This window comes from Pilimelia columellifera subsp. columellifera (genome assembly GCF_039532605.1).
Lineage (GTDB): Bacteria > Actinomycetota > Actinomycetes > Mycobacteriales > Micromonosporaceae > Pilimelia > Pilimelia columellifera.
This window is the reverse complement of record NZ_BAAARY010000011.1, coordinates 55327-112625: the sequence shown is the minus strand read 5'-3', so window position 1 is coordinate 112625 and position 57299 is coordinate 55327. Positions and strand designations below refer to the sequence as shown.

Here is a 57299-nt window from a genome sequence, read left to right as displayed (position 1 = left end):
GGTTCCGGCGCCGGGCTCGTGGGCGTCCTCATCCCGGAGGCGAACCGCCTGGCTCTGACCCAGGCGTTGGCGGGGCTCGACGCCGAACGGGTCAGCGTGCTCGCCGTCGCCGAGGCCAAGGGTCTGGAGTTCGACGCTGTCCTGCTGGTCGAGCCGGCGGCGATGGTCGCCGAGTCGCCGCGTGGCGGCAGCGACCTGTACGTGGCGCTCACCCGGTCGACCAGCCGGCTCGGCGTCCTGCACAGCGTGCCCGTGCCGCCGGCGCTGGACGGGTTGGCGGCGGTCACATCGTGATGACGAGCTTTCCGCTGACGTGGCCGTCGGCCCACTGGTCGACGGCCTGCGGGACTTCGTGCAGCGGCTAGGTCCGGTCGATCACCGGGACCAGCGTGAGCAGGTCAGCGCGGCGGGTAATCGCCACCAGCCCGCGTAGCCGTTGGCTGGTGAACGGCGACAACACGGTGGCCCCGAGCGAGCGGACCAGCTCGGCCTTGGCCGGTCCACAGACGCCGGTGACCTCGGCCCCGAACGTGCGGGCCAGCTGGGTCGCGAACGCCCCGACCCCGCCGCCGGCGCCGATGATGAGGGCCCGTTGCCCCGGCGACACCCGGCCGACGTCGCGCACCGTCTGCAGCGCGGTCGCCCCGGAGGTGGGGACGGCGGCCGCCTGCTTGGCGCTGATCGTGGTCGGCATGGTGACGACGGTGTCGGCGGCGGCGCGGGCGTACTCGGCGAAGCCGCCGTCGCAGATCCCGAAGACCGCTTCGCCGATCCGGACGCCGGTCACGTCCCGGCCGATGGCCTCGACGATCCCGGCGGCGTCAGAAGGACGTCCCTGGGACCGATGGTCGGTGTCGCGATGTCGCGCTGGCTCAGCACGCTGGTGGGGCCGTAACGGTCCTGGACGATCGCCTTCATGATTCTCCCCCGGGGTACTGGAACACGTCGTCGAGCGGCACGCTGAACACGCGGGCGATTTGGAACGCCATCTCCAACGACGGGGAGTAACGCCCCTGCTCGATGGCGATGACCGTCTGACGGGTGACGCCGATCCGGTCGGCCAGCTCCGCCTGGGTCATCTCGCCGTTGGCGAACCGCAGCGCCCGGATCACGTTGGTGACCCTGATCTTCGCGACCGAGCCGAGGACGGCCGACAGGACGACTGGCCGATGTGCTCGCTGACCCGGTGGATCTCGGCGTCCCGTTGGTCCTCGCGGTTGTCGCCGGCGGGGGAGACGATGCTGACGACGAGCATCACCCAGGCGCGCTTCACAACCCGTCCGAGACTTCCGTCCGGACGCGACGGTGCGTACCGTCAGGATCACTGTCCGGTGAGGAGGCCGTCATGTCGACTCCACCTGTCCCCACTCCCACAACAACCACGATCCTGGCCGCGGCGCCCACGTCCCGATCCGGCGAGGTTGAACCGCCCGCCCCAGGCGGACAGCGCCCGGGGCGGCTGCAGATCACCGTCGCCCTCGTCCTGCTGGTGATGTTCGTCGCCTGCCTGGTGGTGCTCGCCACCATGCGCGACGACCCGCACTGGGACCGGCTGGTCTACCTGCTCTCCGGCTTCGAAGCCGTGGTGTTCGCGGCGGTCGGCGCCTTCTTCGGCGTCTCGATCCAGCGCGGAGTGGTGGCCGCGGCACGACGGGAGGCCGACCAGGCCAGTCGGTGGGCCGCCGAGGCCCAGTCGGCCGCCGTCCAGGAGCGGGCCGCGGCCGATCTCGCCCGACACGACGCGGCCGCCGGCCGGGTCCTCGCCGCCGCGGTGGCGGCCGCCGACCACCCGAGCAACAGCCGTGCCGTCGGCGACGGCGCTCGCCTGGCGGAGCTGGCCCGACTCGCCGACGCTCTCTTCCCCGCCGCGCCCGGAGCCAGATCGGCGGAACGCGACCGCTGACGTCCGCCGCCGGTCGACGCGTGGCCATACCGGGTCGGCCGCCGGCCGCTGCCCAGCGTGACTAGGGTGGCTGGGTGGTCAACGATGACGTGGTCGAACACGGCCCCGCGGCGGTGCACCTGCCGCCGCGGCGCACCCGCCCCCTACATGCGCTCGGGCTGCGGCTGGGGCTCGCGCTCACGCTGGTGCTCGTCGTCGTGACCGTCGTCTACGTCGATCGGGACGGCTACCGCGACGTCAACGAGGACGGGCTGACCCTGCTCGACGCCTTCTACTACGCCGTGGTGTCGCTGTCGACCACCGGTTACGGCGACATCACCCCGATGACGCCCACCGCCCGCCTGGTCAACGTGCTGATCGTCACGCCCGCCCGGGTCATCTTCCTCATCATCCTGGTTGGCACCACCCTGGAGATCCTGACCGAGCAGTACCGCAGCAACCTGCGCATCAACCGGTGGAGGAAGATCGTGAAGGACCACGTCATCATCTGCGGGTTCGGCACCAAAGGCCGCAGCGCGGTGAACGCCCTGCGCGAGACCGGCGTCTCACAGGACCGGATCGTGATCGTGGAGCGCGACCCGGCCCGGGTCCGGGAGGCCGCCGCGATGGGGCTGGTCGCCATTGAAGGCTCGGGAACCCGCTCGGCGATTCTCGCTGAGGCCAACATCACCCAGGCGAAGACCCTGATGATCGCCACCGACAAGGACGACGCCGCGGTCCTGGTGGCATTGACCGCCCGCCAGCTCACTGCCGGCAAGGTCCGGATCGTGGCCGCCGTGCGGGAGGCCGAGAACGCGCCGCTGCTGCGCCAGAGCGGCGCGCACCATGTCATCGTCTCGTCGGCGACCGCCGGCCGCCTGCTTGGGCTCTCCAGCTCCGCGCCGCCGCTGCTGGACGTGGTCGAGGACCTGCTCGCCCCGGGCCAGGGCATCAGCCTGGCGATGCGGTCGGCCGCCCGCGACGAAGTCGGCCGCCCGCCCCGGGAGCTGGCCGACGTGGTCATCGCGGTGATCCGTCGGGGCCAGGTCATCGGCCTGGACGACCCGCGCGCCGGCAGGATCGAGTCCGGGGACCAACTCGCCTATGTCCGACACTCGGGGCCGGCCAGGGAGACCGCGACCCGCTAGTTCGCGTCGCCAATGTCGGTGGCTGCGGCTAACGTCGGCGTCGAGCGGACCGACCCCCGGCCGGCTGGCATGCGGCTGCGGCGCAGTTGTTCGGGTTGGCTGTCCGCGCCGGATCGACCGCGCGGTCGGGGCCGAACGGAGGCGTTAATGCTGCACGAGCGGACGGTCGACCGGTGTTCCTCCCGAACTACGGCCCCACCGCCCCCGGACGCTCCGCTGACCTCGCGGGACCAGGCCCGGCGGCACACCGTCGCCGTTGGCTTTCGCACCGGCCCGGCGCGCCAGCTCGGAGTGGAGCTCGAGTACACCGTCCACCACGTGGGCGCCCCGGCCCGACCGGTCCGAGCCGAGGAGCTGCGCGAGGCGTTGGGCCCGCACGCTCCAATCGTCCTCGACCCGGATCAGCCACCCCGTCCGCTTCCCGGCGGCAGCTGGGTGACGATCGAGCCAGGTGGCCAGGTGGAGCTGTCGACGGCGCCGCAACCGGGGCTGTCGGCGCTGGCCGTGGCGGCCGAGGCTGACCGCCGCCGGCTGGCCGGCCTGCTGGGCGACCACGGCCTGGTCTGCGGCCGGGCCGGGCTGGACCCGGCCCGGCCGCCGCGCCCGGTGCTGCGGACTCCCCGCTACGAGGCGATGGCCCGCGCCTACGACCGTGACGGCGCCGCCGGCCACATCATGATGCGCTGCTCCGCGGGTCTACAGGTGTGCCTGGACGCCGGCGAGCCCGGGGAGCTGACCGCCCGCTGGACCGCGCTGCACCTGTTCGGGCCGCCGCTGCTGGCGGCCTTCGCCACGTCCTCGCGGCTGGCCGGTCGGGACACCGGTCAGGCCAGCGCCCGGATGGTCGCCTGGCTCGACATCACCGCCGGGCGCACCGATCCGGTGTGGTCGCCCGGCGTCGTCCAGTCGCCGGGCGACGCCTGGGCCGCCTACGCCCTGGACGCGCCGCTGCTGTGCGTGCGCCGGGACGGCCCGGACTGGTCCGCCCCACCGGGGATCACCTTCGGCGACTGGCTCGACGGCGCCCTTCCCGAACCGCCGACCACCCGCGATCTGGACCACCACCTGAGCACCCTGTTTCCGCCGGTGCGCCCCAGGGGATACCTGGAGGTGCGCTATCTGGACGCTCAGCCGGGTCCGGACTGGATCGCTCCGACAGCGGCGCTGGCAGCCCTGCTGGCCGACCCGACCACGACCGAGCGGGCCGCTGACCTGTGCGCCCCGGCGGCCGACCGCTGGCGCGCCGCCGCGACGGCTGGGATGGCTGATCCCGTGGTCGGGCCGGTCGCCCGGGAGCTGTTGGTCCTGGCCGGTCGGGAGCTGGCCGGCGTCGGCCTGCCCGATGCCGAGGCTGCGCGGGTCCGCGCCATCTTCGAGCGCCGGACGACGGGAGAGGGACGACCATGACCGTGACGACCGACCAGCTGCGCGAGGACGTGGCCCGGGAGCTGGACCGCGCCCGGCGTCGCACCCGCGCGCTCACCGACGCCGTGGACGACAGCGAGCTCGTCCGGCAGCACTCGCCGTTGATGTCGCCGCTGGTCTGGGATCTGGCGCACGTCGGCAATCAGGAAGAGCTGTGGCTGGTGCGCGAGGTCGGCGGGCGCGAGGCGGTGCGCCGTGACCTCGACGAGTTGTATGACGCGTTCAGGCATGCCCGGCGGGAGCGGCCCGGCCTGCCGTTGCTGTCGCCGGACGAGGCGCGCCGGTACTCGACCGGCGTCCGGGACCAGGCTCTGGACGTGCTCTCCCGCGCCCGCTTCGAGGGCGATCCGTTGCTGGCCGACGGCTTCGCCTTCGGCATGGTCATCCAACACGAGCAGCAGCATGCCGAGACCATGCTGGCCACCCACCAGCTGCGCTCGGGCGTCCCGGCCCTGGCGGCCGGGCCGCCACCGGCCGCGCTCGTGCCGGTCGCCGGCGAGGTGCTGGTTCCCGGCGGTCCGTTCAGCATGGGCGCGGAGGTCGAGCCGTGGGCGCTCGACAACGAACGGCCGTCGCGCGTTGTCGATGTGCCGGGGTTCTTCATCGACGCCGCCCCGGTGACCAACGCCCAGTACGCCGCCTTCATCGCCGACGGCGGATACGGCGACGAACGGTGGTGGAGCCCCGAGGGCTGGGCGCACCGGCAGGCCGCCGACCTGTCCGCGCCGATGCACTGGCGCGGCGCGGAGGGTGGGTGGTCCTGCGTCCAGTTCGGGCGTGAGGCGCCGTTGGCGGGGGACCAGCCGGTCGTCCACGTCTGCTTCTACGAGGCGGAGGCGTACGCGACGTGGGCCGGGCGGCGGCTGCCCACCGAGGCGGAGTGGGAGAAGGCGGCCCGGTGGGATCCGCTCACCGGCCGCTCCCGCCGCTACCCGTGGGGCGATGAGGCCCCGACCGCCCGGCATGCCAACCTCGGCCAACGACACCTGTCGCCGGCGCCGGTGGGCGCCTATCCGGCGGGGGCCTCCCCGCTGGGGGCGCACCAGCTCATCGGCGACGTGTGGGAGTGGACGTCGTCGCCGTTCGTCGCCTATCCCGGTTTTGCCCCGTTCCCGTACCGGGAGTATTCGGAGGTCTTCTTCGGCAGTCGTCAGAAGGTGCTGCGGGGCGGCTCCTTCGGGACTGACGCCGTCGCCTGCCGGGCCTCCTTCCGGAACTGGGACCATCCGATCCGTCGCCAGATCTTCAGCGGTTTCCGGTGCGCCCGCGACGCGCGCCCCGACGAAGTCCGCTGACGTGTGCCGACATCTGGTCTATCTGGGTCCGCCGCGCCCGCTGGCGACGACGCTGTTCGACGCCCCGCACAGCCTGAGCCGGCAGTCGTGGGCGCCACGGGACATGCGCGGCGGCGGCACGATCAACGCGGACGGATTCGGGCTGGCCTGGTACCCGGCGCCCGGGGCTGACCCGGTCCGGTACCGGCGGGATGTTCCCTTGTGGTCGGACGCCGACCTGCCGTCCCTGGCTGGCGCGACGGCCACCGGCGCGTTCCTGGCGGCGGTGCGGTCGGCGACCGAGGGCATGCCGGTGGTGGCCACGGCGGCGGCGCCGTTCGTGACCGGCCGGTGGTCGTTCAGCCACAACGGCGTCGTGGCCGGCTGGCCGGACTCGATGGTCGCATCGGCGGCCGGGTTGCCGGTCCGCGATCTGTTGACGCTGGAGGCGCCGTCCGACGCCGCCCTGCTCTGGGCGTTGGTCCGTCACCGGCTGCGGGCCGGCGACGAGCCGGGTCGCGCTCTGGCCGGCGCCGTCGCCCGGGTGCTGGCCGACGCGCCGGGCTCCCGACTGAACCTGCTGCTCACCGACGGCGTGAACGCCTACGCCACCACTTGCGGCCATGCCCTGTCGGCCTGGTCGGACGGCGCCGCGACCCTGCTGGCCTCCGAGCCGTTGGACGATGACCCTCGCTGGCGGCCGGTTCCCGACGGCGCGTTGGCGCGGGCGGGCGCGGGTACTGTCAACATCACGTCGCTGTTGTCTGAGGAGATTTCATGACCGCCGCCCCCCTGAAGCACCTGCTGCACGACGACGATCTGGCAGCCGCGCTGCGGGCCGACGTGCGTTCGGGGCTCTCCGACGATCCCAAGTGGTTGAGCCCGAAGTGGTTCTACGACGCCCGGGGCAGCGAGCTGTTCGAGCAGATCACTGAGCTGCCCGAGTACTACCCGACCCGGGCCGAACGCGAGGTGCTCACCGCCCACGCTGGCGACATCGCCTCGGTGACCCGGGCCAAGACGGTGGTGGAGCTCGGTTCGGGCGCCTCGGTGAAGACCCGGCTGGTGCTCAGCGCGCTGGACGACGCGGGCTGTCTGGAGGCGTTCGTCCCGTTGGACGTGTCGGCGGCGGCGCTGGCCGAGTCGGCGCACGCGATCGCGGCGGATTATCCCCGCGTCCGGGTGCAGGGCATCGTCGGGGACTTCACCCGCCACCTGTCGAGCATCCCCGGCGGCGGCGAACGGCTGGTGCTCTTCCTCGGCGGCACGGTCGGCAACCTGCTGCCTGACGAGCGTTCGCAGCTGTTGGGCGGTTTGCGGGCGGTGCTGGAGCCGGGGGAGTGGCTGCTGCTGGGAACCGACCTGGTCAAGGACCCGGCGCGACTGGTGCCGGCCTACGACGACGCCGCGGGCGTGACCGCGGACTTCAACCGCAACGTGCTGCGGGTCGTCAACCGCGAGCTGGGCGGTGATTTCGATGTCGAGGCGTTTGAGCACGTCGCGCTCTGGAACGCCGAGCGCGAGTGGATCGAGATGCGGCTGCGGGCGAGCCGGGACATGACGGTCCAGATCCCAGCCCTGGACCTCACCGCCCGTTTCGCCGCCGGCGAGGACCTGCTGACGGAGGTGTCGTCGAAGTTCCGTCGGGACGGGGTTGCCCGTGAGCTGGCGGCGTCGGGTTTCGCGCTGCGGCACTGGTGGACCGATGGGCAGTCGAGGTTCGGCGTCAGCCTGGCCCAGGCCCAGTAGTGTGCTGGCGGAATATTGCTTGAGCAATTAATGTTGGAGGTGGCGTATCCGTTCCTTCTGGAGGTACCCATGCCCGCTGTCACCGCCGACGTCCTCACCCTGCCGCGGCTGGCCGACCCGGTCGGTCTGACCGCACGGCAGGCGCGTTCGGTCACCACCGCCCCGGCCGGCTTCGAGGGCGAGGGTTTCCCGGTCCGACGTGCCTTCGCCGGCGTCGACCTCGGCGCACTCGACCCATTCATCCACATGGATCAGATGGGCGAGGTCGAGTACGCCCCGGGCGAGCCCAAGGGCACCCCGTGGCACCCCCACCGCGGATTCGAGACCGTCACCTACATGCTCGACGGGCAGTTCCAACACGCCGACTCCAATGGCGGCGGTGGCCTCATCAGCGACGGCGACACCCAGTGGATGACGGCCGCCGCCGGCATCCTGCACATCGAGACGCCTCCAGAGCACCTCGTGGCCTCCGGAGGGCTGTTCCACGGCGTGCAGCTGTGGGTGAACCTGCCGAAGGCGATGAAGATGGCCCCGCCCCGCTACCAGAGCATCGCCGGCGGCAAGGTGGGCCTGTTCGCCAGCCACGACGGCGGCGCGCTCGTCCGGGTCATCGCCGGTGAGCTGGCCGGGCACGCCGGGCCTGGCGTCACCCACACGCCCATCACCCTCGCGCACGTCACCCTCAGCCCGGGCGCGCAGGTGACGTTGCCGTGGCGGGCCGACTTCAACGCCCTGGCCTACGTCCTCGGCGGCCGGGGCGCCGTCGGACCGGCGGGGCAACCGTTCGCCGCCGGGCAACTCGCCGTCCTCGGCGCCGGCGACGCGGTGACCATCGCCGCGGATGAGCGTCCGGAGAGCCGTAGCCCGCAGATGGACGTGCTGTTGCTCGGCGGGCGGCCGATCCGGGAGCCCGTCGCCGTCTACGGTCCGTTCGTCATGAACACCAGGGCGGAGCTGGCACAGGCGTTCGAGGACTACAAGGCGGGCCGGCTCGGCGCCATCCCGGCCGCCCACGCCGGAGTTCACGCGGCCACCCCCGACGCATGACCGGCCGCGGCGTGCTCAGCCTCCTCGCCACGGTCGTGCGCTTCGAGGCGACGATCTGGCGGAACCTGTGGCGCTGGGCGCGCCGGCTGCCGCCGAGGACCGGCCCGGGGGAGGTCGGCTTCGGCTACGACCAGGCGGTCGCGCCGCTGTTGCGGATCTTCATCATCGTCTCGGCTGTCGAGATCCCGATCTTCCACCTCATCGTGCCGTGGCCCACAGTCCGGCTCCTTGTCGACCTCGCCGGCGTCTACGGCCTCATCTGGATGTTCGGCCTGCTCGCCACGATGCGCCAGGAGCCGCACGCCGTCGGCCCCTCGGGTGTGCGGGTCCGCTTCGGCATCCTCGGACGCATCGTCCTCAGCTGGGACTCCATCGCCGACGTCGGGGTCAGGGACCGGACGCTGCCGCCCGGGAGCCCACAGGTGGAGCAGGACGGGGAGCTGCGGGCCGTCCACATCCCGGTGGCCCAGCAGACCAACCTCGACATCACCCTGGGTGCTCCGATGACCCTCCCGCTGCGCCGGGCCAGGGGCAGACCGGTCAACCAGCTGCGGATCTTCGCCGACGACCCGGACGGCTTCGTCGCCGCGGTCCGGGCCGGCCAGCCAGCCGACGAGCCCACTGCCTGAAGCCCGGCAGGCGACCTGCGGCAACTGCCCCGGTTGGCCGCACCTGCGGCAACAAGGCCACAGCGAGATCTCAGGTTCGGGCGCACGCCGTCGATGGGACAGGAACCCCGGCGCAGCGTGCTGCGCGTGCCGGCCGCGCCCCAGCGGCCATACCCCCGAGGAGTGAGCCTGTGTCCATCATGCCGGTTGATCTTGCGCCGGTGGTGGCCGCGACCGCCCGCTGGCTGTCGCACGCCTACCCCTCCCCGTGGCCGGGCGCGTTCAGCGCCGCCCTGGTCGAGCTCCAGGCGCGACAGGCGGTCACCGTCGCCGCGTGGCTTCGCTATCCCACCGCGATCGACGCCGAGCTGCTGACCATCGCCGGTCCCGGCGGCGCGGACCGGCTCGACTGGGTCGGCGGCCTGACCGTCGACAGCCCTCCCGACACCGAGCTGGCCTGGCGGGCCTGGGTGGACGAGGTCGTCGCCAGCTGGGCGGCAAATCTGCTCACCGATCCGCTGCTGTCCGCGCACGCCGTGGCGGCGCTCGCCCGCCGCACCAGCGGCGCCGGCCTGCCGACCCGCTTCCGCCGCCTTCTCGACCCTGACGAGCAGGACCGCCGTGCCTCGGCGCTGCTGCGTCACCCCGATCTGGTCGAGCCCGTCGCCGACCTGCACCGGGTGGGCCTGCTTGACATGCTGAGCGAGTCGCCCCACGCCGCGCCCGCGGCGGACGCCGCGACCCGTGCGGCCGGTCACTGACCGCGCCCCGCTCCGTATCCTGGCGGAGCCGCGAGTGGCCCCGGCCCAACCGCCGTAGGTTTGCTGGCGTCCGCTGCCGGCGCCGGGCGAACCCGATCACCTCCACGCGGCCCGACCCCTGACCTGGCTCCTCGATGTCGATGGCGCCATCAACTCCAGCAAACCCGGCCAAGGCGCCGCCCCACACCACGGTGACGCCTTGGCCGGCGCAACAGGTTGGCGGATGCGATGGTCGCCCGCCCGACGCGCACGCCTCCGCGCCCTGTTCCGGATCCCCACGCTGGACCGGGCGTTCACCGATCCCGTCGTTGGTCCGGATGAGGCGCTAGCAGCATTCGGCGAGGAAGGTGGGTTTCACTATGGTGTCGCCATCTGCAACAGCGCAAGTCAAGTTCAAGCTAAAAGGGAAATGGCTGATCATCGTAACTTCTATAAAGAAGTTAGAAACAATTCACTAAAACCTAGGGGTGGACTTATGCTCAAGTTGCGGATGTCATCAAATCGTATTCTTGATTTCGTTCATCATGAGCTTCAGACTGAGCGAACGGTTCTCGGGTGGCAGCTTGTCAAGAGCGGTTCGGGCATAGCTGATCCCTGCGTCCCTGTCGCCTTGCTTGACCATCATGAGAGCCCTGTGTAGTTCGATGTGCGTGGCGAACCGGGGGAGGGTAGAAGGTCTGGTCTGGTCCGCCTGGTCCTGCGCGTGTTCTGCCTCAGGGAGACCGAGACGGGACAACAGCATTGACGTGAACGTGTGGTACCGCCACTCAGGGACAGCGAAATCACTCACCAGCACTTCCGACAGGGCTACGTCAGCAACCCGCTCAGAAGCCCTGAGAGCCTTCAGGGCCTCCTTGGTATCCCCTCGGTGTCCGGCAACATGTGCGCGCGCTACGAGGGCGTTGAGCCTACCTAGGGACGGCTTCTCATCGATCCCTATCGCTTGATTGGCGAGATCGTTGGCGAACCTCAGTGATGCGCCCTCGTATGCCAGTGCCAGTGCTGCTCTTCCACGTACCCAGACCCGCATGTCGTTATCTTCCGAACGGTCAGCAAGCACAGCCGCTAGTCGATACCACTCGATCGCACCGGAGTTCCCCTCGTTGGAGGGGAGGGTCTTGCCGTACACAGTCATTAAGCGTGCTGCTACGCCCCACAGTTGAGGGTGTTCAAGGTTCTGCTGAAGGACCACGAGATCTGAGGCGAGACGGGATTGCATCTCAGATGCCCCAACTTGCATGTAGCCGGTCCCGTAGTTTTGCGTTTTATCCAGCCATTCCTCCACGGAAGCGCGCTTGTTGAGAGCAGAACTGAAACCATGCTTGATCAATTCAGCGACAGCGGAAGGGACGACGATGGTAGCCAGGGTTCCTGTGATCAGTGAGCGTCTATCCATCTCCGTCGCCACCTTCTCGTATGCCAGGACCATTTCCGGCGGGGCTTCCTGCGCCCACTCTCTACATTGCACAGGTATCCGCGACTGAAGTTACTCCGCACGGCCATCTGCGCGTAGGTGAGTCCAGCGGCAAGACGGATCTCACGCAACTGTAGGGCGAGTTTCTGCACGTCAGGGGGTCCGTGGGCGATTTGGAAACAGGTGGATACGTGACGATGCGGTGATCATGGGGTCACTCAAGGCAGGGTACTCCTGGCACGGCGGTAGTGCCGATCACCCGAGTCCGCTACCGCCGTAGTCATCTATCTCTCTATTGTGAAGGAACATCATGTTCCGTACTGCGTTTGTTGCCCTGGTCGCTACCGTTGGGCTCGGCCTATTGGCCACTGCCGTTCAAGCCGCTGAACCTATTGACACAGACCTTCTCAGCAGCGACGCGCCAAAGACAGTGATGATCGATCCCGCTACTGGCAACGTCCTGAGCGTCACGGCAGGCTTTCCTAAAATCTCTCACCGCCACACTTGCCAACCCAAGGACGCCTGTTTTCGATCTGGACAGGTGCCGTACGCGGATCAAGGTTTTCGCGGGTCGGCTGGTATGAAGACGGGAAATTGGCCGTACCGGGATGGTTATTTCACTGGGAAGCGAACCCGTCAACCGTGACTATTATTCTTCCTCGGCACGACTGAGAAAGTCAAGTCGACCGATTCTCGCCAAGTCACAGAGAGTCCCCGAGACTATCGATCGCACCCCGCTTCCTGTCTTGGTCTGAGTGAACGTAAAACTTCAACGTCCGGCGATATTCGAGTGCCCAACAATATCACTTATGGTCTTAGGGTCGACGCCTAGATCCCTCAGCAAGGTGATACACGAGTGCCTAAGATCATCCATCCGGATCTTCCGCATATCGTGACGTTTAATGCTGCGAGTGAAACGATCATAAAGCGATAATGGGTAGAAGTCACATGCATGCTTGGTTTCGTGTGCTACTGCTTCATGTCGTGCCCGCAATATATCGACTACGAAATCAGTTAGCGGAATAGGTTTACGGGGCGACTTGGGGGAGTGCTCCACGTAACTGGATAGGTGCCTGAGATCGGCGTATTCACACACTGATCTCAGGCACCTATCCAGTTAAGCTCAACCAATGTCCTGACCAGCGGTTGTGCATGGTCACCACGACTACTTGTCACTTCCAGGTATCGTACTTGTACAGATTGTGGGCCTTCATCAGGGACGTGACCTTGGTGTAGTAGGCCGGGTCGGTGGCGTAGCCGGCCTTCCAGATCGCGTTGAGGAACGCGTTGGAGTTGCGCGTGTGCTTGAACGCGCCGGCGTACCTGCTGTTGACCCGGAGGAAGTTTCCGTGGTCGCGGAACGAGTTCGTCGGGTTCGCGTAGGTGCGGAAGGTGGCCGTCTCCGGCCAGCAGGCGCCGGACTTGTTGCACTCGAACGTCTGGTATGAGTAGCAGCCGCTGGCCAGCGGCCCACGCGCTCCGTTGAAGCACTTGATGCCGAAGTAGTTGTTGTGGTTGGCCGACAGCGCGCTACGACCCCAGCCGGATTCCAGGATCGCCTGCCCGATCGTCACTGACGGCGGCACGCCGTACTCCCGCCAACCGCGTTGCGCGCCCGGGGCGGCCATCGCGATGAACTGGGCGGTGGTGAGGGTCTTGGGCGGCGCCGGTGTTGACGTGCACGCCGGCAGCGCCGTCGTGGTCACATATGCGTGCGAGATCCACCGGCCGTCGGTGAGCCGGTCCCACTGGGTCGTCGTCCCGTTGCTGCCGGCGATTCTCTCGCCGGACGCCTGGCAGCTGAGCTTGAGCGGCGCGCCGTTGGAGACGGTCGAGTGGATGGCGAACATCGTCGACGGGCCGGTCCGTAGCCGCACCGGTCCGTCGGCGCTGCGGACCTTGCCCGCGTAGGTCCGTGCTGGCGACACGCACTTGGGCACGACCCGCTGGGGTTTCACATACCCCAGGGACACGTATCGACCGTTGACCAGCTTGAGCCAGGTGCTGGTGGTGCGGACGCTGCCCTTGACCCGTTGCCCCGACATCGAGCAGACGATGAGCATCCGGGCGCCGTTGCGTAGCGCCCCCGCCGACTTGGCGGAGGTGGTCGGCGAGATCCGCATCGCTGTGCCCTTCTTAGCCGAGACGGCGCCGCTGATCGCGCCGGCGGCGGCTGCCGGTGACACCGCCACCAGAGCCGATCCCGGGATAATCAGGACGAGGACGACGCCCGCGGCTGTGGAGCGGGGGAGGCTCATGGGACGACCTTTCGGGTGACCGGGTCTTGGGCAGTCACTCAACGGTGGTCGGCGTCGGTTATGGCGTCGTTCGCCCTGGGTATCGGTCCAGTTGCCGCGAGTCGGAAGCGGCGGTGCGCAACCGGTCGGAAACCGACTCGCACCCCAACCCGGATCAAAAAATCGTCTTTAAGGTTGACAAAAAGGTAGATTGTTATTGATGAACGTCACCAAGGTCCGCGGCGCGGATGTCTGACATGACGAGCGGCCTGGCTACCGCCGCGCGAACCGCCGCATCGCCTCTCGCCCGGGCCCAGACAGCGCCGGGCGAGGCTCGACCGTGGGCGAGGCTCGCGGCCCGGATAGCGGCCACTCCGCTGGCGGCGGTGTGGGTCGCGAGGGCCGGACGGCTGGCGCTCGTCGACGCGCACGCCGCCGTCGGCGTCGGTGCCGGACGCGTCGCCCGCCTCCACGTCCAAGCCGCCGCCGTCCTCCGCGCGGAGGCGCCGTTGCGGCTCGACGAGGAGCGGACCGCCGGCGACCCGGCCGCCGAGGCGTGGACGTTTGCCGGCGTCCCGATCCCAGGCCCGGACGGTCTGCCCCTCGGGGTGCTGGGGATCGCCGCGCCGGATGCCCGAACGTGGCCGGCCGACCTCGGCGACATCCTCGCCGACCTCGGCGGCGCCATCGGCGACGCCTGGGGCGCCGCCGACCGGTCCGGTCCCCGGCCGGCGGATCTCGATCTCAGCCCGGTCCTTGACGCCACTCCTGACGCCTTCCTCGCCGCGGACCTGGCGGGCCGGATCGTCGCCTGGAACGCCGCCGCCCAGTCCATGTTCGGCTGGAGCGCCGCCGAGGCGATCGGCCGCCCCGCTGACACGCTGGTGGCCGATCCGGCCGAACGGCAGTGGCTGCGCGAAGCGCGGCAGCGGGTCGCCGAGGCCGGGGCGGCCGCCACCGGACCGGCCTCCCGCCAGGTGACCGCCGCGCACCGGGACGGCCGCCAGTTTCCCGTCGACATGGTCATGGGCCTCACGACCAACGGGACTGGCGCGCTGTTCTTCGCGTTCCTGCGCGACGTCAGCGACCGCGTGGCTGTCGAGAGAGCGCTCGAGGGCGAACACAGCTTCATGCGGGCGTTGCTCGACAGCCTCGATGTCGGCGTTCTGGCCCTCGGTGACGACGGCGAGATCGTGCTCGCCAACGAGGTGATCCGCGAGATGGGCGTCCCGGTCGTCTGGTCCCGCACCGACCCAGACGTGCTGCTGCCCGAGCTTTACCACTCCGACGGACGTCCCATGCGCCTGCGGGACACACCGCTGGCGCGCGCCTTCGTCGGCGAGGAGTTGACCGAGTCTGAGGTGGTCATGCGCTCGCCCACCAGCGCGGTGCGCTACTTCTCGGTCAACGGCCGTCCGATCCGCGGCTTCCAGGGCGACCGCCGCGGCGCGGTGATCGCCCTGAGCGAGATCACCGACCGCCGCCGTCGGCAGCGCTTCCGCGACTGCGATCTCGCCGCGGCGCGGGCGCTGGCCGGCGCCGACACCGTTGACGACGCCGCCGGGTCGGTCGCCGCCGAGCTGCTGCGCGCCACCGACGGCCTTCGGGTGGTGATCGAGGCTGAGGACCACGTCAGTGGCCGTCGCCGGGTGATCGGCGCCGCCGGCGCGGCCGCGCCGGTCCAGAACGACCGGGGCGGCCGCGACCTCCGGACCGCGATCGCCCTGCACGGGCGCTCCTATGGCTCGATCGGCGTCAGCGACACCGTCGAGCCGTTGGCCGAGGAGCTGCTCGCCGGGGTCGCCGGCCAGCTCGCCCAGTTCCTGGAGCGTCGGCGAACCGAGAGTCTGGCCTTGGAGCTGAGCCGCACCAAGGACGAGTTCATCGCCCTGGCCGGACACTCGTTGCGGACGCCGCTGACCTCGATCGCGTCGCTGACCGAGTTGCTGCGCGCCGCCGGCGACGACCTGGCCGCCGAACGCGATCAGCTGCTGGGGCGGATCCAGGCCAACGCCGACGCCCTGCGCGCCATCGTCGAGGATCTGCTCGATCTCGCCGGTCTGGAGTCTGGCCACATCGAGATGATGCTGGCGCCGGTCGACCTTGCGGAGATCGTCACTGAGGGCGTCGAGGGCGTGCGGTCGGGGGCCGGTCAGGTGGAGCTGCACGGCGACGTCCCCACCGAGCTGCCGATGACCGGCGACCGGATACGGCTGCGCCAGGTGGTGGACAACCTGCTCAGCAACGCCGTGAACTACAGCCCCGACGGCGGCCGGATCGAGGTGCGGTTGCGGGCGGTCGACGGAGTCGCCGAGCTCACCGTCGCCGACCGGGGCATCGGCATCCCGCCGTCGGAGCGGGGTCGCCTGTTCAACCGGTTCTTCCGGGGCGCCTCCGCCCACGAGCGCGGCATCCCGGGCACCGGCCTGGGCCTGGCCCTTACCCGCGTCATCGTCCAGCGTCACGGCGGGGACATCGCCGTCGTCGACGACGACGGACCAGGCACGACGTTCATGGTGCGACTGCCGACGGCGCCGGTCCGACCGGAGCGGCCGTGAGCGGCCGGCGGGCCGCCGCTTGCCTCGATAGGTAGCCTGGCCGCATGAGAGTGGGGATCGTTGGCGCCACCGGCCAGGTCGGCGCCGTCATGTTGAAGCTGCTGGACGAGCGTTCCTTCCCGGCCGACGAGCTGCGCCTGTTCGCCTCGGCGCGCTCCGCCGGCCGCCTGCTGAGCTGGCGCGGGATTGAGATCGCTGTCGAGGACGCCGCCTCCGCCGACTACACCGGCCTGGACATCGTGCTGTTCTCGGCCGGGGGCGCCACCTCGCGCGCGTTGGCGCCGGCGGTCGCCGCGGCCGGGGCCGTCGTCATCGACAACTCCTCAGCCTGGCGGATGGACCCGCAGGTGCCGCTGGTGGTTGCCGAGGTCAACCCGGGCGCGCTGACCGACCGGCCCAAAGGCATCGTGGCCAACCCGAACTGCACGACGATGGCGGCGATGCCGGTGCTGCGGCCGCTGCACGACGAGGCCGGCCTCACCGCGCTGGTGGTGTCGACGTACCAGGCGGTCTCCGGCGCTGGTCTGGCCGGTGTCGCCGAGCTGGCCGAGCAGGTCGTCAAGGCCGGCGACCAGGCCAGCGCGCTGGCCTATGACGGATCCGCGGTGCAGTTCCCGGCGACGTCGTCGTTTGCCGCGCCGATCGCCTTCAACGCGTTGCCACTGGCCGGCGCCCTCCTGGACGACGGCTCGGGCGAAACGGAGGAGGAACGCAAGCTGCGCGACGAGTCCCGCAAGATCCTCGGTCTGCCGGACCTGCTGGTCTCCGGCACCTGCGTGCGGGTGCCGGTGTTCACCGGGCACAGTCTCCAGCTCAACGCCCGGTTCGAGCGCCCGATCAGCGTGGCCCGGGCCACCGAGCTGTTGGGCCAGGCGCCCGGGGTGACCCTTGTGGACGTGCCCACCCCGCTGATCGCCGCCGGCCAGGACCCGACGTTCGTCGGCCGGATCCGCCGCGACGAGACGGTGACCAACGGCCTGGCGTTGTTCTGCTCCGGCGACAACCTGCGCAAGGGCGCGGCGCTCAACGCCGTCCAGCTGGCCGAGCTGGTGGCGCGCGGCTGATGGGCAACGCCGTCCGGTTCGGGTACAAGGCCTCGGCTGAGCAGTTCGACCCGGCCACGTTGCTGGGATTCGGGGTGCTGGCCGAGGACCTCGGCTTTGACTCGGTCCTCGTCAGCGACCACCTGCAACCCTGGCGGCACACCGACGGGCACGCGCCGGCCGCGCTGCCGTGGCTCGGGGCGCTGGCGGCCCGCACCGACCGGGTCGTCATCGGCACGAGCGTGTTGACGCCGACCTTCCGGTACCACCCGGCCGTGATCGCGCAGGCGTTCGCCACGCTCGGCTGTCTGGCGCCGGGCCGGGTGGCGCTGGGGGTGGGATCGGGGGAGTCGCTCAATGAGGCCCCTTTGGGCGCGGCGTGGCCGGCGCCAAAGGAGCGGCTGGCCCGGCTCGCCGAGGCCGTCGAGATCATCAGGGCGTTGTGGGACGGTGACCGGGTCAGCGTCGACGGCGCGTTCTACCGGCTTGACCGGGCCACGGTCTACGACCGTCCCGACCAGCCCGTGCCGTTGTACCTGGCCGGGTCGGGCCAGGTGGCGGCGCGGCTGGCCGGGCGTCTCGGCGACGGCTTCATCTGCACCTCCGGCAAGGGGGAGCAGCTGTATACCCAGACCCTGCTGCCCGCGCTGGCCGCCGGCGCCGCGGCGGCCGGGCGTCGCGTCGACGACCTCGACCGCATGATCGAGGTCAAGGTCTCGTTCGACCCTGACCTGGCCCGCGCCCGGGCGGACACCCGGCACTGGGCGGCGCTGGCCCTGACGCCGGAGGAGAAGACCGGCGTCGACGACCCGGTCGAGATGCAGCGGCGGGCGGACGCGCTCCCGGTCGATCGGGCCGCCAGCCGTTGGATCGTCTCGACCGATCCGGACGAACACGCCGAACGCGTCGGTCAGTATCTGTCGATGGGCTTCCAACATCTGGTGTTCCATGCGCCCGGGCCGGACCAGGCCGGGTTCCTGCGCCGCTACGCCAGTCAGGTGCTGCCGTTGCTGCGCGAGCGGGTCGCGGCGACCAGGGTCGGCCCTGGCGCCCCATGATGGTGGCGTCGTCGTCGACTCTGGAGGTTCGCCGGTGCCCTACCGGGTCCGGGGCGTAGTCGCCCCCGCCAAGAACGCCCCCGCTGTGCTCACCGAGATCATCGTTCCTGATCCGGGGCCTGGCGAAGCCGTCGTCGATGTCGCCGCCTGCGGGGTCTGCCACACCGACCTGCACTATGTGGAGGGTGGGATCGGGGACGAGTTTCCGTACCTGCTCGGCCACGAGGCCGCGGGCACGGTGTCGGCCGTCGGGCCCGGCGTCACCCAGGTGCGCCCCGGGGACTATGTGGTGCTCAACTGGCGGGCCGTCTGCGGCGCCTGCCGGTCCTGCCGCCGCGGCCGGCCGCAGCGCTGCTTCGCCACCCATAACGCCACCCAGAAGATGACCCTGGTCGACGGCGCGCCGCTGTCGCCGGCGCTGGGTATCGGCGCCTTCGCCGACAAGACGCTGGTGGCGGCCGGTCAGTGCACCGTCGTCGACGCCGCAGCGGCGCCCGAGGTCGCCGGACTCCTCGGCTGCGGCGTGATGGCCGGCGTCGGGGCCGCCCTGCACACCGGCCAGGTCGGCCCCGGCGACAGCGTCGCGGTCTTCGGCTGCGGCGGGGTCGGCGACGCCGCCATCGCGGGCGCGGTCATCGGCGGCGCCACCACGATCATCGCGGTCGATCTCGATCAGCGGAAGCTCGACTGGGCCCGCGACTTCGGCGCCACCCACACCGTCAACGCCGCCGACGTCGACCCGGTGGCCGCGATCCGCGAGCTGACCGGCGGCCACGGCGTCGACCTGGCGATCGACGCGGTCGGCATCCCGCAGACCTACCACCAGGCGTTCTACGCCCGCGACCTGGCCGGAACGGTCGTCCTGGTCGGCGTGCCCAGACCCGAGGCGCGCCTCGACCTGTCGTTGCTGGACGTGTTCGGCCGCGGCGGCACGCTCAGATCCTCCTGGTACGGCGACTGCCTCCCGGAGCGGGACTTCCCGATGCTCATCTCGCTCTATCTCCAGGGCCGGCTGCCGCTGGACCGGTTCGTCACCGAGCGGGTCGGGCCGGGCGATGTGCCGGCGGCCTTCGACCGGATGGCCAGGGGCGACGTGCTGCGCAGCGTGGTGGTGTTGTGAGTGGACGGGACGCCGCTCTGGCGGCGGTCCTGGAGGCCGCGCCCGACGCGATCATCGCGGTTGACGCCGATGGACGCGTCGTGCTCGCGAACCGTCGCGCCGAGCGGCTGTTCGGCCAGCCGATGAGCCAGCTCGTGGGCGCGGACGTGCGCACGCTCGTCCCCGGCGGGCTGCCGGCGTCCGCCGACGCGGACGTGCCGGTGGTCACCGACGCCCGCCGCGCCGCCGGCGGGACCGTTCCGGTGGAGGTGACCGTCGGTGAGGCCGGGACGCTGCGCTGCGCGGTGCTCCGGGACATCAGCGACCGGCTCACCGCGGAGGCCGAGCAGCGCCGGCTGCGGGCCGTCGCCGAACGGGACCGGGTGGACGCCCAGCTGCAACGGGCCCAACGGTGGGAGAGCCTCGGCCAGCTCGCCGGCGGCGTCGCCCATGATTTCAACAACATTGTCGGCGTGATCCTCAGCTACGCCGAGTTCGTCGTCGAGCAGGCCGCGACCGGCGGGGACGTCGGCGCCATCGCCGCCGACGCCCAGCAGGTGGTCCGGGCGGCGCACCGGGCCAGCCAGCTGACCCAGCAGCTGTTGTCGTTCGCGCGTCGGGACGTGGCCCGGATCGAGCCGATCGACCTCAACGTGTTGGTGCGCGACGTCCGGGCGTTGCTGCGGCGGTCGGTGGGCGAGCACATCGCGGTGCGGGCGTTGCTGTCCGACCCGCTGCCGGCGGTGCTCGCCGACGGGGAGCAGCTCCGTCAGGCGTTGATGAACCTGGCGGTCAACGCCCGCGACGCGATGCCCGGCGGCGGGACGCTGACGCTGCGCACGGATCTGCCCGCCGACGACCAGGGCCGCTGGCCGCCGGGACGGTATGCGCGGCTGCGGGTGACCGACACGGGTTCCGGGATGCCGCGTGAGGTCATCGAACGGGCGTTCGAGCCGTTCTACAGCACCAAACCTCGCGGCGAGGGCGCCGGCCTGGGGCTGGCCACGGTCTTCGGCGCGGTCACCCAGGCCGGCGGCGAGGTGAGCATCGACTCCGCCCTGGGCGCGGGCACCACGATCACCATGCTGCTGCCGCTGGCCCAGTCCCAGGAGTCGCCGCCAGCCGGGCCCTCGCCGTCGTCGGCGCCGTCAGCTGAGACCATCCTGTTCGTCGAGGACGACGAGGCGCTGCGTGATGTCGCGGCGCGCACCCTGCGCTCCGCCGGCTACCGGGTCCTGCTGGCCGCCGACGGGGCGGCGGCTCTGGAGCTGGCGCTGGCCCATGCGGGCCCGATCCAGCTGCTGGTCAGCGATGTGGTGCTCCCGGGGATCCAGGGCCGGGAGCTGGCTGGGCGGCTGGCGCTCACCCGGCCGGGAACCCGGGTGCTGTACGTGTCCGGGTACGCCCCGCCGGTGCTGGCGTCCCGGGGCACCCTGGCCGCGGACGTCACCCTGCTCACCAAGCCGTTCAGCCGGGACGAGTTGTTGTCGGCGGTGCGTCGTCGCCTTGACGAGCGCTGACGCCGGCGGCGTCAGGCGGCGGAGATGGCGCTGTGGTTGGCAGCGGCGGCCAGCTTCGCGCCCATCTCGGTCGCCGGCAGCGGCTTGTCGAAGTAGTAGCCCTGCGCCAGCCGGTACCCGAGCTGGTGCAGTCGCTCGACCTGGGCGCGTGTCTCCACGCCCTCGGCGACGGTGCCCAGGTGCAGGCCCTCGGCGATCTGGAGCATCGCCGTCGCGATGATCGACTCCTCTTCCCGGCCAGGAATGCCGTCGATGAACGATTTGTCCACCTTGAGGATGTCGACCGGGGTGGTGCGCAGCAGACCCAGCGAGGAGTGCCCGGTGCCGAAATCGTCCAGGGCAACCGAGACGCCGAGGTGCGAGATCGCCGTGAGCGCCTCCACCGCCGGTCCGTTCTCGAAGACGGCGGTCTCGGTGACCTCCACGGTCAGCCGGTCGGCGGTGAGCCCGGACTCCCGCAGCGCCTCGGCGACCTGGCTGGCGAAGCCCGGCTCGCGCAGTTGCCGCGCCGAGATGTTCACCCCGACCCGCCATGGTTGGCTGGCGCCGTCGCGCCGAAGCCACAGCGACGCCTGCCGGCACGCCTCCCGCAGGATCCAGCTGCCCAGCGGCACGATGAGCCCGGTGCGCTCGGCGGCGGCGATGAAGACGTCCGGCGGGACCATGCCCTGGGACGGGTGCGTCCACCGGACCAGCGCCTCGGCGCCGGCCGGCACGCCGTCGGGCAGTTGCACCACCGGCTGGAACAACAGGTGGAACTCGCCGCGGTCCAGGGCCAGTCGCAGGTCCGCCCCCATCTGCGCGTCGGTGGCGGCACGTTCGTCCAGGGTCGCGTCGTACCGGGCGTGCCGGCCCTTGCCCCCGGACTTGGCCGCGTACATGGCCAGGTCGGCGCGGCGTAGCAGCTCGATGGCGTCCAGGTCGCCGGCCGCGTCGGCGACGCCGATGCTCGAGCCCACCAGCAGGTCGAGGCCGCTCACCGAGACCGGCCGCTCCAGCGCGGTGGCGATCCGGTCGAGCACGTCGATCGCGTCGGTCGCCGACACCCCGGGCAGGAGCAGGGCGAACTCGTCGCCGCCGAACCGGGCCACGGTGTCGTCGCTGCGCACGCAGGCACGCAACCGTTGGGCGACGGCCACCAGCAGCGAGTCCCCGGTGACGTGCCCCAACCGGTCATTGATCACTTTGAAGTCGTCGAGGTCGATGAGCACCACGCTGGACGGGACCGCCGACGCTCCGGCCTCCGCGACCCGCTGCTCGAACAGCCGCCGGTTCGCCAGGCCGGTGAGGCTGTCGTGCTGCGCCTGGTGGGCCAGCTGGGCCTGGGTGTCCCGCAGCTCCCGGACGGTGGCGTCGACCCGGTTGAGCAGACGGTTGTTCTCCGACAGCGCGCTGATCTGCCGGTACACGACGGCCGCCGTCAGGAGCACCGCGGCCACCGCGCTGATGATGACGTCATCGTCGCGGCGGGCGGCGGTCACCATCAGCAGGCCATCGACGGCGGCCACGGCCAGATACGGAACGAAGCTGAACAGCCGCCGGGGCGGCTCGGTGGCCGGCTGCGGGGCGCCGGCGGCCCGGCGCTGACGGTCGGCGGCCAGCGTGATGAGCAGCGCGGTCGGCGCCAGGGAGATCGTCGCCGCGAGGCTGGGGGTGATCTGCGCTAGCCAGGGCCCGGCGGCGCCGGTGGTGGCCCCGACGGACGCCGCGACGGCCAGCAGACGCATCGCGGGCGTGTCAACCGCCCGGGCGCCCAGCAGCGCGATCTTGAGGAAGGCGAAGCCGCCGATGAAGCCCAACGCGATGACGCCGAGCGTGGGGGCGACCCGGGAACTGATCATCCCGGCCCAGTCGCCGAAGTGTCGGAATGACAGGTACCAGACGAAAACGCCAGTGGTGAACATCACGATCGCGGCGTCGAGCACGAAGCGTCGCCTCGCCTCGGCTGTCAACTGGGCCCGGCTGGGCAGCCGCAGCAACGCCCACATGAGCATGAGCAGGGCCATCGCGTAGATCGCCAGCGTCGCCTCGGGCACCTGGACGATCTGGCCCGCCGCGGTGGCGCTGAGAGTCTCCCGCCCGTGCGCGGCGACCACCACCGCGTACGCGTTGGTCGCCCCGCCGACGGACAGGAGCCCGGTCGTGATGCCCATATGCCGCCAGAAGCGGCGCGCCGCCGGGTAGGCGTCCGCCGGCACGGCACGCCAACACGCCCACGAGGCCAACGCCCCGACCGGCAGCGTGGTCGCCCACGCCAGCTCGATCGGCACTGCCGCGCCGCCCACCCGCAGCGCCGCCCACGCCAGGTACACGGCCGTGATCGTCGAGGTCGCCACGACCACCCGGTTCGCCCGGAAGTCCAGCACCCCGCTCATGCCGGCGCCGCCCTGTCCGTGGGAGCCTCCGCGCTGTGGACCACGAACCTGCCCTTGCCCTGCTGCTTGGCGACGTACATCGCCGAGTCGCCGCGGCGCAGCAGCACGTCAGGGTCGGTGTCGTCGTCGGACGAGAGCGCGGCCACGCCGATGCTGCACTGTAGGCGCAGCCGTTGGCCGTCGACCGTCACCGGGCGCTCCAACGCGGTGATGAAGCGCTGGGCGACCAGGGTCGCCTCCCCCGCGGTCGTCTGGGGAAGCAACACCGCGAACTCGTCGCCGCCGAGGCGGGCGGCGGTGTCGGTGGCCCGGATGCTTCCCTGGAGACGGTCGGCGACGGCGATGAGGGCGGTGTCTCCGGCGTGGTGGCCGAGGGTGTCGTTGATGCTCTTGAAGTCGTCCAGATCGATGACGAGAACGGTGACCGTGCCGTCGTCGTGCCGGCGTTGCCGAGTTGCCGCCTGGAGCCGCTCGGTGAACAGCGCCCGGTTCGCCAGCTGCGTCAGCGGGTCGTGCTGAGCCTGGTGCCGCAGCCGCTCCTGAAGCTGGCGTGCCTCGGTCACCTCGCGCGAGTTGCTCACCATGCCGGCGACGTCCGGCTGGTCGAGAAGGTTCGTGGTGATGACCTCCAGCCAGCTCCAACTGCCGTCGGCGTGCCGGTAGCGGGCCTGGTAGGTGACGGTGGCGCCGGGCGTCGCGTTCGCTTCCCGCAGCTGGGACTGCACCTCGGCCCGGTCTTCCGGGTGCAGGAACGTCGTCGACTGCTGCCCGACAAGCTCTTCCACGCGGTAGCCCAGGACCCGGGTGACGGCCGGGCTCACGTAGCTGAAACACCCGGCGGCGTCGATGACCGTCGTGATGTCGGAGGAGTGCCGTAGCAGGGAGCTGAGCCGGCGCTCGTGGCGTTGCAGCTCGGCCAGGCTGTCGTCCACCTTCGCCAGCAGTCGCGCGTTGTCGGCGAACGCCACCAGCTGGCGCGCCACGACCATGCCGACGATCGCCAGGGCGCCGACGAGGACGCCGAGGGCGCGCGTGTCCAGGGCGTTGGCGCCCAGACCGTTGAGCATCACGTGCAGCAACAGTCCGAACACCCCCACCACCATGGCGTACGGCAGCGCGCTGTACCGGCGGCTGCCGACCCGGCGGCGGGCCTGGGTCGGGACACCGTCGGTGACCCGCCAGAGCTGGACCAGCACGCCGAGGGTGACCAGGTGGCCCGGGGTGAGCCGGATCGCCAGCTCAAGGCCGGAGCCGAGGCGGTGGTCCAGGTCCGGTAGCGGCAGGTAGGTCCCGGCGACGCCCTCGACAGCGCAGGAGGCGATGAAGAGGAGCGCCGCGCCCGGAGGGTCGGCGGGCGCTCCGCGAAGATCACCCGGATGCCGGCGAACGCCGCCACGAGCAGCAGGGCCGCCGCGGCGAGCGCCAGCGCGATGTCGGTGTTGGTGACGGCGCGGCTATTGACCCCGAGGAACCACACGAACACGCCAGCCCCGACGAGCACGGTGGCGGTGTCGAGCCAGAACGCGACCCGTTCCCGGCGGGTCCGGGGCCCCATCGGATAGACGAGCATGGTGGCGACGACGGCGAGGACGCCGACCGCCATCATCACTGGTTGGACGTTCGCCATCAGCGCGCGGGCGTGCTCGGAGCTGCCGTTGGCGGTGACGCCCCGCCCGACATCGCCGAGGAGGATGGCCGCCCCGGCCACCGTCATCGAACGCCAGAACCGACGCGCCGGTCCGGGGTCCAGCCGGCGAAGGACCAGCCAGGACGCGGCGGCCAGGACCATGTCGAGCAGCCCGATGCTCACCCAGAAGACGCCGGTCAGCTCTTCGGGCCGCCAGTCCCCGGCGATGAACACCGTGGTGCTGACGATCATCATGAGCACGTAGCCGGCCAGCGCCTTCCCCCGCCACGAGGAGGCGCGCGCGAGGGACCACGCCCGGACCGTCCGGGGTGGCATCTGTGTGCGTGAATACTGGGGCACCCGCGCCTCCCTTCCTCTCAGCCATCGGCGCCGACCGCCTCGCGGCTGAGGGATTGGGAACGCCAGCGCCGCGTCGGCGGAATCCTTGCCTTTGGCAACCTGGGCAGGTAGGCAGAGGCGGGAGTTAACCGACAGCTGGGGAGGACCACCGGTGAGCACACTGACAGCGGCCAGGCGAGCGTCGGCCGGGGCCGGGGGCGGGGCCGCGATGGCGTCGGCGTTGGTCGTCGCGCTGATCGCCACGGCCGCGCCCGCAAGCGCCGCCCCCACGCCCGCCGCTCCGAGCACGGTCGCGCCCGCCGCCGGGGCGGCCGCGGAGCCAGACCGCCAGCCCACCGCCGTCGGCTACGGGGGCGCCGTCTCGACGGTCGACCCGACCGCCACTGCCGTCGGGCTGGAGGTGCTGCGCCGGGGCGGGAACGCCGTCGATGCGGCGGTGGCCAGCGCCGCCACGCTCGGGGTCACCGAGCCGTTCTCGGCCGGGATCGGCGGCGGCGGCTTCTTCCTGTACTACGACGCCCGCCGCCGGGCTGTTCACTCGATCGACGGTCGCGAGTCGGCGCCGGCCGCCACGACCGCCACGCACTTCATCGATCCGGCGACCGGCGCCCCGTACGACTTCGCCGAGGCGCGGGTGAGCGGGCTGTCGGTCGGCGTCCCGGGCACGCTGGCGACCTGGCGCGACGCGGCCCGCCGGTGGGGAACCCGGCCGTTGTCGTCGCTGCTGCGGCCGGCGATCGGCGTTGCCGACGGCGGCTTCGTGGTCGACGCCATGTTCCGTGCCCATGTCGCGGAGAACCTCACCGAGTTCGGCCAGTTCTCCTCGACCCGCGACCTGTACCTGCCGGGCGGCGCGCCGCCAGAGGTCGGCAGCGTCCACCGCAACCCGGACCTCGCGGCCACCTATCGGCAGATCGCCAGGCGGGGAGTCGGCGAGTTCTACCGGGGCCCGATCGGCGGCGATGTCGTAGCCGCCGTCAACCGTCCGCCGCTGGCCGCCGAGCGACCCCACTGGCCCCACCTCATCCGGCCTGGCGCCATCACCGCCGCCGACCTGGCCGGCTACCGGGTCCGTCGGCCGGCGCCCACCCGCTCCGACTACCGCGGCCTGGACGTCTACGGCATGGCGCCGCCGTCCTCTGGCGGCGTGGCCGTGGGGGAGGCGCTCAACATCCTGGAGCGGGGGAAGCTGCGTGGCCTGCCGCGGGCCCAGGCGTTGCACCGGTACCTGGAGGCCGGGGCGCTCGCGTTCGCCGACCGCAACCGCCACATCGGCGACGGCGCCAGCCGGCGGACCGTCCGCCGGCTGGTCAGCGACCGGTACGCCGCTGACCGCGCCTGCCTCATCGACCCGGCCAGGGCGCTGCCCAAGCCGGTGGGCCCCGGCGACCCGAACGCCCGGCCGGGCGGCTGCGCCAGCGCCCGCCCGGCCGGGTCCCCGACCGAAGGGCAGAGCACCACCCACCTGACGACCGCCGACCGGTGGGGCAATGTCGTGGCCTACACGCTCACCATCGAGCAGACCGGCGGGTCGGGCATCGTCGTCCCCGGTCGGGGTTTCCTGCTCAACAACGAGCTGACCGATTTCAACTTCACCGGCACCCAGGGCGACGCGGCTGACCCGAACCTTCCTGGTCCGCGCAAGCGTCCGCGCAGTTCGATGGCGCCGACCATCGTCGCCGACCGCGGTCGCCCGATCCTGGCGCTGGGCACCCCCGGTGGATCGACGATCATCACAACGGTTCTGCAGGTTCTGGTGAGCCGGTTGGACCTCGGGATGGATCTTCCAGCGGCGCTTGCCGCGCCCCGGGTCACCCAACGCAACACCGCGGTCGCGCCGGCCGAGGCCGAGTTCCTGGCTACCCCGGAGGCGACGGCGTTGACGGCTCTCGGACACCGTTTCGAGCTCCGTCCGGAGATCGGCGCGGTGGCCGCGGTGGAGTTGTGGCGGGACGGGCGGATGTTGGCTGCCGCCGAGCCGGCGCGCCGTGGCGGCGGAGCGGCCGCGGTGGTCCGCCCCCGCTGACAGCGCCTCCGGTCCTCGTTCGGCCAGGCTTCACAGACGGCGCACGACCCGATATCGGGTCGTGCGCCGTCTGTGCTTGAGGAATGCCGGGTCGTCGGGTGAATATTGTGTCGGCCGGGTCAGGCCAGGTCGGTCAGCAGCGCCTGCCGGCGACGTCGGGTGATGACGATGGCCAGGCCACCGGCCGAGGCGAGCATCACGCCGGCGCCGACCACACCGCCGAGCGCGCCGCCGGTGACCGGAAGCGTGACGTCGTTGTCGCCGCCGCCGTTGTTCCCGTCGTCATCCCCGTCGTTGTTCCCGCCGCTGTAGTTCTCGTTGCCGTTGTTCCCGTTGTCGCAATCGTTGTTGCCGTTGTTCCGGTGGTCGCAACCGTTGTTGCCGTGGTTTCCGTTGTTGTCGCACTTTCCGGGGCGCCACTTGCCGTCGCGCCACTGGCCCTTGCAGTCGTCGTCGCCCGGCGTCGGAGTGACGGTCGGCCTCGGATTGGGCTTGCCGCCATGGTTCCCACCGCCACCGATGACGCCGTACCCACAGATGCAGTTCATGAGAATCCGCATCGTGATACCGCCGCAGATGGTGGCGTAGGACTTGACGATCGTTATGGACTTGCTGCTGCTGGCGAGCCAGAACTTCTTCTTGCCGTTGACGACGCTCTGGCCACCCCAGATGCCGTCATGCATGCGCTTGCCCTGGAGCCGGTTCTTGCCGACCTTGATCTTCTTGTCGACCCGGCCGTCGCCGTTCACGTCAACCTCAGCGGTGACCTCGTCGAGCGAGCCCTTGTCGGGCATGTCGTACATGGACATGTGCTTGCCGAAGCTCATGTCCAATCCGAGGGACGCGAGGATCTGAAGCGTGCCGCAGTTGCCGGAGTTACCCGAGCCGTAGCCGGACCCACCGCCGTAGTTGCCGCCGCCGGACCAGCCGTAGCTACCGCCACCGCCGGATCCGCCGTAGTTGCCGCCGCCGTGGCCGGAGTTGCCGTAGGACGACCCGCCGCCGAGCAGTGATGAGACGACCCCACCCAGTTTCGGGCCGGTGGCCGCGGATGCGGGCGCCGCGAGGACCACTGCGGATACGCCGCCGAGCATGAGGCCGGCCAAGCCGGCGCTGAGACGTGCCAAGGACTTCATAAGAGCTCCCGGGGAGGGGTAGCGATGGACGCTTAATGTTCACGCTCAGTAACGCGAGCTGCGTATCCACCGAACGGTCTGGGTGCCCTGACCGGCACAACCGCACTCGACATTGCCGGTCAAGTCCCAGATTTGCCACAAAGGGTCTCCCGGCTATCACGAGGGAACAATCACTTTAAGTAATGGTATTTAAAAATCCGACAAATTGTGGTTTGGGAGCTTTTGTGGCGGGGTAACCGGCTCGCCACCGACGACTCGCTGCGGCGCCCTTCCTGGACGTCGCAGCGCAGCAATTTGGAGGAGCCCATGCTTGTCGAGGACACCCGCTCGGGCGCGGTCGCAGCCCGCCGTGGCGACCGCGACCGCGCCCAGGCCGAGATCGACCAGATCCGGACCCACCTCCAGCAGCGCTACGAGGAGTTGGAGCACGAGTACGAGCAGGCGGTCGCCGACACCCAGTCGCTGAGCCGGGCCCATCTGGCGGACACCGCCGGCGACGACGACGCCGACATCGGCACCAAGACATCGCAGCGAGAGCGGGAGATGTCCGTGGTGCGCAGCATCGCCGAGCGTCGTTCCCAGGTGGAGAACGCGTTGCGCCGGCTGGCCGAGGGCGTGTACGGCTGGTGCGAGCGATGCTCGGGGGCGATTCCGGTCGAACGGCTCACGGTCTTCCCGTGGGCGACGTCCTGTGTGTCCTGCAAGCAGGTCAGCGAGCGCCGGGCCGGCGGCTGACCTACCAGGCGCCGGTCACGGCGCCTGGTACCCGACCGCGACCTGGCCCGGATCGCCGCCACTGGCGGCGATCCGGTACCGGTAGTAGCCGGGCGTCCCCATGTGCCGCAGCCGCTGGTCGTCGTCGCCGTCCTCGGCGGAGGCGACGGTGATCCACTTTTTCCCCGTCCACTGCTCCAGCGCCAGACTCACCTGGGTCCCTGCGGGCCCGTCCGCGCAGCCGCGATGCTCGCCGCCGACCCGACTGATGTGATATGTCGCGTTCGGCTGGTAGGCGTTGACGCCCGGGGCGACGGTCACCGTGCCGGTCTTGGCCAGTCCCGCGCACGCGTCGCCGGGCTCGGGAAGGCTGCTGTCCAGTTGCGTGCTCAGGGTGAGGCCGTACGCGGCCAGCGCTTCGTTGGCCGGCTGGAAGTAGGTGACGCCACCGTCGGCGCAGTTGCCCGATCCGCCCGAGGTGAGGCCCTGAGCCTGCTGCCCCGACATCCAGGGACCGCCGGAGTCGCCCGGCTCGGCGCAGGCGTCGGTGCGGGTCAGCCCGCTGACCTTTCCTTCGGCGTAGTTGGCGGTGGCGTTCTTGGCCAGGATCACCCCGCACCGCCATCCGGTGGTGGCGCCCGAGCGGCACACCGACGCCCCGACCGGCGCCTCGGCCGATCCCAGCACCGCGACCGAACCGCCGGAGTGGTCGTTGACGCTGGCGGCGGCGGTGACACCGGCCGCGGCGCGGACGTAGGCGTAATCGTCGCCGGGGAAGGCGGAGCTGGCGATCGTCCCCAACGGCCGGTCGTTGGCGTCGCGGACCGGCTCGCCGACAGTGCCGCAATGTCCGGCGGTGATGAAGCCGCCCTCGACGGCCAGGCCGACCGAGCAACGGCCGCCGCTGACGACAAGACCGTCGCCGCCCCGGACGTCGGCGTAGAGCCGCGGCCGGTCGCCCGATGTGGTCTCCACGCGTACCGTGTCGGCGTCGACGCCGGCCTGGGTCGCGAAGCTCCGGGCGTCCGCGGCGTCGCCACGGGTGAGAACGACCACCGCGTTGTTCGACACGTCGACGTGCCAGCCCACAACGTCGTCGGCGCCCCGGTCGGCGGCGGCGTCGAGCCGGGACTTCGCGGCGCGCAACGCAGCGGCGCTGCGCTTGACGATCCGCGGCTCGGCCCCGGTGGCGCGTACCCGTTCGGCCTGTTCTGGGCTGGTGACGGCGACGGTGAGCCGATGGTCGGCGGCCAGCCAGGCGCCGGCGTAACCGCTGCCCAGCTCGTGGCGTAGCCGCAGCTCGACGTCGGTGGCCCGGCGCTCGGTGTCGATGCGGACCCTGGCCTGTCGTGGGTCCATCCCGAGATCGCGTTGCATGGCGGTGAGGATCTGGGCGAACGGGTCCGGCGGCGGGGGCGGCTCGGGGTCGAACGACTCGGCGAGCGCCGGCACGGTCACCGCTGCGACCAGGCCGAGGGCCAGTCCGGTGGTCGCGATGCCGAGCACGCGGTTCATCGATCTCCTCAGTGCCGTCGCCACGCCGCGGCACGATCGGTGGCCACGGCAGCGCCGACGCTACGCCCGCCGGTCCAGGATGATCCGGACCGCGACGTCAGCGTCAGCACAACGTCCACTTAGTTCAGACTGGACGGCGTGATCCATCAACTGACGGTCGTCATACTCACGCCGAACGACGGATGTCGGGAGAGCCACGTTCCGTAGTTCGGGTTGCGTTCGACGGCTTCCTGGTATGCCGCCACCGCGTACTGAAAGACCTGGTCGGAGGTGGCGGCGGCCTCGGACTGGGGGTGCCATCCGAGCAGTTGTCGCCAGCGCAGCGGGGCGCCGGCGAGTGGGCGCATCACCGCTGTCGGTGTGGGCCGCAGGGTCGGCCGACACAGCGCCACCGCCGCCCCGGCCTCGACCAGGTCGAGAGCGCCCCGGTCGTCGATCTCGTAGATCCGCTGGGGCGTGAAGCCGGCGCGGGCGCAGGTGGCGGCGAAGCAGTCGTTGAAGCAGCCGTCTCCCGGGGCGGTGACCCAGTGCGCGCCGGCCAGCTCGGCCAGCTCGATCTCCTCCCGGCCGGCTAGCGGGTGGCGCGTCGGCAGCAGCACCTGGACGGCGTCGACGGCGACCTGCCGCCAGCTGAGGCCGACATCGCCGACGGGTCCCGGGTGACCACAGGCTCCGATGAGCGCGAAGTCCAGCCTCCCCGCGACGAGCTGCTGGGTGAGATCCTCCCGCGACCAGCTCGGATGGGTGCTGACGAGCGCTTCCGGCAGGTCAGCGGTCAGCCGTCGGACCAGGCCGCCGACCACGGAGCCGGCGACCGCGCCGATGCGGAACCGGCTGGCGTCGGCGCCGACGCCGGCCATCCGGGCGGCTTCGTCCTGGAGGCCCTGCATCGCCGGCAGCAGCACCCGTGCCCGGGCCAACACCAGCCCGCCGAGCGGGGTGGGCCTGGCCCCGCGCCGGTCCCGGAGGAACAACGGCCCGCCGAGTGTCCGCTCGATGCGCTGGAGCTGCGCGGTCAGCGCGGGCTGGGCCAGACCGAGCAGCGAGGCGGCTTTGGTGACGCTGCCGGTGTCGGCAATCGCGCAGACGACGCGGAGGTGACGGAGCTCCAGGTTCATAGCGCGAAAGGTAGGACCCGACTGGGATGTCTGGGAAGAAGCTAAAAACGGGCTGAATAGACTAAACCCGATAATGCGCCCAGAACTTTCTTGAGTTTTTTCGATCCGCCCGATTGCTGAAGGGCAGGGCGACCAGTATGCCCCGGCGGCTTCCGCTATCGGGCCACACCGCAACCTCGCCGTGCCACGATCGAGCACAGGGAAACCTCAGCCCGTCAGGAGGTGCGCCATGACCACGGCCAAGCACTGGACGATCGACCTGTACATCGACGAGCACGACGACAGCCGGAGCACCCGCGCAGACGCCCGGCTGCTCACCGGCGCCGGCCTGAACCTGCACGGCAGCGGGTCGGCCCGCCGCAACCCCGCCGACCAGGACGTGCCGGATATCGGTGACGAGCTCGCCGTCGCCCGGGCCCTGTTCGATCTCGCCCACCACCTGCTGGAGGCCGCCGCCGCGGACATCGAGTCAGCCACCCACGAACGGGCCGTCGTCCACGCCTGAGGCCCGCGCCCGCAGCCGCCCGACGGCGACGCGCCGGGCGCCGTCGCCGTTGCTGGTATGAAGGCTGCATGACTGTTGACGGCGAAGTGGTCGAGCTCTGCGCCGACCTGCTGCGAATCGACTCCACCAACACCGGCGACCCTGACACCTGCGTTGGCGAACGGGCCGCCGCCGAGTACGTGGCCGCCCGGCTCGACGAGGTCGGCATCGCCGGACAGCTCTACGAGTCGGCGCCCGGACGGGCCAGCGTCATGGCCCGCATCCCCGGCGCCGACAGCTCCCGTCCGGCGCTGCTGGTCCACGGCCACCTTGATGTCGTGCCCGCCGACGCCAGCGAGTGGTCGGTCCACCCGCTGTCCGGCGAGCTCCGAGACGGTTACCTGTGGGGCCGCGGCGCCATCGACATGAAGGACTTCGACGCCATGACGCTGGCGGTGGTCCGGCACTGGCAGCGCGAGCGCATCGTCCCGCCGCGTGACATCGTGCTGGCCTTCACCGCCGACGAGGAGGCCGGCAGCGACTACGGTGCCCGGTATCTGGCCGAGCATCACCGGGACTGGTTCGACGGCTGCACCGAGGCGATCGGCGAGGTCGGCGGCTACTCGTACACGGTGAGCAACGACCTGCGGCTCTACCTGGTGCAGACCGCCGAAAAGGGCATCGAGTGGCTGCGTCTCGTCGCTGACGGCAGGCCCGGCCACGGCTCGTTCATGCACGACGACAACGCCGTCACCGCGCTCTGCGAGGCGGTCGCCCGCCTCGGCTCGCACCGTTTCCCGGTCGTGGTCACCCCGACCGTCCGGGACTTCCTCGAACGGGTCTCCGAGGTCCTTGGCCTGGAGCTGGACCCGAATCGGCCGGAGGAGGTCATCGGCAAACTGGGCCCGCTGGCCCGGCTCATCGGCGCGACCATCCGCAACACCGCGAACCCGACCCGGCTGAACGCCGGCTACAAGGAGAACGTCATCCCGGGCCGGGCCACCGCCACCGTCGACTGCCGCACCCTGCCCGGCGCCACCGACGAGTTCCTGGCCCAGGTCCGGGCGATCATCGGCCCGGACATCCGGATCGAGAGCATCCAGAGCCAGCAGGCGTTGGAGACCAGCTTCGACGGCGACCTTGTGGACACCATGGCGGCGGCGCTGCGGGCCGAGGACCCGATCGCCCGGACCGTGCCGTACATGCTCTCCGGCGGCACCGACGCCAAGGCGTTCGCCACGATGGGCATCCGCTGCTTCGGCTTCGCCCCGCTCCAGCTGCCGGCCGACCTGGACTTCGCCTCGCTGTTCCACGGCATCGACGAACGGGTCCCGGTCGACGGTCTCAGGTTCGGCGCCCGGGTCCTGGACCGGTTCCTGCGCGCCAGCTGACCCCGCTACCACTACCGGCGACCGCCGGCGGTAGGCCCGCCCTACGGCCGGTGCTCCGGGTACCCGAACCGGATCGCCGACACGTCGTCCAGCGCCAAGGTGATCTCCGTGGGCAGGGTGAGCTGGTCGGCGGCCAGCGCCCCGCGCAGCTGCCCGGCGGTGCGCGCGCCGAGAATCGGCGCGCTCACCCCCGGCCGGTCCCGCACCCACGCCAACGCCACCTCCAACGGGGCGACGCCCAGACCGGCGGCCGCCGTCGTCACCGCCTCGACGATGCTGGAGCAGCGCGGGTCAAGATACGGGGCCACGAACGAGGCCAGGTGCTCGGAGGCGCCCCGCGAGTCCAGCGGACGCCCGTCGCGGTACTTGCCGGTCAGCACCCCACGCCCCAGCGGCGACCACGGCATCACCCCGAGCCCCGACGCCGCGCACGCCGGCAGCGCCTCCCGCTCGATACCGCGCTCCAGCAGCGAGTACTCCAGTTGGGCGGCCACCAGCGGGGCCCGCCCCGGCCACGCGCTCTGCCAGGTCGCCGCGCGGGCGACCTGCCATCCGGACAGGTTGGACACCCCGACGTACCGGCAACGGCCGCTGGCGACCGCGTGGTCGAGCGCCGACATCGTCTCCTCCAGCGGGGTGGCCGGGTCGTGCCCGTGCGCCAGCCACAGATCCACATGGTCCAGCCCGAGCCGCCGCAGCGACGCGTCCAGGGCGCCCAGCAGGTGCCCACGGGAGCCGTCGCGGCGCCGATCGCCACCGGCGCGCAGCCCGGCCTTGGTGACGATGAGCAGCTCTTCCCGGGCGCAGACCGTCGGGATCATCGACCCGAGGACCGTCTCGGCCTGACCGTCGCCGTACACGTCGGCGGTGTCGACGAGCGTGCCGCCGGCGTCCAGGTAGGCCCGGAGCTGGTCGGCGGCGTCGTCGGGGTCGGTGTCCCGTCCCCAGGTCATCGTGCCGAGCGCGAGCCGGGAGACCGTCAGCCCGCTGCGTCCGAGCGGTCGCTGCTGCATTGCTGCACCCTATGCGTACGACCGTCACGTTCGACATTCTCCGCTACGGCCGCCCGCAACGCCCCCGACAGGCGGGTCGCGGCCGCCGGCGCCGGCCGATGGCACGTACCCTGATCGCCTGCGACGGTGAGGGGTGTGGCGTGCGGCTCGGGCTCAATCTCGGCTACCTGACCCCGGGCGTGAGCCCGGAGGACCAACTGATCTGGGCGCGCGCGGCCGAACATCTCGGCTTCGACGTCCTCTGGGTCGCGGAGGCGTACGGCTCGGACGCCCCGACGATCCTGGCCTGGATCGCCGGCCAGACCACCCGCATTGGCCTCGGGTCGGCGGTCATGCAGATCCCGGCCCGGTCCCCGGCCGCCACCGCGATGACGGCGGCCACCCTGGACACCCTGTCCGGCGGTCGGTTCCGGCTGGGTCTGGGGGTGTCCGGCCCGCAGGTCTCCGAGGGCTGGCACGGCGTCCGGTTCGCCCACCCGCTCGGCCGGACCCGCGAGTACGTCGACATCGTCCGGATGGCCCTGGGCCGGCACGAGGTCGCCTACGCCGGCCGCCACCACCAGCTGCCGCTGCCCGACGGCCCCGGCAAGGCCCTGCGCCTGGCCCTGCGCCCGGCGCGGCATGACCTGCCCGTCTACCTGGCCGCGGTCGGCCCGCGCAACCTGGAGCTGGCCGGGGAGATCGCCGACGGCTGGCTCGGCGTGTTCGTCGCCGCGGACGCGCTCGCCGAGCCGCTGGCGGCCATCGCCCGCGGCCGTGCCCGCGGCGGCCGGGCCGAAATCCCGTTCGACGTGGTGGCCAGCGTCCCGGTGTCCGTCGGCGACGACCCGTCGCCGGCCGGCATCGCCGCCTGCGCCGACGCGGTCCGCCCCTACACCGCCCTGTACGTCGGCGGCATGGGCAGCCGGGACCGCAACTTCTACAACGACCTCGCCGGTCGGCTCGGCTACCCGGACGCCGCCGCCGTGGTCCAGGACCTGTACCTGGCCGGACGCCCCCGGGACGCCGCCGCGGCCGTCCCGTTGGAGCTCATCGACCGCACCGCGCTGCTGGGCCCGGTGGACCGGATCGCCGCCGGTATGCGAGCCTACGCCGACGCCGGCGTCACCACCCTGGCCGTCACACTGTCCACGATGGACCAAGCGGCCGGGGTGTCGACCCTGGAATCGGTGGCTCAGGCGTACCAGCAGTGGCGGAGCAGCGCGCGAGGGAGCGGGTCGGGCACGTGACGGACATGACCTGGATCGAGGCCATCATCCTGGGCATCGTGCAGGGGCTCACCGAGTTCCTGCCGGTCAGCTCCTCGGCGCACATGCGGATCACCTCGGCGCTGCTGTTCGACCGCGACGCCGGCGCCTCGTTCACCGCCGTCACCCAGCTCGGCACCGAGGCCGCCGTCCTCATCTACTTCGCCAAGGACATCTGGCGGATCACCAGGGCCTGGTTCGTGGGTATCTTCAACCGTGCCGAACGCGCGCACGCCGACTACAAGATGGCCTGGTACGTCATCATCGGCTCGATCCCGATCGGCGCCGTCGGCTTCGCCTTCAAGGACCAGATCCGTTCCGGCGCCCGGAACCTGTGGCTGGTGGCCACCATGCTCATCGTCTTCGCGTTCGTCATCGCCTTCGCCGAGTACTGGGGCCGCCAGACCCGCGACCTCACTGGGTTCACCCTGCGCGACGGCATCGTCATGGGCCTGGCCCAGGCGATGGCGCTCATCCCGGGCGTCTCGCGCTCCGGCGGCACCCTGTCGGCCGGACTGTTCCTGGGCCTAACCCGGGAGGCCGCCGCCCGGTACTCGTTCCTACTGGCGATCCCCGCCGTCGTCATGAGCGGTATCTTCAGCCTGGAGGACGTCTTCACCCCGGCCGCCGCGGCCGAGGGCGTCGCCGTGTTCTCCGTCCCCAGCCCCGCCCAGATGGTCGTGGCGACCCTGATCGCGTTCGCCATCGGCTACGCCGCGATCGCCTGGCTGCTGCGCTACGTCGTGCGGCACACCCTCTACATCTTCGTCCTCTACCGGGTGGCCCTGGGCTCGGTGCTGTTGGCGCTGCTGAGCACCGGGGCGCTCGCCGCGACCTGACGTACGCTGCGCAGATGGCCACTGTGCTGTTGCTGCGTCACGGACGGACCACCGCCAACGCTGACGGGACGCTCGCCGGGCGGCTGCCGGTCCCGCTCGACGACGTCGGTCACGACCAGGCGCGGGCGGTCGGCGAGCGGCTGCGGCGGCTGCCGCTGGCGGGGGTGGTCAGCAGCCCGTTACGGCGGTGTCGGCAGACGCTGCGCCGTGCCCTGCCCGGGGCGGCGGTCACCGTGGAGCGTCGGCTCACCGAGTGCGGCTACGGCGACTGGGAGGGCCGGTCGCTGTCCGAACTGGCTACCGACCCGCTGTGGCAGGACGTCCAACGGCGGCCCAGCGCGGTCAGCTTCCCGGCGGGCGAGGCGATGGCGGCGATGGCGGCCCGGGCGGTCGCCGCGATCCGCGACTGGGACGCCCGGATCACCGCCCAGCATGGTCCGGGCGCGCTCTGGCTGGCGTGCAGCCACGGCGACGTGATCAAGGCGGTGCTCGCCGACGCCCTCGGTCTGCACCTGGACGGCTTCCAGCGGATCGTGGTCGACCCCGCATCGGTGAGCGCGATCCGGTTCACCCCACAACGTCCGTTCCTGCTGGCGCTCAACGACACCGGCGGCGACCTGCGCGCCCTGGCGCCGCCGCCCGGGGCCGCGGACAGCGCGGACGCGCCGGTAGGCGGGGGATCGGGAGCGCGCTGACGCCGGACCCGCCCGCCCGGCGGCTTCGCGCAACCTGCCCGCGGCGGATAGGGTCGATGCCATGGCCCACCAGGTGCACGCGTTCGAGCCGCCGGAGCGGTTCGTCGCCGGGACGGTGGGACCGCCCGGCGAACGCACGTTCTTCCTCCAGGCCCGTGGCGGTGGCCGGCTGGTCTCGGTGGCGTTGGAGAAGGCCCAGGTCGTCCTCCTGGCGGACAAGCTGGAGGAGCTTTTGGCTGAGGCGCGTCGGCGGTTCGACCTCGCCTTCGCGGGCGCCCCGCCCCCCGACAACGCGCCCCTGGACACCCCCGTCGACGAGGAGTTCCGGGTCGGCACCCTGGGCCTGGCCTACGACGTGGACACCGCCACGGTGCTCATCGAGGCCGTCGCCATCGGCGAGGACGACAGCACCGACGACGCCGTCGACAACGAGGACGAGGTCGACGAGACCGACGCCGACGAGCTCATCGACGCCGACCTGGACCGGCTTCGGGTGCGGCTCACGCCGGCGACCGCCCGCGAGTTCATCGACCGGGCCCGCCGGGTCGTGTCGGCCGGTCGCCCGCCGTGCCCGCTGTGCGGGCAGCCGCTCAACCCTGACGGTCACCTGTGTCCACGGCACAACGGCTACCACCGTTGACCCTCGAGCCCTCCGCTGAACTGCTCGACCTGCTTCGACACGGCGCCATCGAGCTCGAAGGTCGCCTGGTGGACGCCTCGAACACCACGCTGCGCGGCGAGATCACCCTCGACGGCGTCACGCGACGCTGTGTCTACAAGCCGGTGCGCGGTGAGCGTCCGCTGTGGGACTTCCCGGACGGGAACCTGGCCGGCCGGGAGGTCGCCACGTACCTGTTGTCGACGGCGGCGGGTTGGAATCTGGTCCCGCCGACGGTCCTGCGTGACGGGCCGCTGGGTCCGGGCGCCTGCCAGCTGTGGATCGACGAGGCCGATCCGCCGCTGGTGGGCTTCGTCCCCGAGGCTCAGCTGCCGGCCGGCTGGCTTGCCGTCCTGGCCGCCCGCGACGAACGCGGCCGACCGTACCTGCTGGCCCACGCCGACGACCCGGCGCTGGCGGCGATGGCCGTGTTCGATGTGGTCGTCAACAACGCCGACCGCAAGGGTGGTCACATCCTGGCGGGGCCGGACGGTCCGCTCGGCATCGATCACGGGCTGTGTTTCCATGTTGAGGACAAGCTGCGCACCGTCCTGTGGGGCTGGGCCGGCGCCGACCTGCCGGCGCCGGCCCGCGAGCTGCTGGGGTCGTTGTCCGGGCGGCTCGCCGGCGACCTCGCCGGACGGCTCGCCGAGCATCTGACGGCCGCCGAGGTGGCGGCCACCGCCGCCCGGGTCGCCGCCCTGCTGAGTGCTGGCCGGCTGCCCGAACCGCCCGACGAGCGTCCGGCGGTGCCCTGGCCGCCGATGTGACCGGCCGACCCATCAAACGGCCCCCGACCGGGACCTCCTGGCCCGCCGGTCCGCCGTGGTGATCCGCCGGAGCCGCCCCGGCCGCCCTCGCTAGGCTGGACGGCATGGAATCCTGGTCCGGCCTGGAGGTGCCGCGGCTGCCCGGCACCGGGCAGCCGCTCGCGTTGTTCGACTCGGCCCGTCGCGGCGTGCACCTCACCCGGCCGCCCGGTCCGGCGACGATGTACGTCTGCGGCATCACCCCGTACGACGCCGCGCACCTCGGCCACGCCGCCACCATGATCACCTTCGACCTGGTGCAGCGGTGCTGGCGCGACGCCGGCCACGAGGTGGCCTACGTCCAGAACGTCACCGACATCGATGACCCGCTGCTGGAGCGCGCCCGGCGTGACGGCGAGGACTGGACGGCGCTCGCCGAACGGGAGACTGCGCTGTTCCGCCGGGACATGGAGTCGATCCGGTTGCTGCCGCCGACCCACTTCGTCGGGGCGGTCGAGTCGATCCCGGCGATCGTCGTCCAGGTCGAGCGGATGCTGGCCCAGGGTGTCGCCTATCAGCTCGACGACGACTCCGGCGACTTTTACTTCGACCTGACCGCCGCCCCTGACTTCGGCTACGTCGCCCAGCTGTCGCGCGCCCAGATGCTCGTCTACGCCGCCGAGCGCGGCGGCGACCCGCAGCGTCCCGGCAAGCGTGACGCGCTCGACCCGCTGCTGTGGCGTGGCGTCCGCCCGGGCGAGCCGTCCTGGCCCGGCGGCCGGCTGGGGCCCGGTCGCCCCGGCTGGCACATCGAGTGTTCGGTCATCGCCCTGGACCTGCTCGGCGCGACGATCGATGTCCAGGGCGGCGGCAACGATCTCATGTTCCCGCACCACGAGTGTTCGGCCGCGCACTCTGAGCAGCTCACCGGGGCGCGGCCGTTCGCCCGCCACTACGTCCACGCCGGGATGATCGGCCTTGACGGCGAGAAGATGTCCAAGTCCCGCGGGAACCTTGTCTTCGTTTCCCGGCTGCTCGCCCAGGGCGTCGAGCCGATGGCGTTGCGGCTGGCGTTGCTGGCCGACCACTACCGGGCGGACCGGCAGTGGACCGACGAACTGCTGAAGATCGGCGAGATGCGCCTGTACCGCTGGCGTGAGGCGCTGTCCGCTCCGGCGGGACCGCCCGGGGCGGATCTGCTGGCGTCGCTGCGGGCCCGCCTCGCCGAGGACCTGGACACCCCGGGCGCGTTGGCGCTGGTCGACGCGTGGGCGGAGGCCACCATCGCCGGCGCGGGTGACGACCCGCTGGCTCCGCCGCTGGTCCGTGCCGCGATCGACGCCCTGCTAGGCGTCGCAGTCTGACCGGGCGCGGGGCCGGTCGGCTGACCGTTGTCGGCTCTGACCTCAGCTTTCGCGTGGCGCCGGGACCTTGTATTCCTCGGTGAGCGTGGTCATCGGCCCGGGCCACGTCGCCTGCGCCACCTCGATCACCTTGTGCGCGGTGTCGTAGGCGATGTGAAGCAGGTGCAGCACCGGCGTGTCCGGACGGATCTGGAGCACCTCGGCCTCATCCCGGCTCGGTTGACGTGCCGAGACGCTGTCAGTGGCTGACACGTACCGGCGTCCGGTCACCTCCTCCGCCTCCTGGTACAAGGGCCGGCCGAAGGCCTCGTGCCGTTCCAGGCTGGTCCCCGCGGCGTCGGCGAGCCGGAACCAGGAGGCGCCGACCTCGACGGCCGCGTCCTGGGTGCGCACCAGGTGCCTTCGCACCACCAGCTCGACTCCGTCGGCGACCCCGAACGCGTCGGCGACCTCGGCCGGCGCCGGAGCCCGTCCGACCTCGGTCAGCTGTTGCCGGTACCGGGCGGCCAGGTCGGAGTGGTAGCCCCGGTAGGCCCCGTACCGTCCGCGTGAGAGCCGGTTGAGTCGGCGTTTCGTCCCGCGCACGTACGTGCCCGAGCCGGGCTTGGTGATGAGCACCCCTTCGACCCGGAGCTGGTCGACGGCACGTTGCACGGTCTGCTTGGCCACCCCGTAGTTGGTGGCGATCGCCGGGATCGAGGGTAGGCGCTCCCCGGGCGCCCAGTCGCCGCGGCGTACCTGTGCCCGGATCTGGCTGGCGATCTGCCGGTGCGGGAACTCCGCAGCGCCCGGATTGATGGTCATGTCCGCCCCCCCGTCTCATTTGCCCCTAGGTTCCTAGGATGCACTAGGAGGTGTGTCCTCACCGGACACGACACGCCGGCCCTTGCGGTTGTTGCCCGACTATCCTGTGCCGGCATGAGCACTGAAGACTGGCTGGCCGAGACCCGCACCTCATACGACACCGTCGCGGCCAGCTACGCCGAGCTGCTGCGTGACGCCCTCCACAAAGCGCCATTCGAACGCGCCGCTCTGGCGCTGTTCGCCGATCTGGTCCACACCGCAGGCGGCGGACCCGTGGCCGACGTGGGCTGCGGCCCCGGCCGGCTCACCGGTCACCTCCAGCGTCTCGGCATCGACGCGTTCGGCATCGACCTCTCGCCCACGATGATCGACGTCGCCAGGCGCGAGCATCCCGGCCTGCGGTTCGAGGTCGGCTCCATGACCGACCTCCAGATTGCCGACGGTTCCCTCGGCGGCGTCATGGCCTGGTGGTCGCTGATCCACCTCCCCGACGACGCGGCGGCCACGGCGCTCGCCCAGTTCAGACGGGCGCTGCGTCCGGGAGGCCAGCTGCTGGTCGGCTTCTTCGTCGGCGACGGCTCGCGGTTGAAGACCGAAGGCTACGGTGGTCATCCGATGAACGTGCGTGTCTTCAACCGGCCTCCCACCCGAATGGCGGGCTGGCTACGGGACGCCGGCTTCACCGTCGAGGCCCAGCTGCTTCTCGACCCGCCGGACCAGTTCCCGGGGGCGGTGTTGTTCGCCCGCTGAGTCCGTCAGCGGCGGAGCGCCCGCCACGAGTCGTAGTGGTGGATCGCCATCCCGGCATAGGCGGGTCGGCCGGCGACCACAGCGTCCACCTCCGCCAGGGTCCGGTCCATGGCGCGTAGGCCTTCCTCATGAAAGGTGCAGTACGGGCAGTCGGGCAGCCGGTCGGTCTCCGCGGCCAGCCGGACCGGGCGCCCGGCCGCTGCGCCCCGGTCGAGAATGTCAGCGGCCACGTCGGTCATCGAGTTCGGGCCGGACGCGGTGTCGCGGTACGTCATCGCGGTCACGCCGTCGACCCGGGCGAGGACCTCGTCAGCGAGGGTCGACTCGCCGGCGGCGACCTCGCCGTACCAGAACGGCACGTCCGCCTCCAGTGGCGCCGGGTCGACCGCCCGCAGCTGGTCCAGCAGTTCGAGGAACGCCGCCACTGTGGCGACGCGCCCAGCGTCCCAGGCGGCCAGCGCGTACGGCTCGACGTCGATGTGTGACCCGTGGAAGAGCCCGGTGGCCTGGGTGTCCTGCCGCCACTGTGCGGCGGTGGCATGGTCGAAGGCCCAGCCCGGGTCGCCGCCGAGCGCCCACAGGCGGATACCGGCGGCGCCGGAGCGCCTGCCGAGCTCCCGCAGGCGCGGCAGATCGCCGTTGGTGGCGAAGTCCGGCGCGACGTGGGCGAAGATGTCCTGCACCCCGCGCCGGCCCGCCCAGCCAACGATGTCCGCCGGCGCGGCCTGGCTCCACACCCACATCGCCCGCGGGGCGTCGGCGGCCGGGTGGGCGGGCGCGCCGTGGGCGGGCGCGACGGCCGTGGCGAGCCCCAAGACGGACACCGCCGTCACGGACGCGGCCAACCTCGCCAGACGGTCCCGCATCTCACCCACCCGTTTCGTTCGACGGGTCCCTCACTGCGCCCGTGCTCTCACCCAGGCTAGTGAGCGGGTCGCGGCGGTGCGTCGCCCACAGTCGGTAGAAGGCGCAGATCTGGCCATCCAAATGGCCATGACATGTCGTGCGAAACCCTGCCTATCGCCTCACTGCGACCTGGCGCGGTCACACTGATCCAGCGGTCGGCCCCGGGGGACCGCCCCGCCGGCGCAGGTACTTCTCGAACTCGCTGGCGATCTCGTCGCCGCTCAACGGCTGGATGCTGTCGTCGCCGACCCGCTCCTCCAGCTCCTGGATGTACTCGGCCAGCTCGGCGTCCTGCTCGGCGGCGGCGCGCACCCGACGCTCCCAGTCCGCGGACTCCCGAGCCAGGTCGGCCACCGGCACCGGAAGGTCGAGAACCTCCTCCACCCGGTGCAGGAGCGCCAACGTCGCCTTCGGACACGGCGGGTTGTTGGCATAGTGCGGAACGTGGACCCAGAACGACACCGCGTCGACCTCGGCCCGCGCGCACGTCTCCTGAAGCACGCCCACGATGCCGGTCGGCCCGTCGTAGCGGGTGGGTGTCAGCTGGTAACGCTCAGCTGCCTCCGGGTCCGAGGCGCTGCCGCTGATCGGCAACGGACGGGTGAACGGCACATCGGCCAGGAGCGCGCCCAACAGGACGATCCGCTCGATCTCCAGGCTGTGGCACATCTCCATCACCTCGGCGCAGAAGGTGCGCCACCGCATGCTCGGCTCGATGCCGCGGATGAGCACCACGTCACGCTCGGCCCCGGGCGGCGAGGCCATCAGGAACCTGGTCGTCGGCCACTCGATCCGGCGGGTCGCTCCCTCGCCCATCGTCACCGTAGGGCGGCTGACCTGGAAGTCGTAGAACTCCTCCGGGTCGATCTCGGCCACCACCCGCGCGTCCCACACCTGCTCCAGGTGGTCCACCACCGCCGTCGAGGCGTCCGCGGCGTCGTTCCAGCCCTCGAAGGCCGCGATCGCCACCGGCTTACGCAGCACCGGCAGCCCGTCGAACTCGGTCACCGCTGCGCTCCGCTCCGCCGCGGACGCACCGGCCGGGCCAGCGTCGAGGCGGTTGCCGCGCTCGCGTCGTCGCGCCTGACGGCGCGGCTGCCCCGGGCGGTTCGCCGGCTGATAGTCAATGGTCGCTGCCTCACGCCCGTCAGCCTACGTCCCTGCGCCCACCTGGGCGACGCGGCTCGCGTGCGCGTGGCGCGCCACTGGCCCAGCGCCGCCCACGGCGCGTTCACAGTCGGGTTACGCCCTGGTGTGAACGCGCTTGCCTTCCTCGTTAGCCTTGTCAGGTGCCGACCTCTCTCACGCCCGCCTCCCTGCGGACCACGCTGACCGAACGCGTCCTCGTCGCTGACGGCGCGATGGGCACCATGCTTCAGGCTCAGCCGCTGACCCTCGACGACTTCGAGGGCCACGAGGGCTGCAACGAGATCCTCAACGTCACCCGCCCGGACGTCGTCGCCGCCGTCCACGACGCCTACCTGCTCGCCGGCGCCGACTGTGTCGAGACCAACTCGTTCGGCACCAACCTCGCCGCCCTGCGTGAGTACGACATCGAGGACCGGATCGTCGAGCTGGCCGAGGCCAGCGCCCGCATCGCCCGGGAAGCCGCCGACCGGCACAGCACCGCGCAGCGTCCCCGTTTCGTCCTCGGCGCCATGGGTCCCGGCACCAAACTGCCGACCCTCGGCCACATCACCTACGCCGAGCTGCGCGACGCCTACCAGGCCAACGCCGCTGGCCTCATCGCCGGCGGCGTCGACGGCCTCATCGTCGAGACCTGCCAGGACCTTCTCCAGGCCAAGGCCGCCGTGGTCGGCGCCCGTCGGGCGATCGCGGCCGCCGGGCGGGACGTCATGCTCATCTGCCAGGTGACAGTCGAGACAACCGGCACGATGCTGCTCGGCAGCGAGATCGGCGCGGCGCTCACCGCGCTGTCGCCGCTGGGCGTCGACCTCATCGGCCTCAACTGCGCCACCGGACCGGCGGAGATGAGCGAGCACCTGCGCTACCTGTCGCAGCACTCGCGCGTGCCGTTGTCAGTGATGCCCAACGCCGGCCTGCCGGTGCTCACCCCGGACGGCGCCAGTTACCCGCTCGGGCCGCAGGAGCTGGCCGAGGCGCTCGACCGGTTCGTCCGCGAGTACGGCGTCGGCCTGGTCGGGGGTTGCTGCGGCACCACGCCCGGGCACGTCGCCGCGACCGTCGACCGGCTCGGCGGCCGCGCCCCGGCAGCCCGCGACCCGCGGCCAGAGGCGGGCGTGGCCAGTCTCTACCATCATGTGCCGTTCGCCCAGGACGCCAGCATCCTCATGGTGGGGGAGCGGACCAACGCCAACGGCTCCAAGGCGTTCCGCGACGCGATGCTCGCCGCCGACTGGCAGTCGTGCGTGGAGGTCGCCCGCGGACAGGCCCGGGACGGCTCGCACCTGCTCGACCTGTGCGTGGACTACGTCGGCCGGGACGGTCGCGCTGACATGCGTGCCCTGGCTGGCCGGTTCGCCACCGCCTCAACCCTGCCGATCATGTTGGACTCGACCGAGCCCGAGGTGATCGAGGCCGGCTTGGAGATGCTCGGCGGCCGGTGTGTGGTCAACTCGGTCAACTTCGAGGACGGCGACGGCCCCGGCTCCCGCTACGCCCGGGTCATGCCGATCATCAAGGAGCACGGCGCCGCCGTGGTGGCGCTCCTCATCGACGAGGAGGGCCAGGCCCGCGACGCCGCCTGGAAGACCCGCGTCGCCGGCCGGCTCATCGACGACCTCACCGGCCGGTGGGAGATGGCGCTGTCGGACATCCTCATCGACTGCCTGACCTTCCCGATCGCCACCGGTCAGGAGGAGACCCGCCGCGACGGCCTGGAGACCATCGAGTCGATACGCGAGATCACCAGCCGTTACCCGGGGGTCAACTTCACCCTCGGCGTCTCCAACGTCTCCTTCGGCCTCAACCCGGCCGCCCGTCAGGTGCTCAACTCGGTCTTCCTGCACGAGTGCGTCCAGGCCGGGCTGACCAGCGCGATTGTCCACGCCTCGAAGATCCTGCCGATGGCCCAGATCCCGGACGAACGCCGCGAGGTCGCCCTGGACCTCATCTACGACCGCCGCCGCGAGGGCTACGACCCGGTGCAGCGCTTCATCGAGGTGTTCGAGGGCGTCGACGCCGCCAGCGCCCGGCAGACCCGCGCCGAGGAGCTCGCCGCGCTGCCGCTGGACGAGCGGCTCAAACGCCGCATCGTCGACGGCGAGCGCACCGGGCTGGAGGAGGACCTGACGGCTGCGCTCGCCGGACGTCCCGCCCTGTCGATCATCAACGACCTGCTGTTGGACGGGATGAAGACCGTCGGCGAGCTGTTCGGGTCCGGGCAGATGCAGCTGCCGTTCGTGCTCCAGTCCGCCGAGGTGATGAAAGCCGCAGTGGCGCACCTTGAGCCGCACATGGAGCGCTCCGACGACGGCGGCAAGGGCCGGATCGTGCTGGCCACCGTCAAGGGCGATGTCCACGACATCGGCAAGAACCTCGTCGACATCATCCTCACCAACAACGGCTACGAGGTCGTCAACATCGGCATCAAACAGCCCATCAGCGCGATCGTGGAGGCCGCCGAGTCGCACGGCGCCGACGTCATCGGCATGTCCGGCCTGCTGGTCAAGAGCACCGTCATCATGCGGGAGAACCTGGCCGAGCTGACCGCCCGCGGCCTGGCCCGGCGCTGGCCGGTCATGCTCGGCGGCGCCGCGCTCACCCGCGCCTACGTCGAGGACGACCTGCGCGCCGCCTTCGACGGCGACGTCCACTACGCCCGGGACGCCTTCGAGGGGCTGTCCCTCATGGACAAGGTCATGGCCGTCAAGCGCGGCGAGGCGACCATGACCGACCCGGCCCGCGAGGCGGCGCTCGCCGCCCGCCGGGAGCGCCGTGCCCGCCAACGCGCCACCGTGAGCGAGAGCCTGCCGCCCCTGGACGACGACGCGGTCCGCTCGGACGTCGCCGCCGACATTGAGCCGCCGACCCCGCCGTTCTTCGGGTCACGGGTCATCAAGGGCGTGCCGCTGGCTGACTATGCGGCGCTGCTCGACGAGCGGGCCACGTTCATGGGCCAGTGGGGCCTGCGCGGCGCGCGTGGGGGAGCGGGCCCGTCGTACGAGGAGCTGGTGGCCACCGAGGGGCGGCCCCGGCTGCGTTACTGGCTGGACCGGCTGGCCGCCGATCAGGTGCTTGAGGCCGCGGTCGTCTACGGCTACTTCCCGGCCTACTCCGAAGGCAACGAGCTGGTCGTTCTCGACGCGAACGGCGCCCGGGAGCGGGCCAGGTTCCGGTTCCCGCGCCAACGTCAGGAGCGGCGGCTGTGCCTGGCTGACTTCTTCCGGCCGAAGGGCGACGGCCTCGACGTGGTGGCCTTCCAACTGGTGACCGTCGGCCAGCCGGTGAGCGAGTACACGGCGAAGCTGTTCGAGGCCAACGCCTACCGCGACTACCTCGAAGTCCACGGCCTGTCGGTGCAGCTGACCGAGGCGCTGGCCGAGTTCTGGCATCGGCGGATCCGCTCGGAGCTGGTCCTGCCGGGCGGGGCCACCGTGGCCGACCAGGATCCGGCGGACCCGTCGGCGCTGTTCCGCACCGAGTTCCGCGGCTGCCGGTATGCCCTGGGCTACCCCGCCTGCCCCGACCTGGAGGACCGCGCCAAGATCGTCGAGTTGTTGGGGGCCGGCCGGATCGGCGTGCGGCTGTCCGAGGAGTTCCAGCTGGAGCCCGAGCAGTCCACCGACGCGATCATCACCCATCATCCGGAAGCCAGCTACTTCAACGCCCGCTGAGCCGCGGCCAACCGGTGATAGGGCCTCAGGTCCGGCGCGACGGCGCCGATGAGGTGGACATCATCACCGTGAGGAGGCCGTCATGGGCGCGTCACACCGCGCTGCCGCTGTGCGTGGCGACGACGGCTTCACCCTGGTCGAGATGTTGGCCTCGCTGGGTCTCATCGGCGTCGTCATGGCGGCCAGCAGCTCATTCCTGGTATCCGCGATGTCGACGACCCACCGGCAGGCTGGACGCCAGCAGGCCGCTCAGCTCGCCACGGACCTCTACGAGCAGGCCCAGGCCATGGGCGGCGCGGCGCTGCTCGACGGCCAACTGAACCCGCCACGCCGGGCGCTGGACGGCGTTGACTTCGCCCAGCGGGTGACCGTCACCCGGTGCTGGCAGAGCGTTCCCAGCAACGGCGACACCTGTCTCGCCACGGCGCCAAGCGGGCCGGCCGCGGCGCTCGCGCGCATCGAGATCCGGATCGAGTGGCACGGGGCGGACTGTCCGCTCCAGGCCTGCGTAGAACGGACGCACGGTCTCGTCGCGGCCGGGGCGACGGAACCGGTGTTCCCATCATGACGGGCCGGCCCAACGCTACCCGTCGTCGCGGCGCCGGCGGGGACCTGGCCCCGGACGCCGGCCTCACCCTCATCGAGATCCTCGTCGCCTTCGGCATCATGTCGGTCGTCCTGACGATCTTCACCACGGGGCTTGTCGGCCTACAGCGCAGTCTGCGGGTGTCCGAGGCGTTGGCCCAGGCCCAGACCCAGGTCGGCCAGGCGTTCGCCCGCCTGGACGCCGAGATCCGGTACGCCGGCGCCGTCCGGGCGGTGTCGCTCACCGATGCCGGCGGCGCCACCTTCCCCGTCCTGGAATGGCTGACCACCGCCGGTCGGGTCTCCCGGTGCTACCGGCTGTGGTTGTACGACGGCCAGCTGTACCACCGGACCTGGAACTCCGCCGGTTCTCCGGGCGACACGCCGCCGCCCAGAGTGCTCGCCGCCGGGCTCGGCGACGCCGCCGAGCCGTTCGTTGTCGACCCCGGCCCGGCCGACTCCGACGCCCCTCTGAAAGTCACCGTCTCCGTCGTCGCCACCGCCGGCGGCGTCGGCCAGTCCCGGGAGCGCCAGTTGCACCAGACGTTCGTCCTGCCAAACACGACGCTCGGCACCCGCGGCGCGTCGATGGACAACTGCGAGGACTCGGCGGTTACCCCGTGATCGGATACCTGCGCCGCTGGCGTCGCGGCCGCCACGACGACGCCGGCTCGATGCCGGTGGCGATGCTGCTCATCCTGGTATCGGTGTCGCTGACGACCGCCGCCCTGCCGACGGTGGTCGGTCAGACCGTCGCGACGCGGGCCAGCGTCGACCGTGGGCATGCCCTACATGCGGCCCGGACCGGCCTTGACGTGGCGCTGTCACACCTGCGCGGCACCGGTGGGGCCCGCGCCAGCCTGCCGTGCGGGGTCGCCGACACCGCGAAGGCGGAGTCCCTGGCCACCTTCGTGACCACCATCGACTACTACCTGGCCGACCCCGGCGACCCCAACCTCAACCCGCCGGCGTCCAAGATGACCTGCGAGCAGGCGCGGGTGACGAGCCCGGGCACTCCCCGGTACGCGCAGCTGACCGCGGTCGGCACGACGATCGGCCCGAAACCGGTCCGACGTGGCCTGCGCGGCATCTACGAGTTCAAACTGGCGCCCACCCCGACGCCCACCGCCACGGCGACCGCCGCTCCGACCTCGACGCCCACGGTCGGCCCCACCTACAGCCCCGAGGGCGAGACCCAGGCCCACCCGCGGAAGATCCACTCCTGGGCGGCCAGCTCCAACTCCAGCGTCTGTTTCGACGCCGGCTCGTCCTCACCGGCGGTGGGATACCAGATGAAGTTCCGCACCTGCGACTTCGTCGCCACCAAGGATCTGGCCTACAAGCAGTTCTTCTACTACCGGCAGAACCTGAGCATCGCGACCGTCGGCTCGATCCACGCCGGTAATCCGCTGTGTCTGGACGCCGGCGCGAACCCCGGCGTCGGGACCATCCCGACCCTTCAGCTCTGTGTGAGCCCGGTGCCGGCCCGCCAGCGCTGGTACTACAACAACACCAACAACTTCGAGCTGGGCACCGACGCGGCCGCCGGCCTCAGCGGCCTGTGTGTCAATGTCGCCAACCCGGGGGTCTCCGGTTCGAACATGGTTCTCGGCGGCGGCACGAACTGCCGCAACACCACCTTCAACACCCGGCAGACGTTCGGCGTCTCGCCTTACAGCGGCCCCGGCGCCGCGGGCAGCCGCCCGGTCGACTGCACCGCTGAGGCCGGCTATCCGTGCGACATCACCCAGGTGTTCCTGCACGCCGGCGGGATGCGCTGTCTGGACAAGTACAGCACCTTCATGGCCAACATGGAATGCGTGCAGCACCCCGACCCGCTCAAGGCGCGGTGGAACCAGCTGTGGCGGTTGCCGCGGGCCCCCGATGGTGTCACCGGCCTCAACGGCCCGATCTACACCGTCGACCCGAGCGGCCGGAACTGGTGTCTCACCGCGTCGTCGATCTACCCCGCCCAGGTGGAGTGCAACCCGAAGAAGCCGGCCGCCAACCAGCGGTTCACCCGCTACGCCAACACCGGCCAGTACGACACGATGTACCGCATCACCGACTCCAGCGGTCGGTGCATGACCCATCCCACCAACTACACCGGCTCCGACCAGTCGTTGGTGTTCATCTGGAGCGGCGCCGTCTACAACTACAAGATCCGGCTCAACACCTGCGTCACCCAAGCCAACGACCCCTACGACAAGGAGACCTACGGGCAGCCGTCCTGGGTGAAGACCCAGAAGTGGAACGCGCCGGCCAGGTTGCCGACCAGCCTGCCCGGCAGCCCGTCGCCGACGCCGTCGACCAGCTCGTCCCCGGCGGCCCCGTCGCCGTCCGGCGCGTCGGGCTCGCCGGCCCCCGGGACCGTCCCGGCGTTGCCGCTGCGGGACCTGGAGGAGTTCGTCGTCAACTGACCGTCTGTGGAAACGGGGGGCGGGGACCGGCCAGCGCCGGTCCCCGCCCGCGCTACTCGTAGGCGATGGCGTCCAGCACGTTGAGCCAGGCGGCCCGGATCGCCGGGATTAGGCTGGCCACGAGGCCGGCGCCGACGGCGGCGACCACGAACCACACCAGACTCAGCCAGGGGACGGTCACCGCGGTCAGCCAGTCCTGGTTGACCAGGGCCGCCGACACGGCCGCCCCAAGTCCGACGCCCAGGCCGACGCCGAGCAGACACCCGAACACGGCCATGACGACCGACTCAACGGCGATCATCCGCGCCAGTCCGCCCCGGCCCAGGCCGATGGCGCGCAACATGCCCATCTCCCGGGTGCGCTCGTAGATGCTGAGCAGCAGCGTGTTGACGATGCCCAGCAGCGCGATGAGGATCGCCAACGCCAGCAGCCCGGCCACGATGTTGAGCGCGGTGTCGATGATGTCGGTGAACTGCTTGAGCATCGCGGACTGTTCCTGCACGGTAACCAGCGGATAGTCAGCCATGATCGCGTTGACGGCGTTAATGGCCGCCGTCAGGTCGGAGCCGTCGCGTAGATCCACGTACGCCTGCACCGCCAGCGGCCCGGCGAACTTCGCCGTCGCCGACATCGGCAGAATGACGTTGTTGGCCCAGATCGGTGTCGACTCGACAACCCCGACCAGTCGGTGCGGCAGATCGCCGCCGGGGAGCCCGACGACGATCTGGTCTCCGAGCGTCCACCCACGTGCCTCAGCGGTGTTCGAGTCGGTGACGAACTCACCGTCCTTCAGCGTCCTCAGTTCGCCGCTGGCCGTCTCCATGCTGAACATCTCGCGGCTCAGGTCCAGATTGTCCAGCGCGACGACCTGGAGCGCCGACGCGGTCGCGACAACACCGTCGATCTTGGCGTCGATCGCCGCGTGGAAGCTGGCCACGCTCAGCACCTCGGGCAGCTTGCGGACCTGCTCCACGGCGCTGGTCGGGAAGCCGGTGGTGCCGTCCGGCGGCTGGTTCACGTCGGCCATGACGACGAGCTCAGCGCCGACGGTGGACCGGATCGCGTCGGTGAAGGTGTCCTTGAACGAGCTGGCCAGGACGCTCACCGCGCTGACGAGCGTCACGCCGATCATGAGCGCGGACGCAGTCACCGCGGTGCGGCGCGGGTTGCGTAGGGCGTTGCGGTACCCGAGCTTGCCCGACGTTCCCCAGGCCAGCAGCCGACCGACGACCCCGCCGATCGGCCGGGCCAGCGCGGGCGCCAGCACGATGGCGCCACCGAACGTCACCGCCACTCCCAGTCCGACGACCAGCATCGTGGCGCCGCCCAGGCCGTTGAGCCCCAAGGCGAGCAGGCCCGCCCCGACAGCCATGATCACAAGGCCGATAATCGTACGGACCCGCAGCGGTTTATCCAGCCGCGCCGTCTCCCGCATCGCGGCCAACGGCGCCACCGTCGATGCCTTGAGCGCCGGGATGAACGCCGCGACGACGGTGACGCCCACCCCCACCACATAGGCCAGGACGACCGGCAGAGCCGTCACGTCCACGCCGCTGCCAGGCAGGCCGGTCGGGCTGCCGCTGGCGATGAGCCAGATGCCCAGCGCGCCGAGTCCGATGCCGGCGGCGAGCCCGAGGGTCGAACCCACCAGGCCGACGATCACGGCCTCGGCGAGCACCGACCCGGTGACCTGCTTCCAGTCCGCCCCGAGCGCCCGCAGCAGGGCCAACTCCCGCACCCGCTGGGCGACGACGACATTGAACGTGTTGAAGATCAGGAAGGCGGAGACCACCAGCGCGATCAACGCGAAGACCACGATGGCGGTGGTGAGGACGCCGAGCTGATCGCTGACCGCGTTGGCGCTGTCGTCGCTGACCTGCTCGCCGGTCTTGGCCTCGAACGCCGCGGGCGTGACGGCGGCGACGCGGTCCCGCAGGGTGGTGTCGTCCACGCCGTCGTCGGCGCTCAGCGACACCCCGGAGAACTGGTCGACGCCGCCGAAGAAGACCTGCTGCGCCTCCTGCTCCCAGAGCATGACCAGCGTCTCCCCGCCGAGCGAGGCGCGGTCGCCGGAGTAGACCGCCACACCGGACACGGTGAACTGTCGGGCCTGGTTGACCGCGCCCGGCAGGAACAGCTTCAGCTGCTGTCCGATGCCCACATTGGCCTCGCCGGCGGTGAAGCGGGTCACCGCGACCTCGCCGGCCTTCTCCGGCCATCGGCCCTCGGCGATCGAGACCAGGCCGAGCGGATCGTCGCCGGCGACGCCGACCCCCAGCTGCGGGGCGCCCTGTGTGGTGACGGCCTTGCCGGTCTGGGCGTCGAACGGGACGACACCCTGGCTGACCACTTCGGCGTCGATCGCCGCGACGCCGTCGACGGCGGCGATCCGGTCCACGTCGGCCTTGGACAGCAGCGGCGTCGGTCGGGTCTGCTGGGCGTCCTCGGTGAGGGCCACCTGGACGGCGATGTTCTCGTTGACGGTCTCGAACAGCGCCCGGAAGCGGTTGTTGAGCGTGTCGCTGAGCACGAACGCGCCGGACAGGAACATCACGCCCAGCACGACAGCGATGACGGCGAGCAGCACCCGCAGTTTGCGGCGCATCAGGCCGCGCAGGCTCGCGCGCAGCATCAGCGACCTCCCGTGGCCCGGTCGAGGGTCTTGAGCTGGTCCAGCACCGCGTCGGCGGTCGGCTTGGCCAGTTCGGCGGTGATCTGCCCGTCCTTGAGGAAGATGACCCGGTCGGCGTAGCTGGCGGCGTTGGGGTCGTGGGTGACCATGACGATGGTCTGGGCGTGGTCGTCCACGGCCGAGCGCAGGAAGTGGAGCACCTCGGCGCCTGAGGTGGAATCCAGGTTTCCGGTCGGCTCGTCGGCGAAGATCACCTCTGGTCGGCCGACCAGCGCCCGCGCGCACGCGACCCGCTGCTGCTGCCCGCCGGACAGCTCGGTCGGCCGGTGGCTGAGCCGGTCCCGCAGCCCGATCGTGTCGATGACGGTGTTGAGCCACTCCCGGTCCGGCTTGCGTCCGGCGATGGTCAGCGGCAGCAGGATGTTCTCCTCGGCCGTGAGGGTGGGCAGCAGGTTGAACTGCTGGAAGATGAAGCCGATGCGTTCGCGCCGCAGCTTGGTGAGGCCGGCGTCGCCCAGCCCGGTCACCTGGGTGTCGCCGATGAAGGCGTGGCCCCGGGTCACCGTGTCCAGCCCGGCGAGGCAGTGCATGAGCGTCGACTTGCCCGATCCCGAGGGGCCCATGATGGCCGTGAACTCCGACCGCTTCAGCTCGACATCGACGCCGGCCAGCGCGACGACTGCCGCGTCGCCCTCGCCGTACTGCTTCCACAGCCCTTCCGCCCGGGCCGCGATCCCCGCTGCGCTCACACCATTCACCTTTCACAGTGGGACGTGGCCTACCGCCCGTCCGCTAGCGGGCACGCTATACGGGCCCTGCCACGGGGTCCCGACCAGGCTGAACGCTCCGAGTAGGCCCCTCAGTCGGGCTGATCGTCGGGCGGTCCGGTTCGCCCCAGGACCGGCGACGACAGATCCTCGGGAAAAGGCGGCGGCGTTCCCCCGAAGGCGGGACACCGGGACTGGTGGTCGCACCAGTCACACAGCCGGCTTGGCGTCGGCCGGAAGTCGCGGTGCTCGCGGGCGCGTTCGATCGCCGCCCACAGCGCGATCAGCGTCCGCTCGAACCGGTCGAGCTCCTCGGCGTCCGGCCGGTAGTCGCACGCCTGCGCGTCCTTGAGGTAGAGGAGTCGCAGCGCGGCCGGCACCGTCCCTCTGGCCCGCCACAGCACCAGCGCGTAGAACTTGAGCTGGAACAGAGCCCGGGCCTCGAAAGCCTCCCGCGGCGCGCCTCCGGTCTTGTAGTCCACGACCCGCAGGGCGCCCCCGGGGGCGATGTCGAGGCGGTCCACGTACCCACGCAGCAGCAGGCCGCCGTCGACGACCGCGGTGACCAGGCTCTCCCGTTCAGCGGGTTCGAGCCGCTGCGGGTCCTCGACGGCGAAGTAGCCCTCCAACAGCGGCCTGGCCGCGGCCAGGAACGCCTCCGTGTCAGCGGCGCCGTCGCCGGCGACCACGGCCAGCTCCGGCTCCCGTTCGGTGAGCAGCTGCCACTGCCGCGGCACCATCGCCACCGCGGCGTCGACGGTGCGGTCGGCGGCCGGCAGGTCGAAGAGCCGTTCCAGCACGGCATGCACCAGGGTGCCGCGCACCTGCTCTGGCGTGCTGCGTTCGGGTATCCGGTCGATGCTGCGCAGCCGGTACAGCAGCGGGCAGGTCTTGAAGTCGGCGGCCCGCGACGGCGACAACGAAGGCCCGGTGTCCGTGCTGTTCCCGCGTCCCCGCTGGGTCGGGGTCACGGGCCCGTTGCCGCCGATCACCGCCCCGGCGCGGACCTCGTCGGCTTTCGCGCCGCCCGTTGTCGCGTGGCGCTCAGGCCCGGCCGCCGTCTCCGCTGTCATGCCGGCAAGGCTATGGCGCCGGTGTGACAGGGGGCAGTCGCCGTCAGGGTGCGTAGCATCGACCAGGTGAAGGCAGGACACCGATGAGCCCCGCGGCGCGCCCCGACGACCCCGCTGCGGCAACGTCCGACCCGGACCAGCCGTCCGCGCCGCGGCCCGGTCGTTCCGGCATGTCGCTCGGTCGGGTGCTGGGCTTCCCGCTCCGGCTGCGACCGTCCACCCTGATCTTCGCAGCGCTGGTGACGCTCGCGTACGGCTCGGTGCTCGCCAGGGGCCCCCACGCCGGCGCCACCGGCTACGTGGTGGCGTTCTCGTTCGTCGTGCTGCTGTTCGTCTCGGTGCTGCTGCACGAGCTGGGCCATGCCCTGACCGCGAAGCGGTGCGGCATCGGCGTGCGCGGCATCACCCTGGAGCTGCTCGGCGGGTACACCGAGATGACCCGGGCGGCCCCGACGCCCGGTGTCGACCTGCTGGTGTCCGTCGCCGGACCGGCCGTCTCGCTCGGGCTGGGGGTCGGAGCGTCCCTGACCGCCCTCGCTCTGCCCGACGGCGGTCTCGTCAACGAGCTCGTGCTCCAACTTGCGGTCAGCAACCTCATCGTCGCCGCCTTCAACAGCCTGCCCGGCCTGCCCCTCGACGGCGGCCGGATTCTCGCGGCCGTGGTCTGGGCCGTCACCGGCGACCGTGGTCGTGGCGTCATCATCGCGGGCTGGACCGGCCGGATCGTGGCCCTGGCGACCGCGGTCGGCGCCCTGTTGCTGGCACAGCTCGGCCCCACGTCGCCGTTCGGGCTGGCGTTCGCGCTGTTGGTCGCGATGACGCTCTGGCACGGCGCCGGCCGGGCGATCCGGGCCGCTCAAGCCCAACGTCAGGTGGGGAGCCTCGACCTGCTGTCGTTGGCCAGGCCGCTGGCGCCGGTCCCGGGCGCCATGTCGTTGGCCGACGCGCGTCAGCTGCTCGCCGACAGCCCCGATCCGTCCGCGGTGCTCGCGGTCGTCGACGACGGCGACCGCGTGGTGGCCGTCGTCGACGACGCCGCCGCCGCCGCGGTGCCGGCCGAGCGGCTCGCGTTCGTGACGGTGGCGATGGTCGCCCGCGACCTGGCGGCGATTCCTGCGCTGGACGCTGAAGACGACGCCGAGCAGGTGCTCGCCGCCGTCCGGGACAACCCGGCCGCGCAGCACCTGGTGACCTCAGGCGAAGATGTGCTGGGCGTCCTGCGGGTCGCCGACATCGCGCGAGCGCTTGAATCGATAAGGAAGTGACACCGTGACTCCGGCCGCTGCCGCCCTCCGCACCCCGCTGTCCGTCCCCCGCGGTCCGTTCCGCGCCGGGGACCGAGTGCAGCTCACGGATCCGAAGGGCCGGCTGCACACGATCGTGCTGGAGCCCGGGCGCTCGTTCCACACCCACCGGGGCGCGATGGACCACGACGCCCTCATCGGGCTGGCCGAAGGCAGCGTGGTGACCTCCGCCGGCGGCACCGCGTACCTGGCGCTGCGCCCGCTGCTGTCGGACTACGTCCTGTCCATGCCGCGAGGCGCCCAGGTGATCTACCCGAAGGACGCCGCCCAGATCGTGGCCATGGGAGACGTGTTCCCTGGCGCCCGGGTGTTGGAGGCCGGCGCCGGCTCCGGCGCGTTGACCTGCTCGCTGCTGCGGGCGGTGGGTGAGCACGGCCAGGTCGTCTCGTACGAGCGCCGGGAGGACTTCGCCCAGATCGCCCGCCGCAACGTCGAGGCGTTCTTCGGCGGCCCGCACCCGGCGTGGACGCTGCAGGTGGGGGAGGTGGCTGAGTGCGTTGAGACGGACTTCGACCGGATCATCCTGGACATGCTCACCCCGTGGGAGGCGCTGGACCTGGTCGCCCGCACGCTCGTTCCCGGCGGGGTGTTCGTCGGTTACGTGGCCACCACGCCTCAGCTGTCGGAGCTGGTCGAGGCGCTGCGCGAGCACGGTGGGTTCACCGAGCCCCGCGCCTGGGAGTCGCTGGTGCGCGACTGGCACGCCGAGGGCCTCGCGGTGCGCCCGGACCACCGCATGATCGCGCACACCGCGTTCCTGGTCTCCTCGCGCCGGTTGGCCCCCGGTGTCACGGCGCCGCCGCGGCGGCGTAAACCGAGCAAGGGAGCAGAGGCGTACGCGCTGCGCCGCGCCGCGCAGGCGGCGCTCGCCGCCAGCGCCCAAGCAGTCGCGACCGACGGCGTCCAGGTGGTGGCTGAGCCCGGCGCCGACCAGGGGGCCTGAGGTGAACCGGCCGACGTTCGGGCCGGGCAACGAGCTCCCATCGGTCTTTCCGGACTGGTCGCCGTACCGGGATCTGGACTCCGCGACGCGCGCTTACCTACGTGATCCCGAGATCGCCCTCGACGCCTTGGGCGGGGTGCTCCAGGGCGCCCAGGTCATGACGT

The 57299-nt window shown here is 71.4% G+C and carries 50 protein-coding genes and 1 pseudogene (2 of these 51 only partly in view); 33 read left to right on the top strand and 18 right to left on the bottom strand.

From position 1 onward, the window contains the following. On the top strand, positions 1–294 hold the 3' portion of the coding sequence (locus ABD287_RS13000) for a HelD family protein (protein ID WP_425565612.1). 2124 nt of this gene lie to the left of the window's left edge; 294 of the gene's 2418 nt are visible here — the last part of the coding sequence; its start codon lies beyond the left edge, outside the window; the stop codon is at positions 292–294. A 67-nt stretch (positions 295–361) separates the two neighbouring features. Here the strand turns inward: ABD287_RS13000 and ABD287_RS12995 are convergent. Then, positions 362–814: pseudogene (locus tag ABD287_RS12995) on the bottom strand (MDR/zinc-dependent alcohol dehydrogenase-like family protein); the annotation flags it as partial. A gap of 100 nt (positions 815–914) precedes the next feature. Beyond that, the gene (locus ABD287_RS12990) at positions 915–1112 is read right to left on the bottom strand and encodes a helix-turn-helix transcriptional regulator (protein ID WP_344172664.1); all 198 of its coding nucleotides are present in this window, start codon (positions 1110–1112) and stop codon (positions 915–917) included. Positions 1113–1345: 233 nt separating this feature from the next. Between ABD287_RS12990 and ABD287_RS12985 the strand changes: the two genes are divergently transcribed. The 9 genes from ABD287_RS12985 (at position 1346) to ABD287_RS12945 (ending at position 9894) form a co-directional block, all read left to right on the top strand. Then, a complete protein-coding gene (locus tag ABD287_RS12985) occupies positions 1346–1903 on the top strand; it encodes a hypothetical protein (protein ID WP_344172662.1) in 558 nt (185 codons plus the stop codon). 74 nt (positions 1904–1977) lie between these two features. Then, positions 1978–3030 (top strand): potassium channel family protein, encoded by a 1053-nt coding sequence (locus tag ABD287_RS12980; RefSeq protein ID WP_344172660.1) that lies wholly within the window; start codon positions 1978–1980, stop codon positions 3028–3030. A gap of 147 nt (positions 3031–3177) precedes the next feature. Further along, a complete protein-coding gene (locus ABD287_RS12975; RefSeq protein ID WP_344172658.1) occupies positions 3178–4437 on the top strand; it encodes a glutamate-cysteine ligase family protein in 1260 nt (419 codons plus the stop codon). Then, positions 4434–5750 (top strand): ergothioneine biosynthesis protein EgtB, encoded by a 1317-nt coding sequence (gene egtB, locus ABD287_RS12970; protein WP_344172656.1) that lies wholly within the window; start codon positions 4434–4436, stop codon positions 5748–5750. Before ABD287_RS12975 ends, egtB begins: the two co-directional genes overlap by 4 nt. A gap of 1 nt (position 5751) precedes the next feature. Beyond that, positions 5752–6510, top strand: a complete 759-nt coding sequence (gene egtC, locus ABD287_RS12965; RefSeq protein ID WP_344172654.1) for an ergothioneine biosynthesis protein EgtC — start codon at positions 5752–5754, stop codon at positions 6508–6510. After that, on the top strand, positions 6507–7478 hold the full coding sequence (gene egtD, locus ABD287_RS12960) for an L-histidine N(alpha)-methyltransferase (RefSeq protein ID WP_344172651.1): 972 nt from the start codon (positions 6507–6509) through the stop codon (positions 7476–7478). The genes egtC and egtD overlap by 4 nt, the downstream gene beginning before the upstream one ends. A 69-nt stretch (positions 7479–7547) precedes the next feature. Then, complete coding sequence (locus ABD287_RS12955) at positions 7548–8525, top strand: pirin family protein (RefSeq protein WP_344172648.1); 978 nt, start codon at positions 7548–7550, stop codon at positions 8523–8525. After that, positions 8522–9154 (top strand): hypothetical protein, encoded by a 633-nt coding sequence (locus ABD287_RS12950; protein ID WP_344172646.1) that lies wholly within the window; start codon positions 8522–8524, stop codon positions 9152–9154. The genes ABD287_RS12955 and ABD287_RS12950 overlap by 4 nt, the downstream gene beginning before the upstream one ends. A gap of 179 nt (positions 9155–9333) precedes the next feature. Continuing rightward, positions 9334–9894: a hypothetical protein gene (locus ABD287_RS12945; protein ID WP_344172729.1), complete on the top strand. Its 561-nt coding sequence runs from the start codon at positions 9334–9336 to the stop codon at positions 9892–9894. 496 nt (positions 9895–10390) lie between these two features. Here ABD287_RS12945 and ABD287_RS12940 read toward each other — a convergent pair whose 3' ends face one another. The 3 genes from ABD287_RS12940 to gsmA all read right to left on the bottom strand — a co-directional run bounded on the left by ABD287_RS12940 (position 10391) and on the right by gsmA (position 13566). Continuing rightward, a complete protein-coding gene (locus ABD287_RS12940; protein ID WP_344172644.1) occupies positions 10391–11323 on the bottom strand; it encodes an XRE family transcriptional regulator in 933 nt (310 codons plus the stop codon). Further along, positions 11272–11397, bottom strand: coding sequence for a hypothetical protein (locus ABD287_RS12935; RefSeq protein ID WP_344172727.1), 126 nt, complete (start codon positions 11395–11397; stop codon positions 11272–11274). The genes ABD287_RS12940 and ABD287_RS12935 overlap by 52 nt, the downstream gene beginning before the upstream one ends. Before the next feature lie 1083 nt (positions 11398–12480). Continuing rightward, on the bottom strand, positions 12481–13566 hold the full coding sequence (gene gsmA / locus ABD287_RS12930) for a sporangiospore maturation cell wall hydrolase GsmA (protein WP_344172642.1): 1086 nt from the start codon (positions 13564–13566) through the stop codon (positions 12481–12483). 227 nt (positions 13567–13793) lie between these two features. On the opposite strand from gsmA, the gene ABD287_RS12925 reads away from it, so the two are divergent. The 5 genes from ABD287_RS12925 to ABD287_RS12905 are packed head-to-tail and all read left to right on the top strand — an operon-like array spanning position 13794 to position 20823. Then, positions 13794–16103, top strand: coding sequence for a sensor histidine kinase (locus ABD287_RS12925; protein ID WP_344172640.1), 2310 nt, complete (start codon positions 13794–13796; stop codon positions 16101–16103). A 44-nt stretch (positions 16104–16147) separates the two neighbouring features. Continuing rightward, positions 16148–17167 carry an aspartate-semialdehyde dehydrogenase gene (locus tag ABD287_RS12920; protein ID WP_344172638.1) on the top strand — a complete coding sequence of 340 codons (1020 nt, stop codon included), beginning with the start codon at positions 16148–16150 and terminating at the stop codon, positions 17165–17167. Continuing rightward, a complete protein-coding gene (gene fgd / locus ABD287_RS12915; protein WP_344172636.1) occupies positions 17167–18204 on the top strand; it encodes a glucose-6-phosphate dehydrogenase (coenzyme-F420) in 1038 nt (345 codons plus the stop codon). Before ABD287_RS12920 ends, fgd begins: the two co-directional genes overlap by 1 nt. 34 nt (positions 18205–18238) lie before the next feature. Next, positions 18239–19324: an S-(hydroxymethyl)mycothiol dehydrogenase gene (locus tag ABD287_RS12910; RefSeq protein ID WP_344172633.1), complete on the top strand. Its 1086-nt coding sequence runs from the start codon at positions 18239–18241 to the stop codon at positions 19322–19324. Further along, positions 19321–20823, top strand: coding sequence for an ATP-binding protein (locus tag ABD287_RS12905; protein WP_344172631.1), 1503 nt, complete (start codon positions 19321–19323; stop codon positions 20821–20823). The genes ABD287_RS12910 and ABD287_RS12905 overlap by 4 nt, the downstream gene beginning before the upstream one ends. Before the next feature lie 11 nt (positions 20824–20834). On the opposite strand, the gene ABD287_RS12900 is transcribed toward ABD287_RS12905, so the two are convergent. The 3 genes from ABD287_RS12900 to ABD287_RS12890 all read right to left on the bottom strand — a co-directional run bounded on the left by ABD287_RS12900 (position 20835) and on the right by ABD287_RS12890 (position 25185). Then, entirely contained in the window at positions 20835–23198 is a 2364-nt protein-coding gene (locus tag ABD287_RS12900) for a putative bifunctional diguanylate cyclase/phosphodiesterase (RefSeq protein WP_344172629.1), read from the bottom strand. Then, on the bottom strand, positions 23195–24187 hold the full coding sequence (locus ABD287_RS12895; RefSeq protein WP_344172725.1) for a diguanylate cyclase domain-containing protein: 993 nt from the start codon (positions 24185–24187) through the stop codon (positions 23195–23197). The genes ABD287_RS12900 and ABD287_RS12895 overlap by 4 nt, the downstream gene beginning before the upstream one ends. Positions 24188–24264: 77 nt before the next feature. Beyond that, a complete protein-coding gene (locus ABD287_RS12890) occupies positions 24265–25185 on the bottom strand; it encodes a hypothetical protein (protein ID WP_344172627.1) in 921 nt (306 codons plus the stop codon). Between the two features lie 208 nt (positions 25186–25393). Between ABD287_RS12890 and ggt the strand changes: the two genes are divergently transcribed. Beyond that, the gene (gene ggt, locus ABD287_RS12885) at positions 25394–27211 is read left to right on the top strand and encodes a gamma-glutamyltransferase (RefSeq protein WP_344172723.1); all 1818 of its coding nucleotides are present in this window, start codon (positions 25394–25396) and stop codon (positions 27209–27211) included. Positions 27212–27330: 119 nt separating this feature from the next. Here ggt and ABD287_RS12880 read toward each other — a convergent pair whose 3' ends face one another. Then, positions 27331–28347: a hypothetical protein gene (locus tag ABD287_RS12880; protein WP_344172625.1), complete on the bottom strand. Its 1017-nt coding sequence runs from the start codon at positions 28345–28347 to the stop codon at positions 27331–27333. 306 nt (positions 28348–28653) lie between these two features. Here ABD287_RS12880 and ABD287_RS12875 point away from each other — a divergent pair, with 306 nt between their 5' ends. Next, the gene (locus tag ABD287_RS12875) at positions 28654–29082 is read left to right on the top strand and encodes a TraR/DksA family transcriptional regulator (protein WP_344172623.1); all 429 of its coding nucleotides are present in this window, start codon (positions 28654–28656) and stop codon (positions 29080–29082) included. Between the two features lie 15 nt (positions 29083–29097). Here the strand turns inward: ABD287_RS12875 and ABD287_RS12870 are convergent, their stop codons facing one another. Together ABD287_RS12870 and ABD287_RS12865 are read right to left on the bottom strand one after the other, a co-directional pair. Beyond that, positions 29098–30576 (bottom strand): S1 family peptidase, encoded by a 1479-nt coding sequence (locus tag ABD287_RS12870; protein ID WP_344172621.1) that lies wholly within the window; start codon positions 30574–30576, stop codon positions 29098–29100. Between the two features lie 146 nt (positions 30577–30722). Next, positions 30723–31694, bottom strand: a complete 972-nt coding sequence (locus tag ABD287_RS12865) for a LysR family transcriptional regulator (protein WP_344172619.1) — start codon at positions 31692–31694, stop codon at positions 30723–30725. Positions 31695–31923: 229 nt separating this feature from the next. Here ABD287_RS12865 and ABD287_RS12860 point away from each other — a divergent pair, with 229 nt between their 5' ends. Both ABD287_RS12860 and ABD287_RS12855 read left to right on the top strand, forming a co-directional pair. Continuing rightward, entirely contained in the window at positions 31924–32199 is a 276-nt protein-coding gene (locus ABD287_RS12860) for a DUF1876 domain-containing protein (protein WP_344172617.1), read from the top strand. 68 nt (positions 32200–32267) lie between these two features. Beyond that, positions 32268–33569, top strand: coding sequence for a M20/M25/M40 family metallo-hydrolase (locus tag ABD287_RS12855; protein ID WP_344172615.1), 1302 nt, complete (start codon positions 32268–32270; stop codon positions 33567–33569). 41 nt (positions 33570–33610) lie between these two features. On the opposite strand, the gene ABD287_RS12850 is transcribed toward ABD287_RS12855, so the two are convergent. After that, on the bottom strand, positions 33611–34582 hold the full coding sequence (locus tag ABD287_RS12850) for an aldo/keto reductase (protein ID WP_344172613.1): 972 nt from the start codon (positions 34580–34582) through the stop codon (positions 33611–33613). Positions 34583–34722: 140 nt separating this feature from the next. On the opposite strand from ABD287_RS12850, the gene ABD287_RS12845 reads away from it, so the two are divergent. The 6 genes from ABD287_RS12845 to mshC all read left to right on the top strand — a co-directional run bounded on the left by ABD287_RS12845 (position 34723) and on the right by mshC (position 40134). Further along, positions 34723–35811 carry an LLM class F420-dependent oxidoreductase gene (locus ABD287_RS12845; protein WP_344172721.1) on the top strand — a complete coding sequence of 363 codons (1089 nt, stop codon included), beginning with the start codon at positions 34723–34725 and terminating at the stop codon, positions 35809–35811. Between the two features lie 5 nt (positions 35812–35816). Continuing rightward, a complete protein-coding gene (locus tag ABD287_RS12840) occupies positions 35817–36668 on the top strand; it encodes an undecaprenyl-diphosphate phosphatase (protein ID WP_344172718.1) in 852 nt (283 codons plus the stop codon). Between the two features lie 14 nt (positions 36669–36682). After that, positions 36683–37363 carry an MSMEG_4193 family putative phosphomutase gene (locus ABD287_RS12835; RefSeq protein WP_344172611.1) on the top strand — a complete coding sequence of 227 codons (681 nt, stop codon included), beginning with the start codon at positions 36683–36685 and terminating at the stop codon, positions 37361–37363. Between the two features lie 61 nt (positions 37364–37424). Next, positions 37425–38003: a DUF3090 domain-containing protein gene (locus ABD287_RS12830; protein ID WP_344172609.1), complete on the top strand. Its 579-nt coding sequence runs from the start codon at positions 37425–37427 to the stop codon at positions 38001–38003. After that, the gene (locus ABD287_RS12825) at positions 38000–38791 is read left to right on the top strand and encodes an SCO1664 family protein (RefSeq protein WP_344172607.1); all 792 of its coding nucleotides are present in this window, start codon (positions 38000–38002) and stop codon (positions 38789–38791) included. Before ABD287_RS12830 ends, ABD287_RS12825 begins: the two co-directional genes overlap by 4 nt. 104 nt (positions 38792–38895) lie before the next feature. After that, positions 38896–40134 (top strand): cysteine--1-D-myo-inosityl 2-amino-2-deoxy-alpha-D-glucopyranoside ligase, encoded by a 1239-nt coding sequence (gene mshC, locus ABD287_RS12820; RefSeq protein ID WP_344172605.1) that lies wholly within the window; start codon positions 38896–38898, stop codon positions 40132–40134. A 42-nt stretch (positions 40135–40176) separates the two neighbouring features. Here mshC and ABD287_RS12815 read toward each other — a convergent pair whose 3' ends face one another. After that, on the bottom strand, positions 40177–40938 hold the full coding sequence (locus tag ABD287_RS12815) for a GntR family transcriptional regulator (protein ID WP_344172603.1): 762 nt from the start codon (positions 40936–40938) through the stop codon (positions 40177–40179). Positions 40939–41052: 114 nt separating this feature from the next. Between ABD287_RS12815 and ABD287_RS12810 the strand changes: the two genes are divergently transcribed. Next, complete coding sequence (locus ABD287_RS12810) at positions 41053–41688, top strand: class I SAM-dependent methyltransferase (RefSeq protein ID WP_344172601.1); 636 nt, start codon at positions 41053–41055, stop codon at positions 41686–41688. A 5-nt stretch (positions 41689–41693) separates the two neighbouring features. On the opposite strand, the gene ABD287_RS12805 is transcribed toward ABD287_RS12810, so the two are convergent. Then, a complete protein-coding gene (locus ABD287_RS12805) occupies positions 41694–42554 on the bottom strand; it encodes a hypothetical protein (RefSeq protein ID WP_344172599.1) in 861 nt (286 codons plus the stop codon). A 178-nt stretch (positions 42555–42732) separates the two neighbouring features. Further along, positions 42733–43602, bottom strand: coding sequence for a PAC2 family protein (locus tag ABD287_RS12800; RefSeq protein ID WP_344172597.1), 870 nt, complete (start codon positions 43600–43602; stop codon positions 42733–42735). A gap of 308 nt (positions 43603–43910) precedes the next feature. Here ABD287_RS12800 and metH point away from each other — a divergent pair, with 308 nt between their 5' ends. From metH to ABD287_RS12780, 4 genes are all read left to right on the top strand, one after another. Next, on the top strand, positions 43911–47411 hold the full coding sequence (metH, locus tag ABD287_RS12795) for a methionine synthase (protein WP_344172716.1): 3501 nt from the start codon (positions 43911–43913) through the stop codon (positions 47409–47411). An 82-nt stretch (positions 47412–47493) separates the two neighbouring features. Next, entirely contained in the window at positions 47494–47979 is a 486-nt protein-coding gene (locus tag ABD287_RS12790) for a type IV pilus modification PilV family protein (protein WP_344172595.1), read from the top strand. Beyond that, positions 47976–48620 (top strand): PulJ/GspJ family protein, encoded by a 645-nt coding sequence (locus ABD287_RS12785; protein WP_344172593.1) that lies wholly within the window; start codon positions 47976–47978, stop codon positions 48618–48620. The genes ABD287_RS12790 and ABD287_RS12785 overlap by 4 nt, the downstream gene beginning before the upstream one ends. Further along, complete coding sequence (locus tag ABD287_RS12780; protein WP_344172591.1) at positions 48617–50416, top strand: hypothetical protein; 1800 nt, start codon at positions 48617–48619, stop codon at positions 50414–50416. Before ABD287_RS12785 ends, ABD287_RS12780 begins: the two co-directional genes overlap by 4 nt. A gap of 52 nt (positions 50417–50468) precedes the next feature. On the opposite strand, the gene ABD287_RS12775 is transcribed toward ABD287_RS12780, so the two are convergent. The 3 genes from ABD287_RS12775 to ABD287_RS12765 all read right to left on the bottom strand — a co-directional run bounded on the left by ABD287_RS12775 (position 50469) and on the right by ABD287_RS12765 (position 54888). Beyond that, entirely contained in the window at positions 50469–53048 is a 2580-nt protein-coding gene (locus ABD287_RS12775) for an ABC transporter permease (protein ID WP_344172589.1), read from the bottom strand. Next, complete coding sequence (locus ABD287_RS12770; protein ID WP_344172587.1) at positions 53048–53797, bottom strand: ABC transporter ATP-binding protein; 750 nt, start codon at positions 53795–53797, stop codon at positions 53048–53050. The genes ABD287_RS12775 and ABD287_RS12770 overlap by 1 nt, the downstream gene beginning before the upstream one ends. 110 nt (positions 53798–53907) lie before the next feature. After that, entirely contained in the window at positions 53908–54888 is a 981-nt protein-coding gene (locus tag ABD287_RS12765; protein ID WP_344172585.1) for a RecB family exonuclease, read from the bottom strand. Positions 54889–55058: 170 nt separating this feature from the next. Here ABD287_RS12765 and ABD287_RS12760 point away from each other — a divergent pair, with 170 nt between their 5' ends. The 3 genes in view from ABD287_RS12760 to ABD287_RS12750 are tightly spaced (at most 4 nt apart) and all read left to right on the top strand, a layout consistent with a single transcriptional unit that may run on beyond the window. Continuing rightward, complete coding sequence (locus ABD287_RS12760; RefSeq protein ID WP_344172714.1) at positions 55059–56153, top strand: site-2 protease family protein; 1095 nt, start codon at positions 55059–55061, stop codon at positions 56151–56153. Between the two features lie 4 nt (positions 56154–56157). Further along, positions 56158–57135, top strand: a complete 978-nt coding sequence (locus tag ABD287_RS12755) for a tRNA (adenine-N1)-methyltransferase (RefSeq protein WP_344172583.1) — start codon at positions 56158–56160, stop codon at positions 57133–57135. 1 nt (position 57136) lies between these two features. Further along, positions 57137–57299, top strand: the beginning of a protein-coding gene (locus tag ABD287_RS12750) for a hypothetical protein (RefSeq protein ID WP_344172581.1). It continues 410 nt past the right edge of the window; 163 of the gene's 573 nt are visible here — the first part of the coding sequence; the start codon lies at positions 57137–57139; the stop codon falls past the right edge of the window.

Bases quoted from the DNA above. Each gene is read 5' to 3' on its own strand.
- ABD287_RS12985 (WP_344172662.1), top strand. From the start codon at position 1,346: ATGTCGACTCCACCTGTCCCCACTCCCACAACAACCACGATCCTGGCC.
- ABD287_RS12975 (WP_344172658.1), top strand. From the start codon at position 3,178: ATGCTGCACGAGCGGACGGTCGACCGGTGTTCCTCCCGAACTACGGCC.
- egtB (WP_344172656.1), top strand. From the start codon at position 4,434: ATGACCGTGACGACCGACCAGCTGCGCGAGGACGTGGCCCGGGAGCTG.
- egtD (WP_344172651.1), top strand. From the start codon at position 6,507: ATGACCGCCGCCCCCCTGAAGCACCTGCTGCACGACGACGATCTGGCA.
- ABD287_RS12955 (WP_344172648.1), top strand. From the start codon at position 7,548: ATGCCCGCTGTCACCGCCGACGTCCTCACCCTGCCGCGGCTGGCCGAC.
- ABD287_RS12950 (WP_344172646.1), top strand. From the start codon at position 8,522: ATGACCGGCCGCGGCGTGCTCAGCCTCCTCGCCACGGTCGTGCGCTTC.
- ABD287_RS12945 (WP_344172729.1), top strand. From the start codon at position 9,334: ATGCCGGTTGATCTTGCGCCGGTGGTGGCCGCGACCGCCCGCTGGCTG.
- ABD287_RS12940 (WP_344172644.1), bottom strand. From the start codon at position 11,323: ATGGTCCTGGCATACGAGAAGGTGGCGACGGAGATGGATAGACGCTCA.
- ABD287_RS12935 (WP_344172727.1), bottom strand. From the start codon at position 11,397: ATGGCCGTGCGGAGTAACTTCAGTCGCGGATACCTGTGCAATGTAGAG.
- gsmA (WP_344172642.1), bottom strand. From the start codon at position 13,566: ATGAGCCTCCCCCGCTCCACAGCCGCGGGCGTCGTCCTCGTCCTGATT.
- ABD287_RS12925 (WP_344172640.1), top strand. From the start codon at position 13,794: ATGTCTGACATGACGAGCGGCCTGGCTACCGCCGCGCGAACCGCCGCA.
- ABD287_RS12920 (WP_344172638.1), top strand. From the start codon at position 16,148: ATGAGAGTGGGGATCGTTGGCGCCACCGGCCAGGTCGGCGCCGTCATG.
- fgd (WP_344172636.1), top strand. From the start codon at position 17,167: ATGGGCAACGCCGTCCGGTTCGGGTACAAGGCCTCGGCTGAGCAGTTC.
- ABD287_RS12900 (WP_344172629.1), bottom strand. From the start codon at position 23,198: ATGAGCGGGGTGCTGGACTTCCGGGCGAACCGGGTGGTCGTGGCGACC.
- ABD287_RS12895 (WP_344172725.1), bottom strand. From the start codon at position 24,187: ATGGTCGTGGCGCGCCAGCTGGTGGCGTTCGCCGACAACGCGCGACTG.
- ggt (WP_344172723.1), top strand. From the start codon at position 25,394: ATGGCGTCGGCGTTGGTCGTCGCGCTGATCGCCACGGCCGCGCCCGCA.
- ABD287_RS12880 (WP_344172625.1), bottom strand. From the start codon at position 28,347: ATGAAGTCCTTGGCACGTCTCAGCGCCGGCTTGGCCGGCCTCATGCTC.
- ABD287_RS12875 (WP_344172623.1), top strand. From the start codon at position 28,654: ATGCTTGTCGAGGACACCCGCTCGGGCGCGGTCGCAGCCCGCCGTGGC.
- ABD287_RS12870 (WP_344172621.1), bottom strand. From the start codon at position 30,576: ATGAACCGCGTGCTCGGCATCGCGACCACCGGACTGGCCCTCGGCCTG.
- ABD287_RS12865 (WP_344172619.1), bottom strand. From the start codon at position 31,694: ATGAACCTGGAGCTCCGTCACCTCCGCGTCGTCTGCGCGATTGCCGAC.
- ABD287_RS12860 (WP_344172617.1), top strand. From the start codon at position 31,924: ATGACCACGGCCAAGCACTGGACGATCGACCTGTACATCGACGAGCAC.
- ABD287_RS12855 (WP_344172615.1), top strand. From the start codon at position 32,268: ATGACTGTTGACGGCGAAGTGGTCGAGCTCTGCGCCGACCTGCTGCGA.
- ABD287_RS12850 (WP_344172613.1), bottom strand. From the start codon at position 34,582: ATGCAGCAGCGACCGCTCGGACGCAGCGGGCTGACGGTCTCCCGGCTC.
- ABD287_RS12840 (WP_344172718.1), top strand. From the start codon at position 35,817: ATGACCTGGATCGAGGCCATCATCCTGGGCATCGTGCAGGGGCTCACC.
- ABD287_RS12835 (WP_344172611.1), top strand. From the start codon at position 36,683: ATGGCCACTGTGCTGTTGCTGCGTCACGGACGGACCACCGCCAACGCT.
- ABD287_RS12830 (WP_344172609.1), top strand. From the start codon at position 37,425: ATGGCCCACCAGGTGCACGCGTTCGAGCCGCCGGAGCGGTTCGTCGCC.
- mshC (WP_344172605.1), top strand. From the start codon at position 38,896: ATGGAATCCTGGTCCGGCCTGGAGGTGCCGCGGCTGCCCGGCACCGGG.
- ABD287_RS12815 (WP_344172603.1), bottom strand. From the start codon at position 40,938: ATGACCATCAATCCGGGCGCTGCGGAGTTCCCGCACCGGCAGATCGCC.
- ABD287_RS12810 (WP_344172601.1), top strand. From the start codon at position 41,053: ATGAGCACTGAAGACTGGCTGGCCGAGACCCGCACCTCATACGACACC.
- ABD287_RS12805 (WP_344172599.1), bottom strand. From the start codon at position 42,554: ATGCGGGACCGTCTGGCGAGGTTGGCCGCGTCCGTGACGGCGGTGTCC.
- ABD287_RS12790 (WP_344172595.1), top strand. From the start codon at position 47,494: ATGGGCGCGTCACACCGCGCTGCCGCTGTGCGTGGCGACGACGGCTTC.
- ABD287_RS12785 (WP_344172593.1), top strand. From the start codon at position 47,976: ATGACGGGCCGGCCCAACGCTACCCGTCGTCGCGGCGCCGGCGGGGAC.
- ABD287_RS12775 (WP_344172589.1), bottom strand. From the start codon at position 53,048: ATGCTGCGCGCGAGCCTGCGCGGCCTGATGCGCCGCAAACTGCGGGTG.
- ABD287_RS12765 (WP_344172585.1), bottom strand. From the start codon at position 54,888: ATGACAGCGGAGACGGCGGCCGGGCCTGAGCGCCACGCGACAACGGGC.
- ABD287_RS12760 (WP_344172714.1), top strand. From the start codon at position 55,059: ATGTCGCTCGGTCGGGTGCTGGGCTTCCCGCTCCGGCTGCGACCGTCC.